Source organism: Algoriphagus terrigena DSM 22685, assembly GCF_000429445.1.
GTDB lineage: Bacteria > Bacteroidota > Bacteroidia > Cytophagales > Cyclobacteriaceae > Algoriphagus > Algoriphagus terrigena.
The window spans coordinates 1-57,671 of the sequence record NZ_AUBW01000021.1 but is presented as its reverse complement, the minus strand read 5'-3'; the positions used below and the strand labels follow the sequence as shown (position 1 = coordinate 57,671).

General features: G+C 45.2%; 43 protein-coding genes (1 of these 43 running past the window's edge). 42 read left to right on the top strand and 1 reads right to left on the bottom strand.

What is annotated here, in order from left to right; translation table 11 throughout:
* The 42 genes from G459_RS0118425 to G459_RS0118210 all read left to right on the top strand — a co-directional run.
* Positions 1 to 631, top strand: the 3' portion of a protein-coding gene (locus G459_RS0118425; RefSeq protein WP_026968964.1) for a DUF1972 domain-containing protein. Its footprint begins 458 nt before the window's first position; 631 of the gene's 1,089 nt are visible here — the last part of the coding sequence; its start codon lies beyond the left edge, outside the window; the stop codon is at positions 629 to 631.
* Positions 631 to 2,337 (top strand): capsule assembly Wzi family protein, encoded by a 1,707-nt coding sequence (locus G459_RS0118420; RefSeq protein ID WP_035456374.1) that lies wholly within the window; start codon positions 631 to 633, stop codon positions 2,335 to 2,337. The genes G459_RS0118425 and G459_RS0118420 overlap by 1 nt, the downstream gene beginning before the upstream one ends.
* Positions 2,338 to 2,853: 516 nt before the next feature.
* The gene (gene rfbA, locus G459_RS0118415) at positions 2,854 to 3,738 is read left to right on the top strand and encodes a glucose-1-phosphate thymidylyltransferase RfbA (protein ID WP_026968962.1); all 885 of its coding nucleotides are present in this window, start codon (positions 2,854 to 2,856) and stop codon (positions 3,736 to 3,738) included.
* Positions 3,735 to 4,307 (top strand): dTDP-4-dehydrorhamnose 3,5-epimerase, encoded by a 573-nt coding sequence (gene rfbC / locus G459_RS0118410; protein ID WP_026968961.1) that lies wholly within the window; start codon positions 3,735 to 3,737, stop codon positions 4,305 to 4,307. The genes rfbA and rfbC overlap by 4 nt, the downstream gene beginning before the upstream one ends.
* The gene (gene rfbD, locus G459_RS0118405) at positions 4,300 to 5,157 is read left to right on the top strand and encodes a dTDP-4-dehydrorhamnose reductase (protein WP_026968960.1); all 858 of its coding nucleotides are present in this window, start codon (positions 4,300 to 4,302) and stop codon (positions 5,155 to 5,157) included. The genes rfbC and rfbD overlap by 8 nt, the downstream gene beginning before the upstream one ends.
* Positions 5,158 to 5,688: 531 nt before the next feature.
* Positions 5,689 to 6,993, top strand: coding sequence for a nucleotide sugar dehydrogenase (locus G459_RS0118400; RefSeq protein WP_026968959.1), 1,305 nt, complete (start codon positions 5,689 to 5,691; stop codon positions 6,991 to 6,993).
* 118 nt (positions 6,994 to 7,111) lie between these two features.
* Positions 7,112 to 7,942, top strand: a complete 831-nt coding sequence (locus G459_RS0118395; RefSeq protein ID WP_245588199.1) for a polysaccharide biosynthesis/export family protein — start codon at positions 7,112 to 7,114, stop codon at positions 7,940 to 7,942.
* Positions 7,943 to 7,953: 11 nt separating this feature from the next.
* A complete protein-coding gene (locus tag G459_RS0118390) occupies positions 7,954 to 10,335 on the top strand; it encodes a GumC family protein (RefSeq protein WP_026968957.1) in 2,382 nt (793 codons plus the stop codon).
* Positions 10,336 to 10,338: 3 nt separating this feature from the next.
* Positions 10,339 to 12,138, top strand: a complete 1,800-nt coding sequence (locus G459_RS0118385; protein WP_026968956.1) for an ABC transporter ATP-binding protein — start codon at positions 10,339 to 10,341, stop codon at positions 12,136 to 12,138.
* Positions 12,139 to 12,159: 21 nt separating this feature from the next.
* The gene (locus G459_RS0118380; RefSeq protein ID WP_026968955.1) at positions 12,160 to 13,263 is read left to right on the top strand and encodes a DegT/DnrJ/EryC1/StrS family aminotransferase; all 1,104 of its coding nucleotides are present in this window, start codon (positions 12,160 to 12,162) and stop codon (positions 13,261 to 13,263) included.
* Positions 13,253 to 14,155: a glycosyltransferase gene (locus G459_RS0118375; protein ID WP_026968954.1), complete on the top strand. Its 903-nt coding sequence runs from the start codon at positions 13,253 to 13,255 to the stop codon at positions 14,153 to 14,155. The genes G459_RS0118380 and G459_RS0118375 overlap by 11 nt, the downstream gene beginning before the upstream one ends.
* A gap of 254 nt (positions 14,156 to 14,409) precedes the next feature.
* Entirely contained in the window at positions 14,410 to 15,324 is a 915-nt protein-coding gene (locus G459_RS0118370; protein ID WP_169725049.1) for a glycosyltransferase family 4 protein, read from the top strand.
* A gap of 317 nt (positions 15,325 to 15,641) precedes the next feature.
* Complete coding sequence (locus G459_RS29100; RefSeq protein WP_051315300.1) at positions 15,642 to 16,955, top strand: hypothetical protein; 1,314 nt, start codon at positions 15,642 to 15,644, stop codon at positions 16,953 to 16,955.
* A 92-nt stretch (positions 16,956 to 17,047) separates the two neighbouring features.
* Positions 17,048 to 18,193 (top strand): glycosyltransferase family 4 protein, encoded by a 1,146-nt coding sequence (locus tag G459_RS0118360; RefSeq protein ID WP_026968952.1) that lies wholly within the window; start codon positions 17,048 to 17,050, stop codon positions 18,191 to 18,193.
* A complete protein-coding gene (locus tag G459_RS0118355; protein ID WP_026968951.1) occupies positions 18,190 to 19,311 on the top strand; it encodes a glycosyltransferase family 4 protein in 1,122 nt (373 codons plus the stop codon). Before G459_RS0118360 ends, G459_RS0118355 begins: the two co-directional genes overlap by 4 nt.
* 1 nt (position 19,312) lies before the next feature.
* Positions 19,313 to 20,029: a class I SAM-dependent methyltransferase gene (locus G459_RS0118350; RefSeq protein ID WP_026968950.1), complete on the top strand. Its 717-nt coding sequence runs from the start codon at positions 19,313 to 19,315 to the stop codon at positions 20,027 to 20,029.
* Complete coding sequence (locus tag G459_RS0118345; RefSeq protein WP_026968949.1) at positions 20,004 to 21,137, top strand: glycosyltransferase family 4 protein; 1,134 nt, start codon at positions 20,004 to 20,006, stop codon at positions 21,135 to 21,137. The genes G459_RS0118350 and G459_RS0118345 overlap by 26 nt, the downstream gene beginning before the upstream one ends.
* On the top strand, positions 21,134 to 22,549 hold the full coding sequence (locus tag G459_RS0118340) for an O-antigen ligase family protein (protein WP_157373375.1): 1,416 nt from the start codon (positions 21,134 to 21,136) through the stop codon (positions 22,547 to 22,549). The genes G459_RS0118345 and G459_RS0118340 overlap by 4 nt, the downstream gene beginning before the upstream one ends.
* Positions 22,549 to 23,868 carry a phenylacetate--CoA ligase family protein gene (locus tag G459_RS0118335; protein WP_035456373.1) on the top strand — a complete coding sequence of 440 codons (1,320 nt, stop codon included), beginning with the start codon at positions 22,549 to 22,551 and terminating at the stop codon, positions 23,866 to 23,868. The genes G459_RS0118340 and G459_RS0118335 overlap by 1 nt, the downstream gene beginning before the upstream one ends.
* Positions 23,868 to 25,058 (top strand): glycosyltransferase family 4 protein, encoded by a 1,191-nt coding sequence (locus G459_RS0118330; RefSeq protein WP_026968946.1) that lies wholly within the window; start codon positions 23,868 to 23,870, stop codon positions 25,056 to 25,058. The genes G459_RS0118335 and G459_RS0118330 overlap by 1 nt, the downstream gene beginning before the upstream one ends.
* Positions 25,059 to 25,946, top strand: coding sequence for an NAD-dependent epimerase/dehydratase family protein (locus G459_RS0118325; protein WP_026968945.1), 888 nt, complete (start codon positions 25,059 to 25,061; stop codon positions 25,944 to 25,946).
* A 5-nt stretch (positions 25,947 to 25,951) separates the two neighbouring features.
* Entirely contained in the window at positions 25,952 to 27,004 is a 1,053-nt protein-coding gene (locus G459_RS0118320) for a glycosyltransferase (protein ID WP_026968944.1), read from the top strand.
* Between the two features lie 3 nt (positions 27,005 to 27,007).
* The gene (gene asnB / locus G459_RS0118315) at positions 27,008 to 28,864 is read left to right on the top strand and encodes an asparagine synthase (glutamine-hydrolyzing) (RefSeq protein ID WP_026968943.1); all 1,857 of its coding nucleotides are present in this window, start codon (positions 27,008 to 27,010) and stop codon (positions 28,862 to 28,864) included.
* Between the two features lie 34 nt (positions 28,865 to 28,898).
* Positions 28,899 to 29,309: a sugar 3,4-ketoisomerase gene (locus G459_RS0118310; RefSeq protein ID WP_157373374.1), complete on the top strand. Its 411-nt coding sequence runs from the start codon at positions 28,899 to 28,901 to the stop codon at positions 29,307 to 29,309.
* A gap of 119 nt (positions 29,310 to 29,428) precedes the next feature.
* Complete coding sequence (locus G459_RS27880) at positions 29,429 to 30,070, top strand: FkbM family methyltransferase (RefSeq protein ID WP_169725048.1); 642 nt, start codon at positions 29,429 to 29,431, stop codon at positions 30,068 to 30,070.
* Positions 30,071 to 30,101: 31 nt separating this feature from the next.
* On the top strand, positions 30,102 to 30,527 hold the full coding sequence (locus G459_RS0118300) for a sugar 3,4-ketoisomerase (protein WP_035456372.1): 426 nt from the start codon (positions 30,102 to 30,104) through the stop codon (positions 30,525 to 30,527).
* Positions 30,524 to 30,982, top strand: a complete 459-nt coding sequence (locus G459_RS0118295; RefSeq protein ID WP_026968940.1) for an acyltransferase — start codon at positions 30,524 to 30,526, stop codon at positions 30,980 to 30,982. The genes G459_RS0118300 and G459_RS0118295 overlap by 4 nt, the downstream gene beginning before the upstream one ends.
* A gap of 85 nt (positions 30,983 to 31,067) precedes the next feature.
* Positions 31,068 to 32,072: a glycosyltransferase family 2 protein gene (locus G459_RS27875; RefSeq protein WP_051315298.1), complete on the top strand. Its 1,005-nt coding sequence runs from the start codon at positions 31,068 to 31,070 to the stop codon at positions 32,070 to 32,072.
* Positions 32,073 to 32,294: 222 nt separating this feature from the next.
* Positions 32,295 to 39,239, top strand: a complete 6,945-nt coding sequence (locus G459_RS30280) for a PKD domain-containing protein (RefSeq protein WP_211234405.1) — start codon at positions 32,295 to 32,297, stop codon at positions 39,237 to 39,239.
* Entirely contained in the window at positions 39,240 to 40,241 is a 1,002-nt protein-coding gene (locus G459_RS0118275) for an N-acetylneuraminate synthase family protein (protein WP_026968938.1), read from the top strand.
* Complete coding sequence (neuC, locus tag G459_RS0118270; protein WP_026968937.1) at positions 40,238 to 41,392, top strand: UDP-N-acetylglucosamine 2-epimerase; 1,155 nt, start codon at positions 40,238 to 40,240, stop codon at positions 41,390 to 41,392. Before G459_RS0118275 ends, neuC begins: the two co-directional genes overlap by 4 nt.
* Positions 41,393 to 42,100 (top strand): acylneuraminate cytidylyltransferase family protein, encoded by a 708-nt coding sequence (locus G459_RS0118265; protein ID WP_026968936.1) that lies wholly within the window; start codon positions 41,393 to 41,395, stop codon positions 42,098 to 42,100.
* Positions 42,088 to 43,785 carry an asparagine synthase (glutamine-hydrolyzing) gene (gene asnB / locus G459_RS0118260; RefSeq protein ID WP_026968935.1) on the top strand — a complete coding sequence of 566 codons (1,698 nt, stop codon included), beginning with the start codon at positions 42,088 to 42,090 and terminating at the stop codon, positions 43,783 to 43,785. The genes G459_RS0118265 and asnB (G459_RS0118260) overlap by 13 nt, the downstream gene beginning before the upstream one ends.
* Positions 43,786 to 43,880: 95 nt before the next feature.
* Complete coding sequence (locus G459_RS0118255; RefSeq protein ID WP_026968934.1) at positions 43,881 to 45,095, top strand: glycosyltransferase family protein; 1,215 nt, start codon at positions 43,881 to 43,883, stop codon at positions 45,093 to 45,095.
* Between the two features lie 46 nt (positions 45,096 to 45,141).
* Positions 45,142 to 46,347 carry a glycosyltransferase family 39 protein gene (locus G459_RS0118250; RefSeq protein ID WP_026968933.1) on the top strand — a complete coding sequence of 402 codons (1,206 nt, stop codon included), beginning with the start codon at positions 45,142 to 45,144 and terminating at the stop codon, positions 46,345 to 46,347.
* A complete protein-coding gene (locus tag G459_RS0118245) occupies positions 46,340 to 47,284 on the top strand; it encodes a glycosyltransferase family 2 protein (protein WP_026968932.1) in 945 nt (314 codons plus the stop codon). Before G459_RS0118250 ends, G459_RS0118245 begins: the two co-directional genes overlap by 8 nt.
* A 515-nt stretch (positions 47,285 to 47,799) precedes the next feature.
* On the top strand, positions 47,800 to 49,455 hold the full coding sequence (locus tag G459_RS0118240; protein WP_026968931.1) for a hypothetical protein: 1,656 nt from the start codon (positions 47,800 to 47,802) through the stop codon (positions 49,453 to 49,455).
* Between the two features lie 281 nt (positions 49,456 to 49,736).
* On the top strand, positions 49,737 to 50,696 hold the full coding sequence (locus G459_RS0118235; RefSeq protein ID WP_051315297.1) for an MraY family glycosyltransferase: 960 nt from the start codon (positions 49,737 to 49,739) through the stop codon (positions 50,694 to 50,696).
* 853 nt (positions 50,697 to 51,549) lie between these two features.
* Positions 51,550 to 52,020: a hypothetical protein gene (locus G459_RS0118225; protein ID WP_026968929.1), complete on the top strand. Its 471-nt coding sequence runs from the start codon at positions 51,550 to 51,552 to the stop codon at positions 52,018 to 52,020.
* Positions 52,021 to 52,046: 26 nt separating this feature from the next.
* On the top strand, positions 52,047 to 52,622 hold the full coding sequence (locus G459_RS0118220; protein WP_026968928.1) for a hypothetical protein: 576 nt from the start codon (positions 52,047 to 52,049) through the stop codon (positions 52,620 to 52,622).
* The gene (locus G459_RS0118215) at positions 52,619 to 53,458 is read left to right on the top strand and encodes a hypothetical protein (protein ID WP_026968927.1); all 840 of its coding nucleotides are present in this window, start codon (positions 52,619 to 52,621) and stop codon (positions 53,456 to 53,458) included. Before G459_RS0118220 ends, G459_RS0118215 begins: the two co-directional genes overlap by 4 nt.
* Positions 53,445 to 55,895, top strand: a complete 2,451-nt coding sequence (locus G459_RS0118210) for a leucine-rich repeat domain-containing protein (protein ID WP_026968926.1) — start codon at positions 53,445 to 53,447, stop codon at positions 55,893 to 55,895. The genes G459_RS0118215 and G459_RS0118210 overlap by 14 nt, the downstream gene beginning before the upstream one ends.
* 1,471 nt (positions 55,896 to 57,366) lie before the next feature.
* Here the strand turns inward: G459_RS0118210 and G459_RS0118205 are convergent.
* Positions 57,367 to 57,671 (bottom strand): integrase core domain-containing protein (locus G459_RS0118205; protein ID WP_026967027.1); only part of this gene is annotated, 305 nt, incomplete at its 5' end.

Here is a 57,671-nt window from a genome sequence, read left to right as displayed (position 1 = left end):
CATACAAGATTATATCCGCAGTGAATACGAAAAAGAGTCATTTTTGATTGCATATGGCGCCAACCATGTAAGTTGGGTGGAACCGGAACCTTTTCGAAAGAAGTTTTCATTTCTAGCTTCGCCGTATGTCTTTTCTGTCTGTAGGATAGAGCCTGAGAACAACGTGGAAATGCAATTGCGGGCATTTAAGGAGTGCCAGATAGGAATGCCTTATGTGGTGGTGGGCAACTGGAATGCCAGCGACTATGGATTGAAACTCTACCACGAATATTCAAAAATAAAGAACATTATTTTATACAATCCCATTTACGAAACGGAAGAGTTGAATGTCCTTCGTTCCAATTGCTACTTCTACCTGCACGGCCACAGCGCCGGAGGTACCAATCCATCCTTAGTCGAGGCGATGTATTTGGGACTGCCTGTGATAGCATATGGGGTCAACTATAACAGAGAGACGACTTTTGGTAAGGCGATATACTTCAGTGATTTTGACGAATTGAAAAAGCTTCTGTTCCAAATACGCGATCTGGATCGAGACCAAATGAAATTGGACTTAGCCAAACTTGCGAAGAAAAACTACTCTTGGCGGGCCATTACCAAGAAATATGTGGCTATGCTCGAATCTCTTTGATGCAGAGTAGAAAGTATTTTTTGTTGATTTCACTGTTTTGGGTTTTAGTGCGACCCGGGCATGGGCAGACTATTCCCGCCGGATATCCCGTGCTTGAGGAAGTGGCTCGAAGACAGAATTTGCTTGGCCAGGGCTTTAAAAACTACTCCTTTGCTCTGCGGCCCATCAGAATGCACGAAGGAGATCTTTTTGCTGAACGGATAGAAGCGGTCAGTGATTCAACTCACCAAAAGACCAGCCCTGCAAAAAAGCGGAAGATCGCGGATTTTATGTTTCTTCCTGTTTTGAATACCACGGTTTACAATTCTAACCGTCCGTTTGGTTGGGGGAATTCAGCACTATTGAACGGTGCCGGCTGGCAAAATCTTCTTTCCGCGGGAATCTATGCAAGGTTGTCAATCCTACAGATCCAAATCAGCCCAGAGTTTGTGCTGAGCCAGAATAAGTCGTTTCAGGGCTATGGCGGTAATTTTTCGGACAAAATAAATTTTGGCCGCTTCCGGTACTGGAACTTTGGAGACAATCCCGAACACTTCGGGGACAGCTATGCCAATTTCATCACGCCGGGGCAGTCTTTTATCTCATTGAACTTTGGGAAAGTGGAAGTAGGTGTGGGAACCCAAAATATCTGGTGGGGACCGGGGCAATTTACCGGCCTGATCTTTTCTAACAATGCCAGAGGCATTCCCCATGCGTTTCTGAGGACTTCAGCCCCTGTAAATATTGGCATCGGCCATCTGGAGGCAGTGATCATCGCCGGCAGGGCTGAGGATTCCGGCCTGGCACCCTCTCAAAATGAAGCCTTGAATAACCAATATTTTCGCGCATTTTCGGGAGACTGGAGATATGTGAGTGGTATTTCTTTGACTTACCAGCCGGCATTTCTTAGGAACTTCTTCGTCGGATTCAATAGAACCTTTCAGCAGTACAGTGAAAATGTTGAAAAAACGCTTCAGGGTAGATTCCCGATCTTCGAAGCCTTCCAAAAGGAAAAGCTTTTTAAAAATGGACATTCTGTCGACTATGACGGGCTGGCCCAGGATCAACAGGTCTCGGTCTTTTTCAAGTTTAGAAGTACAAAAGGGAAGTTTGAGATCTATTCTGAGTTTGGCAAACGCGACCACAATTTCAACTGGCGGGAATTTATCTTAAACCCCGAACACGCGCGAGCCTATTTATTCGGGTTTACGAAATTAATCTCTTTAAGCAAACCAAATGAATACTTGCAGATCAGAGGGGAGGTGATCCATCAGTCTGAGTCAATCAATCGGTATATTAGGTATGAGGTGTTGGGAGTCACCAATACCAGTTGGCATACCCACTACCAAGTGAGAGGATTTACCAATTATGGCGAAGCCATGGGGTCCGGAATTGGCACCGGGGCCAACGCGCAGATTTTGGAAATCTCTAAAGTCCACCACCTGAACAAGTTTGGAGTCCTATTCCAAAGGGTCGCAAACCATCAGGATTTTTTCTATAGCGTATTTGAAAACAATCCTGAAAAGAAACCATGGATTGACTTCAGCTTGGGATTTCTGTGGGATCAGCAATGGGACCGGTTTATTCTGAGTAGTAAGACGCAGTTCATCCACGGGCATAATTACCAGTGGCAGAATAGCGCGACGACGAAGGACAGCTTTCCTAAGGGGAAAAATTTGTCGTCTTTTTCCGCACAGATCAGTTTGATCTACCTTCTCCAGAGGTGAGGAGTTTAAAAGACACCTAATGTCCGATAGGCAACGGAAAGGTTAATTCATTAGTATCGAGAGAAGATAAGAGTATTGGTTACCACTGCGACAATGATACCTTGCAAGGATTTGCCATACTGATACTGATGTCTTCGAGGTTTGTAGAATCTTGAGACAATTGCTTGCTCGATACGAACGGAGATACTTTTGATCACAATCTGTCCGATAGTCTGATCGTATTAAAGAACACTGTCGAAAGAGGGCAGATATTCTTAGTTTAGGATCTCTATTACTTTTTGATAGAAGGCAGTTGATCACGATTCCGAAAAATTTGTGTCGACTGGATCGGATTTTGAACTGGAATTTGGTGAATTCTTGAATAAAATAAAGCCTTATTTAAAAGAAAATTAGTCAATTAGACGATATGAAATGCTAAAGAGAAACTCACCTCCCACAGGTAAGGATTATCTAAGGTAGTCTCCGGAATCAAGTTCGGGACAGGCTATCTGAACACTCAAAGTCAATTATAAACAGATGAAAGGAATAGTACTAGCAGGAGGGTCTGGCACAAGATTGTACCCGATCACCAAGGGAACCTCGAAACAACTGCTGTCGGTCTACGACAAACCGATGGTTTATTACCCGATATCAGTATTGATGCTGGCCGGAATTAGGGAAATTTTAATTATTTCCACACCAGACGACCTGCCAAACTTCAAAAAACTGTTGGGAGACGGTAGCGAATTGGGAATAAGCTTCAGCTATGCTGAGCAACCCAGCCCAGACGGACTGGCCCAGGCTTTTATAATCGGTGAGGAGTTTATTGGCGGTGATTCGGTATGCTTGGTATTGGGCGACAATATCTTCCACGGCCATGGCTTGACAGGTCTACTCAAAAAATCGCTGATAAATGTCCAGGAAAAAGGCAAAGCGACGATTTTTGGTTATTATGTCAACGATCCAGAGCGCTATGGTGTTGCGGAATTTGACAAGGACGGAACAGTAATTTCGATCGAGGAGAAGCCCGAACATCCCAAAAGTAACCATGCAGTGGTCGGGCTCTATTTCTACCCCAACTCGGTGATTCAAGTCGCAAAGACAATCAAACCAAGCCACCGCGGAGAACTTGAGATTACTACAGTGAATCAAGTCTACCTGGAATCCAAAGATCTAATGGTTGAGCTGCTGGGCAGGGGATATGCCTGGCTGGATACCGGGACCCATGAGTCCATGCTGGAGGCTTCCAATTTCATCCATACCATTGAGAAGAGACAGGGGCTAAAAGTCGCTTGTCTAGAAGAGATTGCCTTTGAGCTAGGATACATCGACAGCGATCAATTGCTTGCGTTGGCCGAGCCCCTTAAGAAGAATGAGTACGGTCAATATTTGATCAAAAAAGTACAGCAGCGAAAAAAATGAAATTCCTGAGAACAGAAATTCCCGATGTGGTGCTTATAGAGCCCACCGTATTTGGAGATCAAAGAGGTTATTTTGCGGAGACCTTCAGACAAGACAAACTGGAAGAGTTTTTGGGTTTTCGACTGGGTTTTTGCCAGGACAATGAATCCAAATCTGAGTTTGGAGTGCTACGTGGATTGCACTTTCAGCTGCCACCATTTTCGCAATCCAAGATCGTGCGAGTGACCGAGGGGAAAGTTTTGGATGTGGCAGTGGACATTCGAAAAGGCTCGCCGACCTTCGGGAAGTACGTGGCCGAAGAGCTGTCAGCCGAAAATCGGCGTCAACTTTTTGTTCCGAGAGGATTCGCCCATGGATTTGTAGTCTTGAGCGATTGGGCAGTTTTTAACTACAAAGTGGACAACTATTACAATCCACAGGCAGATCGGGGGCTGGCTTTTGACGATCCTGCGCTGGGAATCGACTGGATCTTGCAGCTGGATCAGCTGAAGCTTTCTGAAAAAGACAGAAAGCAGCCATCTTTGAAGGATGCGGATTTATTCACCTTTGCCGAGGATTTGTATGCATAAAATATTGGTTACAGGAGCGTCTGGACAGCTGGGTTCGGAGATCCGCCAAATCTCCTCAGGGTATCCGTTGGAATTTATATTCACGGATGTAGCCGAACTGGACATTACGGACAGAGAAGCTGTTTGGAGTTTTTTCCAAACGAATTATGTGGACGCTGTCATCAATTGCGCAGCTTATACAGCGGTGGATCGGGCTGAGACCGAAATAGAGCTTGCGGATAAAGTCAATCATCTCGCAGCAAAGTATCTGGCTGAGGCGGCTAAGGAGTTCAACGTGAAGTTTGTCCACGTTTCAACTGACTATGTCTTTGACGGAGAATCCTTCCAGCCTTATGAGGCGGATTCCATTCCCAATCCTCAGAGCGTCTATGGTGTGACAAAACTCGCCGGAGAGCAGGCCATATTGGCACTGAATCTACCCAATTCCATCGTGATCAGGACTTCTTGGGTATACAGCACGTTTGGAAATAACTTCGTGAAGACGATGCGGAGATTGGGCTCGGAGCGCTCCGAACTGAATGTCGTAGCTGATCAGATCGGCACACCGACCTACGCAAGGGACTTAGCCATCTGTATCCTGGATATTCTGCCCCGCCTGAGCAACAATACCACGTCAATCTACCACTTCTCCAATGAGGGCGTTTGCTCTTGGTATGATTTCGCCATGGCCGTGATGGAAATGAGCGGCTTGGATTGCACCGTCAGTCCGATACCGTCCACCCAATATCCTACTCCGGCCAAAAGGCCTTACTATTCTGTTTTGAGTAAGGCTAAAATCAAAGCTGATTTTAGCATTAAGATCAACCATTGGAGGGTTTCGCTCCAAGAGTGTCTTGCCCACAGGGAATAGTCAGTAATTTTTGCTGTTATAGGATTCCTTGGCAGCCCAAGGAGGCGGTACTAACTATTTTATTAGGACCACTCAATCTGCATCGAAGGGAAAAAGGTTGCTCTAGACGTGTTTTCCTTAACTTTGTGAGAAAAGTTGACCTTCCTTGGGAATGCCTCATGGAACTCATAATCTGAGCGTCAGTCGGCTCTGGAGGAAGGAGATTTGTTGGGAGCAAAAATTTAATTTGCGCTCGCTTATGTCAATTCTCAATTGACAAATCAGCCTTCCTAAAACCTCAACTACTTCATTTTTTTCAGCCTAATTCTGTTACTTTTGACCCTTGATAAAACTGAGCAATTAAAGTACTCATTCTGAGAAATTTCCCCTCCCCGTAATCGGCTGATAACTAATAGGATCTGGTCATGAGTTGGGTTTTTGATTTCCGCTCCGATTTTTCAAACAGAATGTTGAGAGCTAAGTCATCGATGTGACCGACGGGGCGGAGCTATAATATAAATTTCATTCCAATCTTAGAACTAACTATAAGTGATGTTTACGCCAATTCAGGAAATTAAAATTGCAATCATTGGTTTAGGATATGTCGGGCTTCCATTGGCAGTGGAATTTGCAAAGAAATTTGCCGTTGTCGGTTTCGATATAGATCAAAAGAGAATCTCGGAGCTGCATCAAGGGACAGACAAGACCCTGGAAATCCAGGATGATTTGCTACAGTCAGTAGTCACATCAGCTTTGCCAAACAAAAATGAAGTAGGGCTTTTCCCGACCTTTGATCCGGCGTCTCTTTCCGGTTGTCAGATTTACATCGTCACCGTACCCACTCCGACAGATAAATACAATCGTCCGGTACTGACTCCGATGCTAAAAGCATCCGAAAATATCGGCAAATACCTCAAAAAGGGGGATGTAGTGATCTACGAATCAACTGTCTACCCCGGCGTGACAGAGGATGAGTGTGTGCCTGTGCTTGAGAGAGTTTCAGGACTAAAGTTCAACGTCGATTTTTTTGCCGGATATTCTCCCGAACGGATCAATCCGGGCGACAAAGAACATACGGTCGCAAAAATATTGAAAGTGACTTCCGGCAGTACTCCTGAAGTTGCGGAATATGTGGATCAATTGTATCAGCAGGTAATTACAGCCGGTACTCACAAAGCTTCCTCCATCAAAGTGGCCGAAGCAGCCAAAGTGATCGAAAACTCCCAACGTGACATTAATATCGCTTTCGTCAATGAACTGTCGAAGATTTTCAATCTCCTAGGGATTGACACTCACGAGGTGCTGGAAGCGGCTGGGACCAAATGGAATTTTCTAAAATTCAAACCGGGACTTGTTGGAGGACATTGCATCGGTGTCGATCCGTTCTATTTGGCACAAAAAGCTCAGGAAGTGGGCTACCATCCCGAGATTATATTGGCAGGTCGGCGGCTAAACGACTCCATGGGCAAACATGTCGCCACCGAGGTGATCAAATTGATGATGAGAAAGGATCTCAAGGTGATCGATTCCAAAGTATTGATACTTGGTTTTACATTCAAGGAAGACTGTCCTGATGTCAGAAATACCCGCGTGATTGATATTTACAACGAGCTGAAGTCCTTCGATATGGATGTGGATGTCTATGACCCTTGGGCCAATACTGTCGAAGTGAAACATGAGTACGGGATTGACATCATTTCCGGAGAAAATGCACCATCTTTGGCTAACTATTCAGCAATAATTTTGGCAGTCTCCCACAAACGATTTAATACATTGGATATCCACAAATCTCCTACACAGGTTGTTTTTGATGTGAAAGGATTGTTAGAAAAGGATAGGATTGACGCCCGGCTATAAATCCATGTTTAACCATCCGAGAAATTAATATAACCTCGCTTATCGGAATTGAGTTGTGTAACTCCGGTTAGGTTTTTATAAGTTTAAGCTTACTTTTTAGAAAAAGAAAAGACAAAAAATGAAAAATAAAATTCGATCGATACTCTTTATTGCCGTCGTGGCAATAGTATCCTATTCCTGCGTATCCAACAAAAAGGTGATTTTCATGCAGGAATTGGAAGAATCTACAGGGCCCTTGGTAGAATCAAGCAAGAAGTACCCCTATCAGGTAGAGGACTATTTACTTCAGGTGAATGACATAGTTGAAATAAACATTAAAACTACCGACCAAAACTTGAACCTTATTTTCGGTGCAGTAAGCGATGATTCCCAAAGTGGTGCGATGATGAGTGGTGGACAGGGAGCCGGAGATGCCTTTTTCATGAATGGATACACCATTGATGACAGGGGGTTTGTGGAAATCCCCTTAATCGGCGAGGTGAAGCTGGTGGGAATCACGACGGAGCAGGCAAAGGAGATCATAGAAAACGAGGTGTTGAAGTACGTGAACCAAAACGAGTTTTTTGTGCGGGTTAGGCTCGGAGGGATTCGCTTCAGCGCCTTGGGGGAATTTACCAGGTCGGGAAAATATACCATTCTCCAAAATAGAGTCACCATCTTTGAAGCGATAGCTTATGCTGGAGATCTAAATACCTATGCAAAAAGAGACGAGGTTCTACTCGTTAGACAGTATCCTGATGGCTCTCAGATTCATAAGATCAATCTTCTGGATCGCGAGCTTTTAGGATCAGAGTATTATTTCCTAAAACCCAATGACATGATTTATGCAGAACCGATGAAGGTTCGTGAAATCGGCGCTGGTAATAACTTGGTGGAGACACTTACACTTCTGACGACATCAATCACGGCCATCGCATTGATTCTCACTCTAGTTCAAAGCAATAATTAATTTTCGGCACTATGAGTAACTACAAGGAAGAATATGATGCTTTTCAGGAGGATGAAAGTTCTTTTGACATCAAGTCCCTCTTTCCCAAGATCCTAAGAATCTGGCCTTACATCCTGCTAAGCATCATCGTATTCCTGCTTATCTTTTTTTACTTTACCAAGACCACTACACCCACTTATCGGGTTGCAGGTAAGTTTTTCATAAAAGAGCAGGATAGTCCAATGTCCTTATTTGAAAACAACCCGATAGTTGAAGATCAGGGAATAGGGATCACCAACGAATCCATTATTCTGAAATCCAAGCCAATTGCTGAAGCTACCCTGAGCCAGCTAAAGTTTGATGTAGAGTACTACAATGAGGGTACCTTCTTGCTCACTGAAATTTACAAGAAGACACCGGTTTTGGTGGAAGTAGATTGGAAAGCTCCTCAGCTCATCCATAGCCTTGTCAAGATTTCCTGGGAAAGTCCTACTACCTACACCTTGATCTTCGATGCCGAAAAATATACCCAATTTTTTCCTGACGGAAGTTGGGGGTCTGTTTCAGAGATCAGTAACCAGTCTTTCAAGTTTGGAGAATGGGTGGAAACGCCCAATTTTAAGCTGAAAATTAACAATACCTCCGGCGAAGAAAGCGGGGAGTCGCTGTTTATCATCCGCGACCATGAATATTTGATCAGCAAGTTTTCCAGCGGGCTCAATGTGGATTTGGTAGAAAAGTTTTCCTCAATTCTGGATCTAAGTCTTATCATTCCCAATCAGGAAAAAGGAGAAACCTACCTGAATACATTGATGCAGACCTACTTGGAGTTGGAACTGCAGGAGAAGAATGAAATTGCCAACAGGACGATCAGTTTCATTGATAGTCAGGTGGCCGGTGTCGCTGATTCCTTGACTTATTTTGAAAACCAACTTCAGAATTTTCGGTCTAGCAATAAGATCTATAATCTAAGCAACGAAAGTAACACTGTCTATGTCCAACTGACCCAAATTGAAACGCAACTTGCCAACGAAAATCTAAAAAGGCGGTATTACCAAAGCTTAAAAGATTATTTGGTCAGGGAAAATTACAACGAAATAGTAGTCCCTTCCGGACTTGGTATTGATGATCCCTATTTGAACGGACTGATTGAAAATTTGCTTTCAATCCAAGTCGACCGTTCGCGTCTCATGGCGACCCAAACCGAACTTTCTCCGGCAGTGAGGGAAGCGAACAAGAAGCTTTCCGATTTGAATAAATCCATCCGTGAGATTCTGGAGAATGTGGACCTGAACAACTCCATGACCATCAACGATCTGGAAAAGAGAAAGGCTACGATTGAGTCTTCCTTCCGATCTCTGCCGGTAGCTGAGCAAAACCTGATACGCATCCAGAGACAGGCTACACTGAATGAAAGTATCTACAATTTTCTCAGTGAGAAGAGGGCCGAGTCGGCCATTACCAAGGCATCTAACCGACCCAACAACAAGATCATTGAGTTCGCTAAATCTACTGGAGGACAGATCAATCCAAAGCCACTGCGAAACTATCTGATTGCCCTTTTTCTGGGGTTGCTTACTCCGATTGCCTTTGTGGTCATGCGTGAATTGTTCCGCTCAAAGATTGAAGACATTGGCTATTTGGAAAGAAAGCTCAAGTTGCCGGTCATCTCTACCATCCTCAAAGGCAAGACAGAGGATAATCTGGTCGTATTCAAGCACGGCAAGTCAGGGATCTCTGAGTCTTTCAGATCGCTGCGGGCAAACATTCGATTTATGCTTCCGGCAGACAAACAAATGACGCTGATGATTACCTCCACCATCTCAGGAGAGGGTAAGACATTCTGTGCGCTCAATCTTGCATCTGTTTATTCTCTTACCGGAAAAAAGACCATTCTCGTCGGCTGTGATATGAGAAAACCTAAGATTTTTCAGGATTTTGACATCGCAAATAACAGAGGTTTGTCGACTATTCTGAGTGGTCAGGATTCCAACTGGAGAGATGTTATTGTTTCGACCAAACACGAAAACCTTGATATCCTGGTCTCAGGGCCCATTCCTCCCAATCCTTCTGAATTGTTGATTACGCCTGGGTTTGAAAGCCTGCTGAAAGAACTGAAGGAAAATTATGACGTAATTATCCTCGATACCCCGCCGATTGGACTGGTTAGTGAGACCATCGACCTTCTGAGTTTCGTGGATCTGACTTTGTTTGTATTTAGACAGGACTACAGTCAACGGTCTTTCATCGATGCTTTAAACAGCCTAAAAGTAGGCAAAGGATTGAAGCACGTATATGCCGTGTTCAATGGCGTTGATGCCACAAAAGTTAGCTATGGGTATGGATACACCTACGGCTACGGCTATGGCTACTACGACGATGACAAGAAAAAATCAAAACTTCTAAGCCGCTAGAAATTGATAAAATATTTCAGGCAGCAGCTCCGGCATTTTATATTTTTTCATTCCTATCTCGGCAGCAGGGTCTTCGTCCTTCTTTTTCTAAGTCTCCTCACCGGATTCTTGGATGGGTTTGGCTTGGCGATGTTTATCCCTCTGATTCAGGTAGCTGGGGAGGAGTCAGTCGATGATTCCCAAGTTTCCGAATCTCTGGGGATTCTAAAGTTTCTCGTTACCGGAATTACCAAGGCGGGTTTTGAGTTAACCCCGCTGGTTATTCTTTCTTTTCTGTTTGTCATCTTTTTGGCCAAGGGACTGATAAAGTATCTGGAGGGCCATTACAAGGTCAATGTGCAGATGTTTTTTGTGAAGAAGATCCGGTATCAGATGGTGGACTCCCTCGGGAATATGGCGTTCCGTAATTTTCTTAAGCTGGACGCTGGTAGAGTACAGAACACGCTCTCTGGAGAAATATACAAGATTGTCTCAGCCTATGTGGCGTATTTCAATACTCTCCAGTCTGCAGTACTGCTACTTGTGTATCTCATTCTGGCTTTGATGGCCAATTTCGAGTTTGCCATCTTGGTCAGCATAGGCGGGTATTTGACAAATTTCATCTACAAGATCATCTACCGACACACCGAGACAGCCTCCGTCAACAACAGCAAACTCAGCCATAAATACCAAAGCTTGCTTATCCAGGCGGTACAATACTTCAAGTACCTCAAGGCCACTAGTTATTTTGAAACCTATAAGCTCAAGCTGAGATCTTATGTAGACCAGATTGAAGAGGAACAAAAGAAGATTGGGATTTTCAACGCCATCCTACAGGCCTCCCGGGAGCCACTTGTAATCGGAGTGGTGATTTTGGTGATCATCGTCCAAATCAATGTCTTGGACGGTAACATTGCCGCCATCTTCCTCAGTCTCCTTTTCTTTTATCGGGCCCTGAATTACATCATGTTGGTGCAAACAGGCTGGCAGGCATTTACATCCAATTTAGGTGGCTTGCATGTTGGCGTTGAGCTTTTGAATGATTTTGAAAATGGTTTGGAGGTGAACAGTGGTACTCAAAAGGCTGAATCTGTCCGAACCATCACCTTGACGGATGTCTCCTTTGGGTACAATCCCCAAAACGCCATTCTCAAGGGAATCAACCTGACGATCGAAGACAACCGTACCTACGCGCTGGTCGGTAGAAGCGGTAGCGGAAAAACCACCTTGACAAACATCCTGGCAGGTTTAATTGAGCCTTCTTCGGGTACATTCTCGATCAACGGAATTCAAAGGGAGGATGTTGATTTAGCATCATTTAGAAAAAGAATAGGCTATATCACACAGGAAGCTGTCATCTTTAATGATACCCTGTTCAATAATATTTCTTTCTGGGCAGACCAGAATTTGGAAAATATAGAAAGATTCAGAAAAGCAGCTCAGTTGGCTCATTTGGAAGAGTTGATTGAATCTTTGCCTGAAAAGGAAGATACCTTACTTGGAGACAACGGCATATTGATCAGCGGTGGGCAAAAGCAAAGAATCTCCATTGCCCGCGAACTGTTTAAAGAGGTCGATCTATTGATTTTTGACGAGGCTACCTCTGCGCTGGACAGTGAGACGGAAAAAAGTATCCAGGAAAACATCGAATCACTTAAGGGAAGCTGCCATATCATCCTTATTGCCCACCGGCTCAGCACGGTAAAGAATGCAGACGAAATCTTGGTCATGAACAATGGCCTGATAGAAGCAAGCGGAAGCTTTTCCGAATTGATGAACTCCAACCCCAGATTTAAAACCATGGTGGAACTCCAGGAGTTCTAACCTGTCCGATTTTCAATTCCTATGATTCCGTTCTTGGATTTAAAGAAGATTAACCTTGCGCATGCCCAGGAATTGGAGCAGGCAATGATTGACGTATTACACAACGGCTGGTATATCAAGGGCCAGCAGGTTTCGGCATTTGAAAAGGCATTTGCCGCCTATTGTGGCACATCCCACTGCGTAGGTGTGGCAAATGGTCTGGATGCGTTGATCTTGATCTTTCGAGCATACATTGAAATGGGACTACTTAAGCCTGGCGATGAGGTGCTAGTTCAGGCAAACACATACATAGCGTCCATCCTGTCAATTACCGAATGCGGTCTTGTTCCGGTTTTTGTCGAGCCAGATCAGGATACCTTTAACTTGTCTCTGGATCGCGTAGTCGAAGCGATCAGTCCCAAAACCAAGGCAATCCTCGCAGTCCATCTCTATGGGAAATTATGTCCAATGAAGGAATTGGCGGAGATTACTGCCAGGCATGGGCTTTTGCTGGTAGAAGATTGTGCGCAGTCCCACGGAGCCAAGGATGCCAGAGGCCTGAAAGCTGGAAATTTGAGTAATGCGGCAGGTTTTTCCTTTTATCCGGGCAAGAACCTCGGGGCTTTGGGAGATGCTGGGGCAGTCACCACCAACGACACAGTACTGGCAGAACTCGTTGCGACAATCGGAAATTACGGCAGCCAGAAAAAGTATCTCAATCGCTACAAAGGTGTAAATTCCAGACTGGACGAGCTCCAGGCCGGGATCTTGAATGTAAAGCTGAAATATATCGACCGGGAAAACAACAAAAGAAGAGAGATAGCGGCCCTGTACTCGGAGAGGATCAATAATATAAAAATCAAACTGCCGACATGGGACAGATCTTTAGAAGATCACGTGTTTCATCTTTATGTCGTCCAGGTGGAAGACCGTGCGGATCTCATCACATACCTGGATTCGAATGGGATTCAATCCTTGATCCATTATCCTATCCCTTTTCACAAGCAGGAGGCCTATGCTGAGTATAAAGATCTTTCGCTGCCTATCACCGAGAAAATCCATCAGCATATCCTGAGCATACCCATCAGTCCCGTGATGGACGATACCGAAGTACAGACTGTGATTCGTGTACTGAATGAGTATTGATCCTGTAGAGACCCGAAGCCTCCCGCTTGTTACGCTGCTTGCCATTGCCTACAACCATGAGAAATTCCTGGTCGAGACCTTGGACAGTATCTTGCGGCAGGATTATCCCAACCTTGAACTGATTGTTATGGATGCGGCCTCTTCTGACAAGAGCGCCGAATCGATCAAAAGTTGGGTGAAGGATAAATCTCTTCCTATACAAACTGTCTTTCAGACTACTACTAAGACCATCACCCAAAACGCCAATGAAGGCCTGGCTCTGGCATCCGGCAGATACTTCCAGATCATCAGTTGCGACGATGTCCTCGAGCCCTCAAAGATATCCAGGCAGGTGGACGTATTCCTCAATTCCGACGAAAGATTGGCCGTAGTGTACTGCGACGCGATCAAGATCGACGAAAACGGAAAAGAACTCAAGGGGCCGTCCTTCTTCGAAGAGCGGGGATGGACTTTCCAATCACAGCTTCCGGCCGGGTGCATCTTCCCGATGCTTCTGCAGGACTATTTCATCGTCGCACCGACGGTGCTGGTCGACTTACATAAGGTCAAAGCCTTGGGAGGGTACAATCCGAAATCCATGATGGAAGACTTGGACCTCTTTCTGAGGTTATCCCAAGACTTCTCCTTTAAGGGGATTTTCTTCCAGGGAGTTCGTTATCGGATACTGCAAACTTCTTTGCTGCGATCTTCATCTGCCGATAAAAAGCAGATGAACCGGCTTATGCTGTATTCCGGATTTATCGGCCAGAAAGGAGACTGGGACCGCTACATAGCAAACCAGTATCTCATTGCGAAGAAATCAGGATCAATTTATTACCGTTTTCTATTTAACCTAAATAGGATGATAATCAAAGTAGTACTGGATAGGGTAAAGCAGCTTTCTGGAAATTGAACTCCCCAAAGAAAAAAATTCTCTTTATTCTCCCGGAATTGGCGGGCCCCGGAGGTATGGAACTTGAGAATTTAGGCTTTATTGACGCTGTTCGGGAGCAGCCAAATCTAGAGGTTAGTGTTTTGAATTTTTACCGCAACCCGGAATTTTTCAAGAACCCTGGCTTCATTTCGTTACACTTGACTGCCTTAGAAAAACTTGGATTGTTTTTTTCGATCCGCTTTCTAAAGATCTTTCTAAAGTCAGGATGTAAGATGGACCGCAGTCTGGCCAATCTTTCGGTTAATTTCCCTGAAGTTTTGGAAGAATTTTTACAGAAAGCTTTGGATTCTTGCACGCTCTGTTTCGCGGGCATTCGGCCGGGTAATCTACTTCACCTTGTCCATGACTTAGCAGTCAAGTCCCGAAAGCCTTTTGCCTACCATGAGGTTTCAAAGTTCAATCCCAAGCATCATCAGTTTTTTGAAAAGGTGAATTCATACGGTACATTTTTGATTTCCGGTATTGAAAAAAAGGAGGATCTTCTGAAGCTTTTCCCGGCGGCAAAGATTCTGGAGATTCATCAATGGCTTTATGATGGTCAAGAAGCATTCTTGAATATACCCCATCCGGATCCTCACAGGATGGTTTTTGGGACCCTATCACGTTTGGATTTTGGAAAAAATTTTGAAGTGGTGTTTGAGGCGCTGGCGATCTTGAAAAAACAGGGAATGAAGCTCCAATTCCTATTGTTTGGCGACGGTCCCGAACTTCCGAAATTGAAACGCCTGGCAGTGACCCTTGACATTGGTTCTTTCATACATTTCCGCGGAGCAATTAAATTGGAAGATCGAAGCGAGGTATATGCACAAGTGGATGTCTGTCTGATGAGCTCGATCGTCGAAGGCGGGCCCGTAACCATCTTGGAAGCTATGGCATCGGGTCGACCTGCCATCTCTACTAACGTAGGCGACGTCCGGAATCGAATTGAAACTGGATTTAATGGGTATATTCTTGAGTCAGCTACTGATCCTGCGGAGCTGGCTGAGAAAATGTCACATTACCTAAACCAACCCGAATTGGTACTTCAACATGGCAAAAACGCGAGGTTAAAATTCATTAGGGAATTTGATCAGGTGAAAGGTAAAGAGCTCTTTTTAAAAGCGATACATCACCTGATACCAAACTGAACTGGAGTGAACACGAGCTCGGAAATCGAAGAAAACCCGCACTCGAATCCGATGTTAACCCTATTGCAGATGATAGAGTAGTTGGTGTGAACTAGCCGAAGTTGGCATCCTTGTCACAAACTGCTGGTTATCCTGAAGTCTTCTAAGCTGCATACCTCGTCTGAAACCTGAACTATCATCCCGAGCCGTCACTTACTAAATAGAACTTGAAACGAAGAAAGATACTTTTTGCTGTTCCCGATGGCATAGGGATCAGGAATTACCTCTATTCCGACATAATTTCCTATCTCCACGGGGCCGGGTTCGAAATCTGTCTGATGCACAGTCTAGATCCTGAGTTGATCCAGTTGGTGAATAGCCGGCTCGAGGTCCCAGTCCAACAGCTCGAGTTTAAGACGTTTCCGGAAAGTAAAGTCCAAACCTTCTTTCGTGAGGCAACGACCTTCGCCAGGCTGAAGTCCAGTGTCGCGAGAAAATGCAATCCCACACTACTGAATAATTGGTCCAGGAGAAAAAGCAGCTGGTCCAAGCGCGTCTTTTATTTTTTTACCGAACTGTTTGGCAATCGGTTGAAAACCTACGAGTCAATCCGTTTTTTTGAATCAGAGATTGAAAGGCACTGGACAGGCAATCCGGCGATTGCCCACTATCGCAAGGTATTGCGGGAAGTCAATCCAGATCTGATTTTCATTACACACCAGCGGGTTCCTACGTTGATTCCTTTTTGCCTTGCTGCTTCTTTGGAAAAGATTAAAACAATCTCAGCTATCTTTTCCTGGGATAACATACCCAAGGCGAGGCTGCCAATCAGAACTGACTTTTATGCGGTCTGGTCTGATTATATGAAAGCCGAGGTGCTGGACTATTATCCGGAAATTAGCCCGGAAAGGATATTTGTCACGGGTACCCCCCAATTCGATTTCTATTCCAAGGAAGATCTGATTATTCCACGCGAGAGCTTTGCAAGAAAGTACGGGCTTGATACTGATAAAAAGTGGGTTCTATTTTCAGGGGATGACGTGATGACCTCTCCACATGATCCTGAATATCTAAGAGATGTTGCCGAAGCATTGACGTCCAAGCCGGAAATTCAGATCTTATTCAGACAGGTTCCCGTCACGAGCGCTGAGCGCTATCAGAACGTTCTTGATGAATATCCCAACGTCATCCACGTTCCCCCTCTTTGGAAAAAAGGTGCTTTCTGGACCAGCTTTTTCCCGCTATTTGAAGATGTTCAACTCCTGATGAACTTGTGTCACCATTGTGAAACGGTCCTCAATATTGGCTCGACGATGGCCCTTGATTTCGCCTTTTTTGATAAACCCGGGATTTTCTTGAAATATGACACGGTACCAGATCCCAACTGGTCAACATCAGTTGTGTATCAGTTTCAGCATTTTCGCTCGATGGAACAGCTGGATGCGGTACTTTCAGTAGGAAGTAAGGAAGAAATTCTTGATAAGGTTTCCCTTGCCATCATGTCTCCAGGACTTGTTGCTGTCGACAGAAGTAAATGGAAAGACAGGATTGTCAAAACAGACCAACCTGCAGCGATAGAACTGCTAAACTTGATCCAGCGGCTGTTTCCGGCTTCCGTTCATCCCGATGCACTTGAGAAAAAATCACTTTGATAAAAGACAGCACGCTTCCTTCAAATTCCTATTCAAACTGTCGGAAATTCCTATCAATATCCCTCCGATCGGTATTCCATCTGATTTAGTCCATGCACATCTGTTTTATTACCAGTGAATATCCAAAAGTTGGCTATCCCCATGGAGGAGTAGGGACTTTCATACAGATCCTTGCGCGGAATTTGGTCAAAAGTGGCGTGAAAGTTTCTGTTGTCGGAATGAACTATACGGACGGCAATGAGTGTGTCGAGGATGAAGGAGTGAAAGTCTACCGGCTAAAACCGAGGAGGCTAAAGCCAATCACCTGGTATCTTGCAAACAAGGCCATTAATTCACAGATCAGGGAGATTCATCAAGAGAAAAAAATCGATGTGGTGGAGTCGACTGAACTTGGTCTTGCTTTCGTCGAAAAGTTACCTGGTATATCCTATGTAATCCGGATGAACGGAGGCCATCATTTCTTCGCAGAATCAGAAAATCGAGGAATAGACCTTTGGAAAGGATTTCAGGAAAGGCGTTCGTTCGATAAGGCAGATGTTGTGTTCGGAGTCAGTGAGTATGTGTTGGACCATACCGGAAAGTATCTCGATTTTTCGGGAAAAAAAGGTCCGGTGATCTTCAATCCTGCCAATCTCACCAATTTTTATAAGGCTGATCCAGAGAAGACAGTACCAGGCAGACTGTTTTTTGCCGGTACAGTCTGTGAGAAGAAGGGTGTGCGGCAATTGGTTCAGGCAATTCCAAAGATCAGGGAGAGATTTCCCGAAACTCATCTGTTTATTGCAGGGCGGGATTGGAAGTTCCCGGACGGATCCTCTTATATCGCCTTTCTGGAAAAGCAGGTGATTACGGCAGAGATCGCGCCTCATGTCACCTTTTTGGGATCGGTTGCCAATACTAAACTGCCCCAATTGATCGAAGAGGCTGAGCTATGCATCTATCCTTCGCATATGGAAGCCATGCCTTTGGCGTGGATCGAAGTATTGAGTATGGGCAAGGCGTTTTTAGCGAGCAAGCTTGGCCCCGGCCCAGAGGTAATTCAGGACGGGGTTACCGGTAGACTTTGTAACCCGCTATCGCCTGATGATATAGCCGAAAAAGCGATCGAAATGCTTTCAAACAAGCAGGAGTCATTGGCAATGGGACTGGCGGGTAGAAAAGATGTCTTGGAAAGATTTGATATAAGAGTCCTCCTAAAACAGAATATGGAGTTCTATTCTTCCGTTTTCGGTCGATGACTTTTTTGATTGTCACCCACGTGGTCCACAAATCGCTCGACGGCAAGATCTATGGCTATGCACCCTACATCCGGGAAATGAATCTATGGATTCCGTCTTTTTCAAAAGTGATCCTGATTGCGCCAATCTTGGAAGGCCTGCAACCGAACCCAATCGAAATTCCCTACGAATATCCAAACATTGAGGCAGTTGCTGTCCACGAAATCGATCTGACCCATAGCTTGACCGCCGCTAGGAGCTTCTGGGCGTTACCCCGAATTGTTTTTAAGCTGGCAAAGGCAATGAATCAAGCTGACCACATTCATTTGCGTTGTCCTGGAAATATGGGGCTTTTAGGATGTCTGGTGCAGATTCTTTTTCCTGCTAAAAAGAAGACTGCCAAATATGCTGGAAACTGGGATCCTAAAAGTGATCAGCCCTTTACCTATAAGTTGCAGCAGAAAATACTAAACAATCCGCTCTTGACCAAGAATATGAAAGCCTTGGTCTATGGCAACTGGCCCGGGACATCCGATAATATTCTTCCTTTTTTTACTGCGACCTATTCGGAGTCAGAGATTGAAGAGAAAGAAAAAAGCTTCCCTGCACCCGGAGAGCCTCTCAGGCTAATCTTTGTGGGAAGTTTGGTGTCCGGAAAAAATCCAATGGTTGCGCTGGAATCGCTCAAACTGCTGGTAGCCCAAGGGTTCGACGTGCACTTAGACGTGTGTGGAAGCGGAGCCCAAGAGGGATTTTTGAGGGAATTTATCCGCGAAAATCAGCTCGCTCCTTACGTTACCCTGCATGGCAACGTAGATGCCGCGACATTGAAAAAATACTACCAAAACGCACATTTCCTTATATTTTTGTCAGACAGCGAAGGATGGCCTAAAGTTGTAGCGGAAGCCATGTTTTTTGGATGCCTGCCGATCACCACTTCGGTATCTTGTGTACCGGATATGCTCGGGTTTGGCCAACGGGGAGATTTAATTCAAAAAGAACCACAACAGGTGTATCGAGTGATTGAATATTATACCGGGAACCCAGAGGCTTATCGAAATAAGTCAAACAAGGCCAGAGAATGGTCGAATCACTATACCTTGGAGTTGTTTCAATCTGAAATTTTGAAGTTAGTATAACATGTACAAAGAAGGGGTTTATTTCTCTGACATTACCCGACACCAAGAAGATTCTGATTACAAAGTCAGGGCGATTTCCCGGTTGCTTTTTCCTATTCTTTCTTTTCAGAAAATTCCCGTGAGCTCCTATGCCGATGTCGGCTGTGGCTCCGGTGGTGTCATCAAAGCAATGAAAGCACAATTGGATGGCTTAGGATTTCAGACCAAAAAAATCGAGGGTTTTGATATTTCACCCCATGTGGACCGACTTGAACAGGAGGGAATCGTCTTCAAAATGGCTGATTTCGCCACAGAGGGGGAAGTGATGGATTTGGTGACTCTGACAGACGTGTTTGAACATGTCACAGATCCGGTCAACTTCATCTCAAGTGTTTCAAAAAAAGCCAGGATTATTGCCTTTCACATCCCTTTGGATGACTGTCTTAGTGTGAACTTTCGCAATCTCCAACGGGCAAAGATCAAGAACCCGGGACATTTGATCTTTTTGAACACCAACTCTGCTCTAAATATGATTACCCAATCAGGCCTCAAAATCCTTGACTACGATTATTCCCTCGAAACTTTGTCTGCGCCCTCAAACAATGAAACCACGCTGCAGAAAATAGCTGCTCCCTTCAAGATGTTGATTTGTAAGATTAGTCCTTGGTTGTTGGCGAAGATATTTGGATTCAGTTTGGTAGTCATTGCTGAAAATGAAAGCTTTTCCGTCTCTGAATAAGCAGGTTAAAGTCGTTCAGATGGTGGACTCACTGGACTTGGGAGGCACGGAGAGAATGTCCGTTAACATTTCCAATGCTTTGCCGGACTACGGGTTTGAAAGCCATCTCTTGGTTACCCGAAGACTCGGAGGGCTGGCTTCCTTTGTCCAAGAAAAAGTCAACTTGAAAGCGTTTAATAAGAAAAGTAAACTCGATCTGGTGGCTTTTTGGGGTATGCTGAGATACCTTAGAAAATTGGAGCCAGACATCTTACATGTGCATCAAACCTCGATTTTTTGGGCAATTTTACTCAAGCCTTTCCTTCCGGGGATCAAATTGATCTGGCATGACCATTTTGGGCAAAGCGAAATGCTGGAAGCATATCCGAGGAAGGAAATGGATTGGATGATGCCCTACGTTGATTCAGTGATAACAGTCAATGACCTGATAAATAGCTATTGGAAAGTGCGTTTTCCGGATAGAGCCGGAGACATCTTTTATTTGCCAAATTTCCCTGAGTTTCTAGAAGTGCAAAGGAAGTCAGCTCAGAATGTCTCGGTAAAAATCATCAACATTGCCAACATCAGAAGGCAAAAAGATCAATTGACGCTTCTGGATGCATTGGACATAGTCCGAAGAAGAGGATATGATTTTGAGGCTTTCTTAATTGGGGAATACGTTGAGGCGGATTGGCTTGAGCTGATACAAAAGAGAATAGCCGAACTTGGCTTGGAGAAAGCAGTTCAACTGGCGGGTCCGGTCACCCAACTCATCCCTTTTCTGGAGACAGCGGACATCGGAGTTTTAAGCTCGGAGTCGGAAGGCTTGCCGGTTGCACTATTAGAGTACGGAATGGCATCTCTTCCTACTGTTTCGACAGATGTCGGTCAATGTGGGCAGGTCTTGGGGCATGGGAAGTATGGCTGGGTGATACCTCCCAGATCGCCGGTTTCCCTTGCGGACGCCCTAGAGGAGATCATCTTGAATCCTAAACTTGCCGATGCTAAAGGGATTGAATTGAAAGCCTACATTCGGAAAAATTATGGACCGGAGAATTTCATGGAGGAATACAGGGAGATTTTATCCCGGCTGGAAAGTAAACCCAGAAGCAAACTCGAAGCGATATGATTAAGCGGATTATTCTCTCCCACGACCATGTCTTCTGGACAATCCTCCACGTGCTGTTGGGGATTGTGTCGGCGCTAACCCCTTATGGGCTGATTCTATGGTTTTACTTGGTAGTGGGGACGTCTGTTTACACAATAATCAGAGTCAAAAGTATCTTCCCATATATCGCCTTCATCACCTATCTGACGTCCTTCGAGTTGCTGGCGAGGATGTCCCAGACATCGCCATTTATCCCCTATGAACTGGGTAAATACTTACTTTTTTGTATGCTGGTATTTGGAGTGATCAAATACGGGTATAAAAACTACTTGGGTTTGATCATGGTGTTGCTGTTAATGCCCGCAATATTTTTTGACCTTTCTGGCAAGGTCGATCGCCAAGCAATCGTGTTTAATTTGTTAGGTCCAGTGAACGTGGGTTTGGCGGTATGGTTTTTTTACGGCAAGAACCTCACAAAAGCGCAACTGATCAAGCTCCTACGCATCAGCCTTTTTCCGCTGATAGCGGTTCTTTCATCGACCATCTTCAAAACCCCATCGTACGATGACCTAGAGTTTAGCCTGGGTGCAAATTTTGCCACCAGTGGTGGTGGAGGTTCCAATCAGGTGTCGACACTTCTTGGCATAGGAATATTTGTCAGCTTCCTTTTTTTGATCAATAAATGGAAGATCACGGGCTATCGCATTGCAGACTTCTTTTTGTTCTTTCTCTTTGGTTTTCAGGGCTTGTTGACATTTTCGAGGGGTGGCATTATCGGTGGAATCTTAGGGATTTTAATTATCCTCTTTTATGTGCTATTGAGTGCCGAATCGGAGAAAAGGCGTTATAAGCTTCCTAAATTGGGCAGGATTTTAGTATTGTCAATTATCCTCCTGATGCTGACCTTTCAGGTGGCTGACACTTTGACTGGGGGATTGTTGGGTCTTAGATATTTGGGAGAGACAGAGGGCACCTTGGCGGGAACTAAAGAGAAATCTATCGACTCGATCACCACAGGCCGATTCAATATTTCCATGGAGGATCTCGAGCTTTGGGAAGAAAATGTGTTGTTTGGAGTAGGAGTGGGGGCATCTTCATTTTTGAGAGATGGTAGTCAATTCTACCTGACCCACGTAGAGCTGAGCAGGCTTCTATCCGAGCATGGAGTGTTTGGATTTTTCTATTTTTTAATCCTGATGTTTTTGATGTTTCGTCTTTTCCGATCCAAAAAATCCCCCATGGAAAAGGGGATATTGGTTGCTTTTTTTATGATAGCGATCTACACCACCTTCCATGCCGCAATGAGGACCTATCTTACGCCATTGTTTATTGGACTGAGTCTCATGGAGATCAAATTCTTAGTGAACCGACCCAGATCCATTAAAAAGGAAGTGAAAATTGACATCCACCAAAAATTCAGACCGGTTCTTTGATGCTGACCATTGAAAGATTACTCAGACTCAAGAAATATCCTTTGGATGAGGCTATAGCTGAGCTGAAGCGTCTCCAGGCACTTTCCAAAGAGGAGTATCTCCATTGGCAGGAGAAGAAGAAATGGGAGTTGGTGAGGTTTCATCACGAACACAATCCACTCTATAGAAAACTTGTCGGAAGCTATCTTCCTAACTCGTGGAATGAGCTTCCCATCGTTACCAAAAAAGACCTCCAACGAAATCCGGAGCTGTTGATTTCCGAAGGAATGAAGAAAGTTGACCTGCATCTTGGCAGCACCTCCGGTTCTTCTGGAATACCGCTGAAATTTGCTCGGGATAAATTCAGCCATGCCATCACCTGGGCACTTATCCTTGACCGTTATCATAACGTCGGCATTTCCTCCTCCGACTTACAGGCTCGATTTTTCGGGATTCCCCTCGCCAAATCCGCCTATTATCGGGAGCGGATCAAGGATCTGCTAATGAACCGATACCGGTTTGTCGTATTCGACATTTCAGATGCCGCTTTGGATGGTTTTGTACAAAAGTTCAAAACCACTCCCTTTCGGTACCTATACGGATATACCAATTCCCAACTTACTTTTGCCCGGCATCTGAAAAAGAAGGGTTTGACACTGAAGGAAATCTGCCCGACTGCAACCTGCAGTATTGTGACGAGCGAACAATGCACAGCGGAAGACAAGGTGTTTTTGGAGGATGTGTTCCAGATTCCGGTCTACAATGAATATGGAGCTGCTGAAGTCGCTTTTCTCGCCATGACCGACCCGATGGGTGTGAGACGGCTATCCAATGAAACGGTACTGACCGAAGTGTTGAACGAGGATAGAACCGAGACTGAAGAAGGCCAGACCGGCCGGTTGATATTTACCAACCTCTTTAATACCGCCATGCCCTTCATCCGGTATGAAGTCGGCGACTACGGCGCTATTCAAACTGATCCTATGCAGATTCAAGACAAGTTGATAGACCTCCAGGGCAGATTGAACGACACAGTGATGCTTCCCTCCGGCAAGGTAGCCGCTGGATTTTCCCTATACTATGTTTCCAAACATCTGATGAGTACGTTCGGATACATCCAAGAGTATCAGGTACAGCAGCTGAGCTTGAGCAAATTTCGCTTTTGCATCGTAACAGATCGGGAGCTGGATAATTCTGCTGTAAATACGATTCAGACGGCATTTGATACCTATCTGGAAAAAGGACTGGAGATAGAAGTTGAGAAGGTTCAATTTATCAACCGCGAAAAGTCCGGTAAGTTGAAGCACTTTATCTCCCATCTAAGCCAGGGCGGGAAGTAATGAAGATCCTCTATTTCTACCAATACTTTGCCACTTCGAAAGGAAGCTGGGGAACACGCGTTCATGAATTTACCCGGGAATGGGTGAAAGATGGCCATGAGGTTACTGTTGTGACCAGCGTCTACTCCAAATCAGATATCTCTTCAAAGAAGTTTATCGATACGCAGTACTTTGATGGCGTTAAAGTCATCATCATCAATGTCAGGATTGACAATCGGCAGTCCTTTTTTCAACGGGTTTTTTCTTTTTTAGCCTACTCCATCCTCTCCTGCTGGTATGCCCTGACCTATTCAACTCAAGTGGTAATAGCGTCCAGCGGGCCGATTACTGTCGGTATTCCAGGACTCCTGGCTAAGCTCATCAGAGGCAAAAAGCTGGTGTTCGAAAGCAGGGATCTATGGCCGGACGGCGCGATCGAGCTAGGAATAATCACCAATCCGCTGATGATCACGGCAGCCCGCTGGTTTGAAAAGTTATGTTACGCTTCTTCTGATCTTATCGTGGCCCTTTCTATTGGGATGGAAAAGGAAATCAGGGGGAAATCCCCAAGTCAGAATGTAATTACCGTGACCAATGCCGCCAATATTCTGCTTTTTTCGACCCCAAGATCTTTCCCCAGCCACCTTGGAATCGCTCCAAAGTCCTATGCCATCTACACCGGTAACATTGGGGAAGTCAACAATTCACTTTGGCTCCTGGAGGCAGCCAAAATCCTGAAGAAAAGAAGTTCGCCTTTGAAGATATTGATCGTAGGCGAGGGACAACAGCGCGAACTGATCGATCAACAGATTAAAGAGCATCAGCTTGATACCTTGCTGCGTTGGCCACTGATGCCTAAGGAAGATCTTGTTGCTCTGGTCCAAAACGCGATTGTTTCATTGGTACCTTTGAAGGGAACGCCGGTGCTGGATACCTCTTCACCCAATAAGTTTTTCGAATCGTTGTCAGCAGGCGTTCCTGTCGTGCAGAATACCCAAGGCTGGATGAAAGACTTTCTTATTGAGCATCAAATTGGATTCACACTTTCTCCGGACGATCCTGAAGCACTCGCGGACTTGCTTATCCATCTGGACAAGAATCCAAACCTATTGGAAGGAATGAAGGAAAAAGCATTCTCAGTATCCGCCGCAGCGTTTGACAAGAATAAGCTTGCCGATAAGATGATCACTGCAATCGAGTCAATAGCCTAGATGCGGATACTTTTGACCGGCGCAAATGGCTTTTTGGGCGGCTATCTCCAGCGGGCGCTTCAATCCCGCGGAGATCTGCTTCGGCTGGGCAGAACGGCACCGTCGGAGATTTTTGCAGACTTTTCGAAGGAAATCCCATCGATTCCCGAGGTGGACCTAGTGGTCCATGCAGCTGGCGCAGCTCATTTCCTACCGAAAACTGCAGAGGAAAAAGCACTATTTCACACCATAAACGTCCAAGGAACCGAAAAGCTTCTCCGCCGTCTTTCAGAGAACAGTCTGAAACCAAAATCTTTTGTTTTTATTAGCTCCGTGGCCGTGTATGGGCAGGAAACCGGGAAGCAGATCAACGAGGATTCACCGCTGTTGGGAAGCACTCCGTACGCGGTCAGCAAGATACTTGCTGAGCAGCTGATTCTAGACTGGGGAATAAAACACGGGGTTTCTACATATATTCTTCGCCTTCCCCTGATCGTCGGAGAGCATGCCCCGGGTAACCTGCGGGCAATGCAAAAGGCCATTCAATCAGGCTATTACTTTCGCATAGGAAAGGGTCAATCACGCAAGTCCATGGTGTTGGCAGAGGATGTGGCTGCTTTGGCTTCCAGATTGACTATCGGTGGCGGAATATACAATCTCACGGACAACGTAGACCCGAAGCTGGCGGAATTGGATACCGCCATGGCTCTACGAATCAATAAATCAGTCAAAATTATTCCGCTTTCTCTGATCAAGCCCCTTGCGATGATCGGAGATAGGATTTCTTTTTTTCCAATCAACACCTATCGACTGAAGAAGCTCACAGGTGAGTTAACCTTTGATTGCAGCAAGGCAAGACGTGAACTGAACTGGGCGCCAAAGTCTGTATTAAGCTGGTTGAGCGAATAAATGATATGATCAGGATACTGTTTTTGGGTGAAACCTACCGGGCCGATGCCAAGAGTTGGATAAAAGGAATAGAGCTTGAATCGGCTAGCCGACTGGAAACCATGGAAATCAGGAGATCCAAGACCAGATCAGGTAGGATCTTCAACGCACTGATTTTTTTTCTGGAAATTCTAAAGATACGCTTTCGGCCGAGCTATGATCTGGTGTTGGCTGAGCGAACCACCAGCTACGGGCTGTTTTGCCTGTTTGTCCCAGCCAAACTCAGGATTGTGGCCCAGCAGGGGATCACGGACGCCTACCCTGAGGAAGGTTTTTCCGGATTTTACAAAAGAATCATTCAGTGTTGGGTGTATAAACGAGTGGATTTGATCCATGCCTGGGGACATGTAATGACCTACGCGATGCTCAATTCTGGTGCTGCTCCTTACAAGATACTGGTACTGCCGAAAGGAATCAATCTGGAGCTTTATAAGTATTCTTCACACCGAGCTTCTTCAAATTCTGCCCATACGTTGATTGTAACCCGCTCGCTCTATGGCCTTTATAGGCATGAAGACATCCTCAGAGCCATCTCGCTGCTGGCAAGGCAGGGACTGAAGATAAAGGGACTACTGGTAGGAGAGGGGCCTGAAAAGCCAAAGCTGATTCAGCTAAGCAAAGAATTGGGAATAGAAGACCAAGTTACATTCACTGGCGTAATTGCAAACGACCGCCTTCCTCGGTTACTTAATGAAGCAGCATTGTATGTGGCCTATCCCACGACCGAGGGGGTATCAAGTTCTCTCTTTGAGGCCATGGCCATGGGTTGTTTTCCTATCGTGTCGGATCTTCCGGCCAATCAGGCTTTTTTGTCACAGAGAAAGAACGGTATTTTGGTTCCGGTAGGAGATGTTGCTCAGTTGGCCGAGGCTATTCGGTTTGCCGTCGAAAATCCGGAGCTGGTGAAGCACGCCATTTTGATCAATAAAGAGTATATCGACCTGCATGTTGATTTTGCAAAGAATATGAGAATTATTTACAAGAGCTATCTGGACCTGTTAGACAAAAAATCTGCTTAAAGTATGTGTGGGATTGCGGGATTTTGGAACTATCAACAGCAGCCGGCGTCTTCTGATTTAATCTTCAGAATGAGAGAAAGTCTGCATCACCGGGGACCCGACGCGGGAGCTCACTGGATAGATGGGGCACTGGCACTCGGGCACCGACGGCTCTCAATCTTAGACTTAAGCGAATCGGCAAATCAGCCTTATCACTCTCCCTGTGGCAACTATACCATGGTATTTAACGGGGAGATATTTAACTACCAATCCTTTTACCCCGAGCTGAAACAAAAGGGACATGTCTTCAAGACTACTTCCGATACCGAAGTCCTGCTCTTCTTACTGATGGAGTATGGGCTGGACTGTTTGCCCCGTCTTAACGGTTTTTTTGCTTTCGCCTTCTTTGATCACCAGGCCCAGGAGCTGATTTTGGCCCGGGACAGATTTGGTGTAAAGCCTTTGTTTTACTACCCATCCGATCACGGATTTTACTTTGCCAGTGAGGCAAAAGCATTTTTTGCAGCTGGACTGGCGAAGGAGATTCAGGAGGAAAATCTCGACGAGCTTTTTCTTTACCGGTTCAATTCGGGAAAGACATCTGTCTTCAAGAACGTCTTAAAGATACTGCCGGGACATTGGGTGAAAGTCACCGAGTCTGGAACAAGGAGCGTGACGGGCCGCTGGTTTCATTTGGGAGAACAGATTATGGCCATGCCGGAGATCAAAAATCCTTTGGAATGGTTTGAGGAGAACTTTCATCAAAGCATCAAACTGAGGATGATTGCTGATGTAAAAGTCGGCACGCTGCTTAGCGGGGGACTGGACTCCAGCAGTACGCTATTCAGTCAGCATGCACAGGGATTTACCGATTTAAGCGCATGGAACGTCGCTTTCAGCGATACGAGACATGATGAGTCCCATCTGGCCAGACAGCTGTCATCAGAATTGGGAGCGTCGTTCAATTCCTACGAGTTCCAGGAGGATGAGCTCGTGAACCTCACCCGAGACTCGATTCTTCATCATGATGAGCCCATCATGCATTTCTCCGACGGACACTTGCTTGGAATATCAAAAAAGGCGAAGGAGAAAGTTTCGGTACTTCTGAGCGGCGAAGGGGCCGATGAGATTCTGGGGGGATATGTCCGATACAAGATACACGATCGGGAAATGCGCTATCGGCTCCTGTCACTGATCAGGTTTATGCCCGACAAATGGCTGAAAAATGAGCGTCTCAGAAAGATGAAGCGCTACCTCCAAATGAATAACCGGGAGGCGGAGATCTTGATGAACGCCAACGAACTTTATCCCTCCGATCTACAGAACCTTGGTATAAATTCAGCCAAGCTCCTGGAAGAGTATAGGATCGGAATCTTGGAAGAAGCAAAGAAAGTATACCCGAAAAACCGGTACCGTCAACTTCTCTACCTGGAACAACACACCCACCTCTACACCTTAAATGACCGAAATGACAGGACGACTATGGGAGCCTCCATCGAATGCAGGGACCCGTTCCTCGATCCTAATTTAGTGGTCGGCACCGGCAGCCTCCCGGATTCCTATTTTCGAAGCAAGGGGAAAGGCAAATACCTTCTGATGAATTCTATTGGAAAACAACTCCCGGATTACATTACCAAACACCGCAAGGTTGGGCTTTCGGTTCCATGGGAAACACTAATCCTTAATCAACCCTATCTTCGAGGGATATTGGAAGATTTACCAAAATCGGGACTTTTTTCATTCAAGCCTTACTGCTATCTTGACATCAAGGGAATTGTTGCCGGGTTTAAAAAAGATCCGGTAAAATTCTATCCGATCATCCGGCAGGTATATTTTACAGCTTGGTGGTACCAGGTACATTTCGAGAAAAAAGACAGCTGAGTATCTCTCCTTACTACAAATCAGTCCTATGTCCATGAACACCAGTAACCTCATTAGTCTCCCAAGAGTATTTGATCCCCGCGGTAATCTTACCTTTATCCAATATCCAAATCAGATTCCCTTTGAGATAAAAAGGGTATTCTGGACCTACGATGTACCGGGTGGGGAACAGCGCGGAGGACATGCTTACAAGACCCAGAATGAAGTGATTGTGGCTCTCAGTGGAAGTTTTGATATGGTACAAACCATGCCAGATGGTACAAAACAGACCTTTTCACTCAACAGATCCTACAATGCATTGTTTCTTCCGGCTATGAGCTGGAGGCATTTGGATAATTTCTCTACCAATGCGATATGCCTTCACCTTTCAGACAAAGATTATGATCCAACGGATTACTTAAGGAATTTTGAAGAATTTAAGGAGTATATCAGCGGACCTTTTTAAAATTGTTTGGATGATCAGTCAAAGTCCGGTTTTGTTTCATTTTTGTTTTCGATAGAAGTCGTTAAATAATTTTTAAAAAGAATAGCTATATGTCATTGAAGAATAAGCTTAGGCTGATAGTGAATAAAAGATACCGGATATCATTTTCTAAATCCGGTGAGGATATCCAGTTGTATAAACTACTTGGAAAGTCACAGGGAATGTATCTGGACATCGGATGTTTTGAGCCGATTACCTATTCAAATACCTATCACTTCTATCTGAGGGGATGGAGTGGGATCGTTGTTGATCCCAATCCCGAACTGGCTGAAAAATTTAAGAAGATCCGGCCGAATGACACATTTGTGAACGTCGGCATATCCCAAAATCCAGGGAAGTTAAAGTATTACATGTTGCCCAGGAAGATGTCCTCAATGAATACGTTTGATTATGGATTTTTGGAGGAAAAAAATTTAACCAACCACATTGAAAAGGAAATAGAAGTTCCCCTTTTGCGGGTGGAAGATCTGGTCCAGGAGTACAAATTGCAGGGGAAGATCGATTTTATGGACGTTGATGTGGAGGGCTTGGATTATCAGGTTTTGATGTCTAACGACTGGAACTCATTCAGGCCAACTATAGTCATGGTCGAAACAGACCAGACCATAGAAGAGGATATGGAAGGTGAGGTTTATCGGCTGATGAAGTCCCTGAAATATAATCTTTTGGGAAAGATGGTTCAGACCGCCAACGGTTCTGGAAATTTGATCTTCAGTAAATGATCAGGAAAAGTTTAAATCGACCAGTTTAATAATGTTGGACAAAAAATCAATACTGAATTGTTGCCTAATCTATCTTCCAAAGCTCGGGGATCGAAACGGCCATATTACTCCGGTTACCAATTCAAAGGAGATTCCGTTTGACGTCAACCGTGTTTTCTACCTCTATGACATCCCTGGTGGAGAGTCCCGCGGTGCTCATGCCCATTACGAGTGCCATCAGTTTATGGTCGCAGTCAGTGGCGCTTTTGAAGTATTGGTTGACGACGGGAGATCAAAAAGACAGATTTTGTTGAATCGGCCGGATTGCGGGCTGTATGTGCCACCTGGGATATGGGCTTCGGAAGTCAATTTTTCTTCGGGAGCGGTTTGTCTGGTCTTGGCCTCGCATGTATACAATGAAAAGGATTATATCAGGGACTACGATGAGTTTCTGAATTTCACCAGCAGTAGGGTATGATCAGTCCATTGGCAGACGTAAAGTCAAAAAATATCGGGGAATCCACCAGGGTTTGGCAATTTTCGGTGATTCTCGAGGACGCAGTCATCGGCGAAAATTGCAATATCAACAGCCATACCTTTATCGAAAATGATGTAATGATTGGAGACAGGGTAACTGTGAAATCCGGCGTCTACATTTGGGATGGAATCCGTATTGAAGATGACGTTTTCATTGGACCAAACGTGACGTTCACAAACGACAAATACCCAAGGTCGAAACAATATCCCGAACAGTTCCAAAAGACAGTGTTAAAAAAGGGAGCATCCATAGGAGCAGGGGCCATAATCCTGGGTGGAGTTACTATCGGCGAAAAAGCAATGGTAGCTGCCGGCGCGCTCGTAACCAGGGACGTCCCTGCCAATACGTTGGTAAAAGGAAGTCCAGCACAAATCGTACGGGAAATCGAAAAGTAGGTGTCTCTGACTACGGATATGAATGCCGTACCCCATCTTCGGGTGTTTACCTCCCTTCCTGAATATCGCCATTAAAAAATAATCTATGAGAGTAGGCATCAATCCTGCCAAGCTCAATTCAAAAATTGAGAAAAAGTACCACCACCGGATCATTATCCCCGTCTTTGTGCCAAACTTCGAGGGATACTTTCAAAACCTGTTTGAGGTCATCAAGGTATGCATTGAATCTGCATCTTTGACCCAGCATGGAAGGTCTGCCATCACAGTAGTTGACAACGCAAGTTGTCAGGAAGTAAAGACTTGGCTCGCCGAAAAATTGAAAGAAGGGGTGATTGAAACCTTGACCACTCATGCCGAGAACATAGGAAAGGTGGATGCAATCCTGGGTGCCGCCAGAGCATCGAGGGAAGATCTGATTACCCTTACTGATTGTGATATACTTTTCAAAGCAAACTGGCAAGAAGAGATTGAATCGATCTTTAATAGCTTCGAAAAAGCGGGTTCAGTTGCGCCTTTTCCCGTGGCAAGACACATGTATTACCACACTTCATCCACCCAAAAAGCTGTTTTGGTCAAAAAATTGGACTTTTCCTTTCAAGCTACTGACGAAGACGATCAAATCAGAAGCGTCTATGAGAGCTATGGGTGGAACTACCAAAAATCCTATGATGGACTATTGCCGATCGTCAGTTCTAAGGGGCATCAGGCTGTGATGGGCAGCGGCCACCAAGTAATCACGATTCGTAGAGAAGTGTTTTTTCGGATGCCACAGGCTCCCAGCTTTATCAAGATTGGGTCCGGGAGCGAACTGACGTGGATTGATCAGCCGATTAATGAGTTTGGCTATTGGAGGCTGAGCACGGTCAAGAACTGGGTGTCGCATATGGGAAATAATCTCACCGAGAACGAAAACGTCCAGTTTTTAGCACTTCGCAAAAGCACTAAATTTCCCAGCCTGATCACCTTGCCGGAAAACGAAGGCAAAAAGATCAATAAAACAGAACACCGCGTTTGGTCCAAACTATTCAAAGTACTCAAAGACACCCGTCCTGCTGCCCCAAAACTCACTACTCAACATGAAAGTTTGTAATCAGTTGGCGATTTTCACAGTTTGCGAGGGGTTTCATGAAGATAAAGAAAACACCGGCGTTAAAAGAATTTTTTGGTGCATGCTTTTTGCGGAGAGTGAATTCAAAAAATCCCGGGTTGGCCATTTCCCTTCCGGCAAATAATTAACTTGAGGAAGAATCTGCTTGACGCACGCTCTAAATTTTGAATGGGAACCTTTACTCAATTGACTAAAAATCAATTATTGGAAAAATCAAATATCAAGACGCGTATCCTAAGCACTTCGTCAGGATGGTTCGGGTATAGGCTTATCTTTCTTTGTATCCTGAGTGTATTCTGTTTCCAGCAATCCTCAATTGCCCAGGTTGAGATCCCCAGAGAGGGGTTTCCCTACTGCGAACCATTCACGGGATCCGGTCCGTTTGAAAATACTATTATTAAAGGAAATATCCGAAATAATGCCACAGGTGCAACAGGAAGCTATACACCTACTGCTACGGGCCAATCCCTCCAGCTTACTCCCAATTTGGAATGGCACAATGGCTATGTCATCGTAGACATTCCGTTCTCCTCACAGTTCGGGGTTAAGACGTCCTTCGAATATTACACCTATGGGAATATGCCATTTGAATATGCCGCGGATGGAATCGGGTTCTTTATGTTCGACGCCGATGAACCGGTAAATATTGGATGGTTGGGTGGTTCTTTGGGATATGCACCTTTTGTAAACTTGGATGGAACAGTTGATCCCGGTAAAAACGGAATCAAGGGCGGATATCTCGGGATAGGATTGGACGAATGGGGTAATTTTGCGGTTGGAACTGTAGGACAACCTCTTGCCAATTGGGAATCAAAAGTTAGAAACAGTATTACCATTCGTTCTCCCGAGGCTAATAATTATGATGTATATCATCGATTTGTAACTACTCCTGATTCTAATGCTCCAACGATACTTCCGGATTTACCTCCCAATCGTTATTTTCCAATTGACCATAAAGGGCCTAATAGGGTTACGGATTGTAATCAACCGGGATATCGTAAGGTCTTTATTGAGCTGATTCCCAGTGGAGTCGGATACCAGATTAAGATCGACATGCTGGTCAACCACACGACTTTTGGGGCTGCCGCTCAGCACATTTCTTTTCCGCCGGTAAATTATCCTTTTCCTGCACCTCCAAGATTAAAGATCGGATTTACAGGTGCAACAGGCGGTTGGTCGAATTTCCATGAAATCGCAAACGTTACAGTAAACGTATCGGATGTAGCTAATATTAGTGAGCCAGGAGTGCCGGATCAAAATGAGACCCTTTGTGTGAACGAGGGAGATTTGGATATGGAGTTCAAGGTAGATTTGGCGACTTCAGATGCATTCGTCACTTGTCTTCAGCTATTCAACAGCTCGCCAGGTGCTCCACACAACGCGGTTCCTTCCACAGATTTCGGTTACTGTGGACTGGACAATTCCCTTTGTGTCAGTAAGTGTAACCCTTCTAATTACACCATTCCTGTCTATGACGCGAGCGGTAATCTAGCGGGTACTTTTTATTCTGAATTGCAGGATTTGAACACAGGTAATTTCAATCAGCTGAGGGACGTGGTCAACGTCAGGTTTGAACCTGCGCCGGGGTTTTCAGGAGAGGCGAAGGTGTACTACAATGTCACTGATAACTATGGTCTGACCTCGGAGCCTGGGATAATTACCGTTACTGCGAATCCTTTTCCGGTTATCAATCCGGCGGTTACCGTGGAGAACCCCAGCTGTGACGGTCAGGAAGACGGTAGTTTGTCTGGCTTGACTGTTTCCAGCCTGGTTCCTGATTTCGACTACGAGTGGCTGTTCAATGGAACATCCATCGGAAAGGCCGGCGCTACCCATACATACAGCGCGGGTACGGGAGTATTCGCCCTTCAGGGTTTAAACCTGGGGACCTACACACTGAACGTTTGGAATCCTTCGAGCTCTGGGGGCTGCTATGAAACTCACGATGTGGTAATCAACCAGGAAAATGGAACTCCAGTAGAACTCGATGCCGATAGTAAGGCGATTTGCGAAGGTGAGGCAGTTTCTTTTCTTCCGAGTATTGATAACTTATATAATCCTTCCGGTGCATCTCCCCAGTTCAGTTGGTACCTAAACGCAAATAGGGCAGGAGGGGCTTTGGTAAATGGGTCCACAGTCACAATCGACGGGAACCCTGTTCAGGTCAACATCCAGTCCAACGGTGAGATCACCTTAACCGGGCTAAAATATTCCGGACCTGGAGCCATCAAGACATACACATTTTATGTGGAGGCAAAAGATCAAAGCACTCCCACAGGAAATTTCTGCCCTTTCCTTGGAGATGTTCTGATTTCTGCAACAGTGGAGATTCACCCTCCTCTTGATTTCACGGTATCGAATCAGGATGACTGGTGTCTTACCAATTCCGGATCTGTTACTGCAAGAGTGACGGGTGTTACGGGCCCTCTCAGTTATACACTTGAGGATGAATCTGGCAACGCACTTGCTACAAACGCCACAGGCAACTTCACCTCCCTGTCAGCAGGTAACTATTCCGTTTACGCTTCCACTTCGTTCTGTAACACAGCTATCGTCGATGTGACGATTGAGGGACCGTCGGCGCCATTACAACTTGCACCAATCGCAACCATCAACAGTTATTGTAGCCTTCCTAATGGCACTCTAGAATTTTCTATCCAAGGAGGAAATACACCCTACCAGTCGATCACTGTTGATGGAAGCCCGGTGACCTACCAACCCTCTGGGATTTATCAGGTCGATGGATTGGCGGCTAAGAATTATGCAGTCCGAGTAGTAGATCGAGAGGGATGTGAACAGCAGATTACGATGAATGTAGCGGGTGATCCGTCCTCTAATTTTTCGGTTTTGGGTACCGAGATATGCGAGGGGTTCCCGGCGACAGTAGTAATCGATGTAAATCAGCCTTCCACCTCCACACCGGATTTCAAGTGGTACTACCAAGATGCGGCAGGAGACTACGTTCTCATTACAGACGGTTTGCAAGTAGGAGACCTTCAGTATAGCATAGATGCCAATCTTGAACTGACCATTGATGGGCTGAAAGCAAATGCTATTCCTTACAAGTACTTCTTAAATGTTACGGGAGACAGAGTCTGCGATCAGGGATATATTCCTGCAGAAGTTGAGGTAAACGAAGGACCGACTATGACTGCACCGTTGATCACCCAGATCAGCTGTTTTGGTGCGGATTCGGGGGTTATTCAGGCGCAGATCCCCTCGGGTAATCTGGCATCCTTCGAGTTTAGCCTTACAGGGGACAATGGGGTAAACCTTCCTTTTGCAGCAAACAACGGACTGTACAAAAACCTTTCTCCCGGAGTATATGAATTGATCATTCGCCGCTCAGACGGATGTACCTCGACGATTTCAGATCTGGTTATTACAGAACCTCCTCTGATCGAGCCAAGCCTAATTTCCATGAAGGATCCCACTTGCGGGCTCTTCAACGGAGAAGCAGTATTTGAGATAAGCGGGGGAACAGGAGCTTACACTGTCTTGATAAATGGCAAGAACATTACTGCCATGAGTTCTACCCAAACCGGAAATTCCTTCCAACTGAAGGATCTGGAGCCCGGCACCTATTCCCTGGCAATCTCTGATGAAAATGGCTGTACTGTTGACTATCCGGATTTCCTTACGCTTACCAATGATCCGGGGATTATTGTAGATCTGGACCCGTTGACGGATGAGGCCTGCTTTGGGGATGATGTGCAGCTTTCTCCGACTTACACCACCTCCGCGCCGGTTAAACCGGTATTCGATTGGTATAAAGACCAGGCACTCAGCGAGCCTATTGAAGTAACTTCGACTCCTGTTGCCGGAAGTCCTTCGTACCAGATTGCAGCAGATGGGACTTTGACAGTGTCTGGCCTCGATGCCGGTTCCCGCAAATATTATCTGGAGATCTCCGGTCCCGGAGTCTGTACCTTTGTGAGGGAGGCGAATGTGACGGTTTATCCTCCGATAGAAGGAGACGTCACAGTGACAAACGAAACCTGTTTTGGTGCTGCTGATGGTACCCTTTCTGTTGTGCCTAAAGGAGGCAACGGAACATTCGAATTCAGTATCAACGGTTCCCCGTTTGCCCCGACATCCAGCTATACTGATCTGGCTCCAGGCCCGTACAAACTTCAGATCAGAAATGACATTGGATGCGAAGTAAGTTATGATTTAGTAATTGAAGGGCCTGCGGCACCCGTTACGATTAATACTCCTGACCTATTGAGAGCATCCTGTGATCTCGAAAACGGGAGCATTGAAAACCTTCAGATATCGGGTGGCTGGGGAGATTATCAGGTTGAATGGAGAAAAGGCTCAGAGACCGGTGCGGTTATTCCAGGTACTCTGACCGGAACCACGGATCTTGGACCGGATACCTATTTTGCACTCGTTTCCGATGGGGAGGGCTGTCAGGAAGTCTTCAGTTTTGTCATCGAAGAATCCTCCGATCCTGTATACAATTTGGTTAATCCAATTGATGTATGTGCCGGCGAACCGCTAGTTATCAGGCCTATCCATCTCGCGCCAGATCCCTCACTTCCTCCGACGGCATTTACCGAGGTAAAGTGGTATAAAGAGCCCGGGCAGACAGGGCAAATCACAAACGGAGCAGATGCACAAAATCCTTCAATCAGCTACACCATTGACGATTCAGATTGGCTGAATCCGCAACTTCAGGTCGACAACTTACCGGCCGGTACACATGACTTCTATTTCTTTGTGGAATGCACCGGCCAGGAAATCAAGGCGGACGTCAGAGTCTACGAAATACCACAAGTGGTCTTCAATACCACTCCCGTAGTCTGTTTCGGTGATACCAATGGGAAGCTATTGATAGAATCCGGCGCGTTACCGGAGTACTTATATTCGATAAATAAGCAGGCGCCCATTAATGAGGCAGCATTGCTTGCTCAAAATCTGGCTGCTGGAACCTATTCAATCGAAGTGACTTCACCTGCAGGCTGTCCCCAACTAGTGGAAGTAACTATAGAATCTCCGACAAGTGCGTTGGCAATTTCCGACATGGCGGATATCGATCCGGGATGCGGCGCAAGCAACGGAAAAATAGATGCACTGATTTCTGGAGGATGGTCGCCGTATTCGGTGACACTCGTCAAAAACGGAGTTGCTTCTTCTACATTCGCTTCGTCTAATGGAATTCTGTCCATCGTCGACTTAGCAACAGGACTCTACCATTTCGAAGTGACGGACGCTCAGGGTTGCCAGATTGTCACCGATCCAGTGGAGCTGGTCGACGGCCCGACCCAGATTTTGATCGATGATCTGGAGATTTGTTCTGGAGAGGATGCAGTATTCGCTCCAACGCTGGATCCGACAGCTTCGGGTGCTACGTATCATTGGACCTTTGATGCCGCCGGCGCAAAACCGATTGTTTCCGGTTCGACTGTAGGAGGGGCAACCTATCAGATCGGGGGCAATGGAGTTTTGACGGTCTCTGGCTTGGCTACTTCCAATACAGCATACACCTATTACCTTACCGCCTCAGGAGGTGGAGTCTGTGTGGGGTTTGTTGCGGAAGCAAAGGTTAGGGTTTTCAACTCACCTTCAGCGACTGCCAGTGTGACGGACGAAATCTGCTACGGAGAGGGGGGAGAAATTCAAGTCAACGCTTCCGGAGGTTCAGGATCCTACACGTACAGCCTCAACGGCCAACCCGACCAAACGTCAAATGTCTTCCAGGTCCCGGTCGGAACATACACTATCAGGGTGAACACTCCGCAAGGCTGTTTTATTGAATTGACAGGTATTGAGGTGACGGGGCCGTCGGCTCCATTGGAGGTCACCAATCTGAACCAGGCAAATCCAACATGCTCACTGGCAAACGGAGAGATAAGCTTTACAGTCGTTGGTGGATACCCGGGCTACAGTGTCGATATCATCAATGACGGGGTCAATACGGGCGCCGTTCAAGCAGACGCTAGCGGCAATGTTGTCATAAGCGGAATCAGTTCAGCAATCTACCAATTTGAAATTTCGGATGCTGAAGGTTGCACTATCTTGCTCGACGAGCCACTTGATTTGGTGGAAGTGCCCACCGAGATAGTTGCCGAAGACCAGCGCTTGTGCGAAGGAGAAGTTGCCCAAATTTTGCCCTCTGTCCCTACCAATACCCCGTCGTCGTTTAGCTGGTACTTTGACTCAAATGAGTCCCAGCCGATCTCTTCAGGAACGAGCAATGGAGTGACTTATTCAATAAGTTCAAGTGGAGAATTGACAGTTTCCGGGCTAGTTGCCAGAGATACGCCGTACACCTATTACGTGATGGCTGCAGGGCCTGGAATCTGTGCCGTTGAACTTAAGCCGGTAAATATCTACGTGTCTTCAATACCTACACTTAGAGTCTCAAATCCTTCCGTCGTCTGCGACCCCAGTGAAACCGTGGATCTGACGAATTTCATCGAGGGATTCAATCCGACGCTCTACGACTACGATGTGGTGAATCCGGACGGCTCAGCACTTAGGCTCGACCAATTGGCGGCTGTCGATGTTACCGGTGACTACCGGGTGAGCTCCAGCCTGAAGGGCGCCAACTGCTGGAATGAGCAGCTCAGGATTAAAGTCATCATCTCGGATTCTCTTTTGGTGGCTAAATTCCAATACGCTGCTGATATAGGAGACGGCACAATTGTCACAAACGACAAAGTTCAGATACTGGAGCCAGTTCAGTTTCAGGACTTAACTGTTGGCCGTGCTATCGTCTGGAACTGGGATTTCGGCGATGGAGCGGGAAGTTCGTCGCAGAATCCGTCGCATACCTATACACAAAAGGGAACCTATACGGTTCGCCTTTCTACCATAGATGAATTCGGTTGCCAATCCGAGTTTGTTATGCAGCTGCTTGTGACCGATGAATACAAAGTCATGGTACCCAACGCCTTTACCCCAGGCGGTCAGAAAAACCAATACTTCAAGCCAATCCATCGGGGCATCTCTGCAATTGACTTTTATGTTTTCAATACTTGGGGAGAGCTTATCTATAATTCCACTGATCTCGAGGATATTGGTTGGGATGGTACTTTGAATGGTAAGAATGTTCCGAATGGTAACTATGTTTACAAAGTGAAATACCAAGCCCGATCCGGAGATATTCACGAGCTGTCCGGAGTATTTGTACTAATCCGATAAATGATCATAGCCGAAATCGCCCAAGCCCATGACGGCAGTCTGGGTAATGCACACGCTTTTATAGACGCCCTGGCTGACACAGGCGTAGATGCAGTAAAATTCCAAACTCACATTGCAGAAGCCGAGAGTTCAGCATTGGAACCTTTTCGGGTGAAATTTTCCCGTCAGGATCCCACCCGGTATGATTACTGGAAACGCATGGAGTTTTCCCCTGAGCAATGGCAGGGAATAGCCAATCATTGCCATGAGGTAGGGTTGAAATTTATTTCCTCACCCTTTAGCAATGCAGCAGTCGATTTATTGGACCGGGTCGGCGTCGATGCGATAAAGATTGGTTCGGGGGAAATCAGCAATCTGCTCATGTTGGAGAAAATTGCAAAGACCGGAAAGCCGATCATATTGAGTTCTGGTATGAGCGATTTGGAGGAATTGGAGCGTACGATAGATTTTCTGAAAACCTTCCCCAATCCGATTTCGGTGCTTCAATGTACGACTGCGTATCCCACGTCTCCAGAACAATGGGGCCTAAATGTGATTGGGATTTTAGGGGAAAAGTTCAAGATCCCGATTGGGTTTTCGGACCATAGTGGGAATATTTACTCCTGCCTGGCGGCTGCTGCATTGGGAGCGGAGATTTTTGAATTTCATGTCGTGTTTGATAGAAGACAATTTGGACCCGACACCGCAGCCAGTATTACCATTGATCAAACCAAGGTACTAGCCCAGGGAATTAGGGAGATTCAAAGGTCAATCGCCAGTCCGGTAAAAAAGTCAGACATCCGCAAATATGATGAGCTAAAGCGAATCTTTGGGAAGTCCCTCGCTGTCAACAAAGATCTAAAAAAAGGCGATGTTTTACGGTTTGAAGATCTGGAATCAAAAAAGCCCGGTGACCAGGGAATTTCTGCTGCCGCCTATCGCAGCGTCTTGGGGAAAAGCGTGATCCAGGACTTAAAGCAATGGGACTTTTTAAAACCCGAACACATCCACACAGGAGAATGAAAAGAAAAATTTGTGTAGTGGTCACTGCAAGACCATCTTATTCGAGAATCAAAACCGCGCTGGAAGCTATCAGGGACAATCCGGAACTCGAACTTCAATTGGTTGTTGCGGCCTCCGCTTTATTGGATCGCTATGGAAATGCGACTAAAACCATTGAAAATGACGGGTTCAAAATTGCTGCAAAGGTTTTTAACGTTCTTGAAGGCGAAAATTTAACGGCAGCAGCCAAGACGACCGGAATCGGCATTCTTGAACTCTCTACTGTATTTGATAACCTCAATCCGGATATCGTGGTCACGGTAGCGGACCGCTTTGAAACGATGGCAACCGCTATATCGGCTGCCTATATGAATATTCCTCTTGCACATATTCAGGGAGGGGAAGTCACTGGAAACATCGACGAGAAAGTTAGACACTCCATCACTAAACTAGCAGACTATCATTTTGTAGCTTCCAATGACGCCTATGAACGTGTTTTGAAATTGGGTGAGGCGAGTGAATTTGTCTTTAATACAGGCTGCCCGAGTATCGATTTGGCGAGTCGAGTCCTCAATGAACCAAGCCTGGACTTTGACCCGATCCAAAAATATGGAGGGGTCGGAGGCCATCCGGATTATTCGAAAGGATACTGGGTAGTGATGCAGCATCCTGTAACCACCGAGGTGACTTATTCAAGATCACATATTGAGGAGACGCTTCATGCAATGCACGCCACAGGGGACCCCGTTTTCTGGTTTTGGCCAAACGTGGATGCCGGTGCAGACGGGACGAGTACCGGAATACGGGCATTCAGGGAGAACAACAGCTTGGAAAATTTTCATTTTTTCAAAAATATGGATCCCACTGATTTTCTAAAACTGCTGGTCAACAGCAAGGGACTGGTCGGAAATTCCTCGGTGGGGATAAGAGAATGCGCTTTCTTGGGAGTTCCTGTTATAAATATCGGCAGCCGACAAAACAAGCGTGAAAGAGGCCACAATGTCCATGACGTGGGTTATGACAGAAATGACATCCTAACGACTATCCAGAAGATTAAATCCTCCCCAAGACCCCAGTCATCCAATGTCTACGGTGGGGGAGATGCCGGCCTTCAGATCGCCAGATACCTGACTGAAGTTCCCCTGATATTTCATAAGACAATTACATTTTAGATGAGAATCCTTGGATTGATCCCTGCCAGAGAAGGCTCAAAGGGAATTCCCGGTAAAAACATCCGAACCTTAGGTCACCAGCCCTTAATCGCCTTTACTATAAAGGATGGTTTAGCAGCCAAAAAAATAGATATGCTGGCGGTAACTACGGACGGGAAAGAAATTGCTGAGGTCGCAGGGCGTTACGGAGCGGAAGTCCCGTTTATCCGGCCCAAAGAACTGGCGCAGGATCATACACCCTCCATTGAAGTCGTTCTGCATGCGATAGATTTTTTTGAGCAGAAAGGCGACTTTTTTGACGCAGTCTGTTTACTGCAGCCCACGAGTCCATTCAAGCCCAAAGGCTTTATAGATGACTGCGTTCAAAAATTTTTAGAAACAGATGCGGATAGCCTGATCTCTGTATTGGAAGTCCCTCATGAGTACAATCCTCATTGGACTTTTGAGATGGAGCCCGGGGGGAACTTATCCATCGCGACTGGGGAACAGACCCTGATCCCCAGAAGGCAGGAATTACCGATGGCGTATCATAGGGATGGATCTGTGTATATATCCAGAGTTTCACTCATTAAGGAGAAGAAAGTGCTTGTGGGAGGGAAAACAGTTGGAGTACTCTCCAATAAATCATATTACGCCAATCTGGATACAATGGACGATTGGCAAAAAGCCGAAGTAACTTATAGCATATTATTTTCATGTGTGGAATAGCTGGAATCATTGGAAGACATCCCGAAAATAAGTATGTATTGGCGAAAATGCTTGATAGGCAAAAGCACAGAGGACCGGATTCACAGGGCGTTTGGTCAGGGGAGGGGGCGTCACTAGGACACAACAGGCTTTCTATCCTGGATCTTACGGAAGCGGCAAATCAGCCCATGATCAGCAATTGCGGTCGGTATATCATCGTTTTTAACGGCGAGATATACAACTATCTGGAGTTGAAGCGATCACTCGACTATTTTTTCAGGACGAAATCCGATACAGAGGTCCTGTTGGCAATGTATATCAAGCATAAGGAGGCAATGCTTCACTATCTCAATGGTATGTTTGCCTTTGCAATATGGGATGACCAAGAAAAGACCTTTTTTGCTGCCAGGGACCGTTTCGGAGTCAAGCCGTTTTATTTTTCTATAGTTGAAGAGCAGTTTTTGTTTGGGAGCGAGATTAAAACCCTGTTTGCTGGAGGGGTTAACAATACTCCAAATGAGGTAGTGTGGGCAGATTATTTCGTGCATGGAAGTTATGGGTTTCCTGATGAAACATTTTTCAAGCACGTTAATCAATTGCCGGGCGGGCATAGTATTAGTTTTAGTCACGGTGATTTGCGGCCTAAAATTGTAAAATACTATGACTTTGAAGCCAAAGTAAAGAATCACACTATCTATAAAAATGAGCAAACGCTACAGGACGAATATTTAAATGTCCTACTCGACGCTATTAGGATTAGATTTAGATCAGACGTCCCGGTGGGATTTAATGTAAGCGGAGGACTGGATTCGTCCGTCTTGCTGGCAATGATATCAAAAATCAAGAACGGCCACACCGGGAATGTAGAAGCTTTTACTTTTTATACAGGCGATGAACGGTATGATGAGTTGTCTTGGGTGAAGAATTTAATTGCTAAAACAAACAGCCCACTCAACTCTGTCTTGTTATCCTTCCAGGAAGTACCCGATTTAATTGGAGACATAGCAGGCTTCCAAGACGAACCCTATGGGGGATTCCCCACCTTAGCATATTCTAAAATATTTAAAGAGGCCAGGCAGAAAGGGGTCCTCGTCTTGTTGGATGGGCAAGGTATGGATGAGGCCTGGGCCGGATACGATTATTACAGGACTGACTCTCAGCTGTTTATTCAGGGAACAATTGACTCTTCGACTCGACCCCATGTCTTGGTACCTGAAATGGCTGCATTAGCAAGAAAAGTAGATTATCCGGAACCATTTGACAACAAGCTTCAGAATAAGCAATTCAGAGATTTGTTCTATACTAAGATTCCAAGAGCTCTTCGGTTTAATGACAGGATTAGTATGATGCATAGTGTCGAGCTGAGAGAACCTTTTCTCGACTACCGCCTAGTAGAGATGGGTTTTGCTCAAGATGCAGACATGAAGATCAAGCAAGACCAAGGGAAATGGTTGCCCCGCCAACTGGTAAAGCATACGCTGGGTGATATTGCCTTAGCACCAAAACGACCCTTGCAGACACCACAACGGGAATGGATAGGAGGACCCCTGAGCGACTTCGTGGGAGACAGGATAACTAACCTTAGATCCTCGCCTTGGTTTGAAAAGATCGCCTTAGATCAGGAATGGCGGGATTACAGAAACGGGACGAAAGATAATAGCTTCTTCGTTTGGCAATGGATCAACACATCTTTTATCCTTGTTTAGGCTAGTCAAGATGACCGTTTACCCGTGTGTCTACACGCGACAATAAATCGATCATTAATAAATATCTTTACCATTGCTTTACAAATTTAACAAGAATGAAATTCCTAATTATTGAACAAGACTTAAGAGTTTCCGGAACTAGCCAAGGGATAATTTCCAGATCATTTTTAGCTAAGCTAAGAAAGGCTTATCCCGAATCCTTGATTGATGTTCACTACATAAAAGCTGAGGATTCCATGGATAAGCTTGAGCTGCTCCCAGTCAACAATATTATCGAGCATCGGGTAGATATCAAGTTGCCTATGGTGATTAAGTTGATGAATAAATTATACTGGAGAATTTTCAGCGTTTCATTGGGAGAGAAATGGATAGTAAAGCAATATTCAAGAGTAATCTCCCGAATCGAGTATAAAGATTACGATCATATCTTCATCAGAAGTGCGGGCGTAGCCCATGAGACAATACTCGCAACCCTCGACCTGCCGGTACTCAAAGATGCAATAGTTAACTTTCATGACCCCTTTCCTGTGGCATGGTATGTTGGGTCACGACTAGAACCCACCAAACTTGATTTTTTTAGACTGGCTAAGATGATGAAGATAGTTGAAAGAGCAAAGGTTTGTACGTCAACGGCATCCTACATGTCACATGATCTCCAACACCTTTATAAATCAAAGAAACCATTTCTTACCCTTCCACATCAATTTGATCCCGCAGTCTTTGATTTAACGGACTCCTCACTGGTCAGGAAGAAGGAGAAGCGTATAAGCATATCTTATCATGGCGCCTTGATGTTTGGTAGAAACATTGAAAACTTGATAAAAGCATATAATGACATCCTGGCATCCGATGACACCTATGTTGAGAATACTGAGTTGATTCTAAGAGTAAAGGGCAATGAGGTAGCTAGAATCGTAGAGATTTATAAAGACGCCCCGAATATTAAGTTTTTGACGACTATAAATTTTTCCAACTCTTCCAATGAACAGATTTATCAGAGTGATATCGTGATTATCTTGGAGAATGGACCCTATTATTGCAATATATTAGTCGGGAAAGCTCCCTTTTTGGCTTCGAGCAATAAAGCTGTACTTTGTTTGTCTCCTAAAAAAAGTGAGTTGCGAAATATAATTTCCGACAAAAGATGTATAGCAAATATGGAGGACAGAGAGGAGATAAAAGAGAAACTGAAAGAGCTTATTGACAACGAGTTGTATCAACAGAGTCCCGTCAAAGCGTTTGGAGATTATTTTAACCTTGAGAATTTTCAAATTCAGCTTGACAATATATTAAACTTCAGGCCAAATTGATTTTCATTTCTTTTACTAAGACGACTATGTTTTTTTTTCTGACAGCATGAAAAATTTTGTTTCCGGCTTTAGGTTTATGATGAGCGTGAAGTCTGTCATGGTTTTGACTGCTCTGATATATGCAACCATTCACCTTGTGTTTTACTCTCATACAGAGTGGCTGAACACTGATTATCAAGGTCAAATATTTTCAATTGCAAAAGGCGGAAGCTGGTTTTTTGTCGACGGACAATTTACAAGTCGTGTACCGCCTATTCTCCCTATCGTGTTCGGTCTTACACTCAGACTGTCGGAATTCTCTGGAATCGATATACACCTGTTGGCAAAGGTTTTGAACTTAGGATTCATTTCTTTAAATGCATATCTTTTATATAAAATTTCAGGATATTTTCTTCAGGACAGATACAAGTCAGTAGCTTCTTTTGTTTACTTGTTGAATCCTGTTATTTTGTATTACTCTTTCAAGCCGCTTTCGGAACATTTGTTCATGATATTTTTTTTATTGTTTTTATATTACATGGTTGGATATCTAGTTGAGAATAGAGGAAAGCACCTATCATGGGCAATGTTCTTTTTTTCCCTGTCACTTTTAGTAAGACCCACCTATCTATATTTTACGTTGCTTTTATTTCTATTTTTGATATACTATAACTTCGGACATTTGACAAGGATGGTGATGCCTAGTCTAGTCTGGACTTTGACGCTATTGCCTTGGATCTTTTATTGTTACGATAATTCAAAGCAATTGGTACTTTCATCCAGCGGCAGTATTCAGTCTCTAAAAGACGGAACTGCCTATGATAATAAAGGTTATAGAGGTGAACTGACAACAGATCCGGAGGTGCGGAGGGTGATGGATGAGTTTTGGATTAACTATTCCGACTACACTTCGACTGGTCAAGTGTTTAACTATTACCTTGCACAACTCCAGAGTAATCCGTGGGGACTTATTAAATTTCAAATTTTAAAAATTGTCAGAGTGTTTTATGGAACAGATACTATCAATAAAAAATCTGAGACTGGAATACTTCTAGTTAACCTTCCCGCTTCTGCTTTTTTGCTTTTTTGGTTCTATCGTGTTTCTTTTAATTCGGGTAGGACATCATTGGATATTTTCTTTCTTATTCTGATCTTGTATACAATCCTTATTTCTTCCATTGTAGTTCCGCTTTTTAGGTATATGATGCCTGTTTTTTATCTTATTCCTATCTTAGGTCTTTCGAAATTAACTAAATCTATCAAATATGAATAGCAAGTCTTGTATCATCATACCGTACTACAAGTCTGGGAGTCTGCTGATAGATGTGTTGGATAAAGTGCCAGAAGTGATTCACTATGTGATTATTGTGGATGATTGTAGCCCGATACCATTGCCGGAGATAACCTCAGAGAAATACCGTTTTGAGTTGATTGTCCTGAAGCATTCTCAGAACAGGGGCGTCGGTGGAGCAATGAAAACCGGTTTTCAAAAGGCCCTCGAAAATAAGGAAATCAAGTTCTTTTTTAAGGTAGACTCAGACGATCAAATGGACCTGACTCAGATTCCTAGAATGAAGAAGCAATTGATGGAAAATGGAGCTGATTTCGTAAAGGGAAATAGACTCTACGACATTGATATAATAAAACGCATGCCCGTGGTTAGGAGAATGGGGAATCTTTTGCTGTCGTTTATTACGAAGTTTTGCACAGGCTATTGGAATGTGCAGGACCCTACTAATGGGTTCTTTGGCATTAAGAGAAGAACGTTGAGTAAATTAAAGCTGAGAAACCTTCATGATAGTTATTTCTTTGAGACGAGTTTATTGGGCGAGCTGTTTTTAAATGGTGCATACATCAAGTCTATCAGAATGCCACCTATTTATAAAACTGAAGTCAGTAATATGAATGTTGCTTTGGTTCCTTTCGAATTCTTGCCCAAACTCTTCAGAATCTTGATAAAGAGGATTTCTTATAAATACTTCCTATTCGAATTGAATATCGGTTCCATTTATTTGTTGGGATCAGGAGTGTTTTTTGTATTTGGTACTATTTTCGGAATCTATCACTATCAAAAAAACTTTGATATGGGTATAACGACACCTGCTGGCACAGTAATAATCTTCGCTCTTTGTATCTTGGTATCGTTTAATCTTTTTTTATCTTGGCTTGATTTTGACACAAAGAATTCTCCCAAGAGAAAAAAGTTGTAAAGTATGTTATCCTTGGATTGTCTTCGGAATTTCCATCCCGGTTCGGCTGCCTAGCAGGCAAATCGCGCTACACGGAGCACCGGTAAATAACGCAGTGCACTTTCTGCCGTCCTAACTTGGGGCAATTGGAGGATGCATCTAGGAAAACGGAAGAACTGGAAAGTTGTATGAATCAAAGGTGATGGAGTCAGTTCTGACTGTGGTTTACTGATTGATCTTTTCCTATTTGACCTATGAAAACCGCTGAGGCAGAATTTACGGTTTACTGGAGGTTTTTTCGGTTCGACTCCACTCGGTCTGTTGGCTAGCTTCGGTGTGAGGGAGAGAGTATTAATTTTGGAGATTGGCTTTTTTATTGAATTAATTTCCTGATTAACTTGTACGAATTCAGTACTTTGCATGACTGGATATCGAGAGACACGGATGTTCATTTTAGTTTTTTGAAGTCCAATCGGTAGTTGGCATTCAACTATCGAGGTTAATGATAGGTTTTCCCACTTTTAATGTTTCGGCTTATGAAATACAGGGTAAATATTTCCAATCTGTCCTTCGACATCGAACTGGAAAAACTTGAGGATCTCCCTGCGTCGGTGAGTTCACGGGTGGCTACCGCAATTGCCGCAGCACTGCCTGCAGATTTGGGACCCGAACTTAGTCAGGCAGTCTCGAAAGGGAAGTATGTCACGCTGGAGGAGTTTGATTACGATTGGGAAAAAGCAGTCCAACATACCCAGACCTCCGATGTTTCAATAATTCTCCTTCAACCTGGGAAGAAATATCATATCAAGGAATATAGAAGACAAAAGTTAAAGAAAGATCTTTTCATTATCTCCAAAGGCAATTCAGAGCTGGTCTTCGGAATAGATTATTTCGACCAATGGCATACCCAAAACGGAATCAAACAGGACAGGTTTATTTTTGACTTAGGCGACTGGAACGCAAAGATTGGGATCATTAATGTTGATGTAAACGGAGCAAAAATGGTGGATGAGGTTCAGCCATTTTATCGAACGTTGTTCATTAACTCCGTCTCAGCCAACCAATCGGGGGCGGTCGGACTTATTAATAGCACCACCAACCTCGAATTTGGACTCTTGTATTCGGGAAGTTTGGATCGCCCTTTGACGCTGGTTCAGAAGAATGTGAACTTCAAAGGAATAATTTGGCAGGAACTCAAGGCGAATAATGGGGGGGGGCTTAGTGTGATTATGGAATCCTGTGATCTTAATCAAATCGACCCGCCTGTGTATTTCAAGAAAAATGTTTCTTTCTCAGCCAATGAAGTGAGACTGGGTTCCGGAAGTTTTTACCAGATAGAAAACATCTTCCAGGGCGCTGGAAATAGCTGCAATATCGTTTATGTCGAAGGAATGACATTTATTCTGCCACCCAGGACATTCATTCAAAACTACCATAATAGGTTCAATGGGGGTGCAATCCTTGAAACAAACCGTGATTCGGCCCATTACATCCATACCATACCGAGGGTAGGGGAAAAGTTCTTGATGAGCAGAAGCTACAATCAAAGTACAGAGCCTATTCCCGACATGCTTAGAAATGTAATCAACTGGGAAAAACTGGGGATTCCGCCGCAGAAAAATACCGTAAGAGCGCTTCAGGCCGGTGACAGGCTAAAGATCGATGGGCAGTCCTATTTAATTAAGATCACAGATCGGGTTGTCGGTGTTGCTTTCGCCTCCGAGTACCGGCACAGGGATCAAGATTCTTATTATTCACAGGAATTCAAACTTGACAGATCTCTTCCCGTCAATCTCCCGATGGTTTTCGAGGTGGAGGTCCTAGCGAGCAAAGGAGAAAAACTTCTGGATGGAGCCTCCAGAGAGGGGTTTATCATCTTCAAATACAATAAAAACTGGCAAACCAACGTCGATGTGGATCACGGGCTAGATTACATGCTTGCCTCAAATCCTTTCGGTGTACTTTCGTATAATCACAAGGAGATCTCCGTTTGGGCGAAAAATACCAAACACAACGGCTTTTATCGACAATCCAAGTCTGGAGTTGGACAATCGAAGGGTTATACTCTCATCAATTCTTCCGGGTTTGCCGATCAGTTTGATCCAGAGGATGAAGTTCGATCTGATGGAGAAATGCCAGCCGAAGCCAGGAATTTCATTACATTTTTAGAAGAAATAGTGGTTAACTGTTGAGTTTTACGACAACCGATGCCCATCCTCAGAGATATTCACAACGGCCGGGTTTTTTGTAAAGCTAAACACTGAGAAAAATAACGGCTTTCAAAGAATGTATCGAAGTTTCTAGAGCGCTAACCCGCGATTTCGGAATTCCTAGAACTTATTATCATCTAGCCCTAAAATTTTGGCATACTCAAAGTTCCCGAATTAGGGGTAAATTTAGCCGTGACGCCTAGTAGAGAATTGTATTTTTCTGGAATCAAGGGCTGTCAGCCATTTTGAATCGATTACTTTCCATGTTCCTGAGCCACTCAATAGTATTCTTATTACTCTTACTCCTCGCCCTGATCTACTATCGGCTGGCAATCAGATTTGGGATTGTGGATCGGCCAAACCACCGCTCTTCACATACCCGGGTGACGGTAAGAGGAGGAGGGATAATATTTCCGTTTGCGGTGATCCTCTGGTGGATGGCAGCGGATTTCATCCATACGTGGATGGTACTTGGACTCGTGTGGATCTCGGCCATCAGCCTATTGGATGACATATACAATATTTCCCGAAAGTTGAGATTTGGCATTCAATTCCTGGCATTGAACATGGCGTTTTACGATCTGGGGGTATTCGAGCAGCTCCCGCTATGGTCACTCCCCTTCCTTTACTTCGCCGCTTTGGGTATTCTGAACGCCGTCAACTTCATGGATGGCATCAACGGTATTGCCGGCCTCTGTGCGCTATGTTTCTTTGGAAGTATCCTCGCCGTCAACAGATATATGCCTATCTTCGACAATGAGCTGATCTATAGCCTGATTATGGGCGTGTTTGTGTTTTTGATCTTCAATTTCCGTAAAAATGCAATGATGTTTGCCGGCGATATCGGAAGTATCTCCCTGGCCTATATGATGATCTATTTTCTGGTTCAATGGTTTCTCGCTGCACAACAATGGACGATTGTCCTGTTCTTGGTCATCTATGGGGCAGACGCTTTTTTGACGCTCGTCAGAAGATTGTTGAAGAAAGAAAATGTTGGGCTCCCGCATCGAACCCATCTTTATCAGATTTTGGCTAACCAGATGAAAAAGGACCATGTGCTCATAGCCTTGGCATTTGCGCTGCTTCAGTTTGCGGTCAATTTCTTCTTGTTTATCAAACCCCACTCAATGCCCAGCAGCGTATTGGCTCTCAGCGTCTTGGTGGCAGTTGCGGCGTTCTACCTCGCCATCAAGGTTCCACTTCAAAAAAAATTCGGAGTCTAAACTGATAGGGATTGACCTAAAATACTGGCGCGATTAAGTGGAGCCGTTTCTCCCTCAGGGGGAGACAACAGAAAAGGCCTCCGGAATCCAGAGGCCTTTTTGGTATGGCTTGCGCCAGATTTATTACTTAACACATCCCAAAAGTCGCCGAAATTATAGAATCAAAAAATACCCTGTACAGGGTATTTTTTGATTATTTTTTGAGATTTAGAAGAATACTTACTCACTTTTCCTAAAAAAATAGGTTTTCATCCCAATTCTTTATCGAATTTTTTATAAAATTCTGTTTTGTCGATTTTTCCACTTTATCCATATCCGATTTGCTCAGGAAAAATGCCGATGTATCAACAAATCAGCTGTAGACTATGGACCGTGGACTTCGCTCGGTGAGCCTGTCGAACCGTTGACAAAAGGTAGTGACAACAGTACAACAGACATCCAGCATCCGTCACCCCACACCTGTACTGAGCATGTCGAAGTATCCAACATCCGGTAAATGCTTCCCGCTAACCTTACTCTGGGGATATTTTCCCCACTTTCCCTGAGTCCTCTAAATAGCAGCAATTGTTCTAATAGCCGCTTCCCCAAAATTGTTTCCAGAGCAAAGTCGGTAATCATTCGTCTGCAGCGGCCAGAATTTGCGCAGGAGGGAGGTTTCGCTGCGCCTTCCGCAGGATAATCTTCTTCTTTTTGCTTCTTTTTGGGAATTTTCACACACAAAAAAAATAACGCTGCCGTTTAGGAATAGCCTTTGCTTTAAAGTGCCTAGTTTTTATTTACTTTGCACCCAAATAACGCGCCCCCTATTTAGGCACCCCTATTCACATTATTAAAAACCTAATTTATTAAAAAGATGAAACAATCCTTGTTCGCTTTTTCACTGAGAAAAACCCTGTTTCTGGCACTGTTCGCCATGTTGGCTATGGGTGCTTGTAAGAGCAAAAAGAAAGCTGTACAGCCTACACCGACACCTGCTCCGGTAGAAGAGGTCATCCAACAGGCTCCGCCTCAGGCGCCTGCTAGATCCGCTGAGGAAGTTGCTGCCGAAAAACTCGAAAACTATTTCAATGCAGTGGCTGCTGCGGGAGATACGAATGCTGCAAATCAGTCCATTCAGGAAACCCTTGCGATGTTTTCCAATCAGGAAACTCCGATTTTGATCGTGATCCACGAAGAAAACGGCATCAAGGATTACGATGAGCCTACTACCATCAAGAAGTACCTGGACTACCTCAAAGACACCAAGAAAAATCTCAACTACATCTCTGATATCAGAATGGACGCAAACGGTAAGGTGTCAGAACTGGAATTGAGAAGAAAATAATCATCACCTCGAAAATTTGAATTGAAATGAAAAATAAAGTAATACTCTTCTTGGGTCTGTTTCTTTCCGCATCACTTGCTGTGATGGCTCAGGATAACATCAGCCCAGCGCGCAAGCAGGCGATTGACTCCCTTGCCCTCGAAAAAGTAAAGGATCTTTCCAAGTACGTATCCATCATCGGCAGCAAAGAGACACAATTCTCCGAAGCAAACCGCGTTATGGACAGAGCCGAAGAGCTGTTTGCTCCAGGTGCTGAGATGGGAGTCTCTTCCATCAATACCCAGGAAGTCGCCTACTACAAAGTAAGAAGATATTTTGAGCGCCTGATGGCTCTCAACTACGACCGTGTCAATATCACTTGGTATGACATCCAGTATATCTCTGACTTGGAAAGACAGCCGGACGGCCGTTACGTAGGTGTCATCACGGTATATCAGCGCTTCGAAGGAACATCCATCGAAACAGGCATGAACTACAAAGACACCACCAAAAAAGACATCACTATCTACGTTGAGAAAAAGCAGACCCAAATCGCTGGCCGTACCATCGAGTTTTGGGACGTGATGCTGGGCGACGTGAGAGTGACTGAAACTTCAGCATGAGAAAAATCTTTCTGATTATTGCGTTTTTTACCGCAATCATCTCTAATGTTCCGGGGCAAGGCATAGGCAGCCCCGGAACTATTAAAGATGACGGCAGACTCTCCGCTTCGACGAAGCAACTCAATCAATTTTTTAGAAGATTCAACGGGGAAGAGTCCATCGACGGCACCGTCCGTTTTTACCCCGAAGATTCTCTTTACCGAAATGTTCCACTCAGAAAGGGCTTTTTGGATATCCTTTTTGACAACCAGACTTCTTCTGTCTCACCGGATCTGAAAAATCAGTTCATCCAGACCGTCCTGTCAGAAGCGTATCCCCACTACCTTAATTTCCATAGAGAAGGATGGTATGCCGAAGTGGATACTTATTTTACTTTCAAAGGGAAACGGGAACAGGTCACCTTCATCATGAAAATCCAGGCCGAAGGACTCGGCTACGAATGGGTGATCGACCGGGTGATATTCGAGCCCTTCAAGACGCTCTTCAACAAGCAGGTTGGAGATCAGAAAGACTTCCTCCATCCCCTGAGCCATGAGTTGGGCTTTATGAACCTCCGAAGAGCTTTTCAGGACTCCAATTCGCCGGAATCTTTTACTGCCAATTCCTACGAGCCGGATTATTTGGCCATCTTCTTGTATGAGATGAAGCAAAACAACCTTCGATTTGAGACGGTTTCCGGATTGAAGTTTCATTTCTTCCAGATCCAGGGCTGGTATTTCGAAGTCAATCAATTCAACCGCCCCGGCTTCAACACGGGCTGGCTGATTTCTAATCTTGTCAGACTGGGGCCGGGTGACAAAGAGACAATTCTCAAGCATATCTATGATCAGGATTAAAAATTTTCTGCTTTCGGGCTTCTTTTTTCTCGGCGCTTTTTCGCTTGGCGCCCAGACCATCAAGGGGTACACGAAAGAGGAGGTACAGGATTTTTCCGCGAAAGTGGAAGACCAGGTGAGGTTTTTGGAATACCTGCTCAACACCGTGGGCAGCGCCGAAACCTCCCCAAGAGACAAAGACATCATCATCCGCGAAAGCTACCTCAAGATCTTCAGGGACGAAAAAGTACAGGTCGAAGATGACCTCTTGCTTGACCGTAAGGTCGTGACCAACAAGGATGTCACCGCCTACATGAAAGACATTGAGTTTTTCTATAAAAACGTTGAATTCAAATTTAAAATCCGGGAGGTAAAACCCTCCCAAAAGGAAAATGGTGACATCTATTTCCTGGCTTCCCTCGACCGTACCATCACCGCGACCTCCCTCTCCGGAGAAAAGGTCACCAACACCAAACCCCGGTTTGTCGAGGTAAACCTTCTCGACAAATCCCAGGAACTCAAGATCGTCAGCGTCTATACGACCAAAGTAAGCCGCGACGAAGAGCTGAACGCCTGGTGGACTGGGCTGGACACTCCCTGGAAATCCTATTTCACAGAAAGATTTGCCCTGACTCCGGAAGATACTGTCAGCCTGGATTGGCTGTACCGCTTTGTAGGCATCGATTCTCTCAACATCTCAGGCCGCAGGGAAATATTCGGATTGCAGGCACTATCCGAACTCCGGGACCTCAAAGTCGTGGATATCTCCAATACGGCGATCACGGACTTGGGACCGATCTCCAACGTCACCTTCCTCGAGAGCCTCAACCTGACAAATACGCCTACCTCGGACATCCAGTTCATCAAGTATTCAGACCGGCTCAAGCATCTCGATATCTCCAATACCCGCATTGAAGACATCTCACAATTGCTCAATCTCAAGAGCCTCGTGTCACTCAAGGCCGAGAATACCCCCATCATGAGCTTTGCAGTCCTCAATGAATTCAAAAATCTCACCCAACTTGACCTCAGAGGCTCAGGATTCAACAACCTGGAGAACATCAAGGAGCTCGGCAACCTCGAAAGCCTGAACCTCAGCGGGAATTATATGATCAACTTTTCAGCGCTGGGTGGCCTCGACTCACTCAAGACGTTGAATATCTCCGAATCAAACCTTCAGGACCTAAGTCCTCTAAAGGAGTTGACCAATCTTGAAGTTGTCGATATCTCCGGGACACAAGTAGAAGATATCACCGCCCTGGAATCTCTCCCAAGTCTGAAAAAGGTCTCTGCCGATGAAACCAAACTCACACCGCAGGCGGCCGATAACTTCGTCCGCAAGAAACCCGGAGTACTCTTGATACACCATGTCAAGGACCTGGAGAGCTGGTGGGCTGGGCTCTCTCCCGAATGGAAAGAAGCGCTCAAAAAGAACAACCCCGCTATCAAAAACGACGATCCGGGCATAGAAACGCTCACACAGACGGTCACCGCACGGGAACTGAACCTCGACGGAGACAGCATTGACAATCTCACGCCGATCACCCGCTTTGTCAACCTGGCCACCTTGGACTTCTCCAACAACCCGGTGACAGACCTCTTGCCCTTGAGCGAACTCAAGACACTGGTGAAGCTGACAGGAAAAAACACCCAGGTAGCCGACCTATCCGTGTTGAAGGAAAATGAGCTTCTGGAATATGTAGACCTGGAAAACAGCCCGGTGGAGAGCATCAAATCCGTGACTGAATTGTCTAAACTGGCCTACCTCAATGTCAATGGCGGCAAGGTTCCTGCAGAGGAAGTTCCCGAAGTATTGATACAGCGTCCCAATATCAACATCCTGTACCGCACCGAGGAACTCAATTCCTGGTGGGAGGGACTTGATCCCGCTTGGAAGGATGTGTTCAGAGAGAAATTTTCCCTTGGCGAAAGTCCCAATGCTGAGGAACTTCATTCGCTTGTCGCTACACCAGAACTGAGTTTTGAGCGGGTAAGTATCCCGGATCTGACCGCGCTGTCTGTGTTCAACAACCTGCGAAGCCTCTCTGTGTTCGATGCGCCGATCTCTTCAGTAGCACCGCTGAGTGGTATGAACCTGCTGACCAAGCTGAAGCTTTCCCAGGTTCCAGTTTCCGACTTTCTTCCGGTTTCCGGCCTCTCGCAACTTCGGGAACTTGACCTCTCCAATACCGGGATAGAGAATTTGTCTCCGCTCAGCAATTTGTCAGAGCTAAAGAAACTCAATATCTCCGGCACAAACGTCAAAAACCTCAAGGGACTCGAGACGCTGATCGCCTTGGAGGAACTGGATGTAGCCAGCACCAATCTGAGGTCTCTGAAGCAATTGGACAGTGTGCCCAACCTGAAGAAACTTTCCTGCTTCAATACCAACCTGACCACCCGCGCGGTTGAATCCTTCAAATTGTCCCATCCTGAATGCGAGGTTCGGTTCTACTAGTATTCTCTAAAAGTCCTTGGTCGATCTTTGAAAGACCATCCCATCTTAGACCTGTCAGTTTCTCAAAACCTGACAGGTCTTTTTTGTTACCGGAAGAACAAGCCCTAACAAGTCAACGGATACCCGACAACCCTAACCCCGGTTGCCGAGCCCAGTCGAGGTATAATCCTTAACTCTTAACAACCCGACAACCGCTTCAGCGGACAGTTACGTCATTGCGAGGAGGCTTTTTTGCAGACACCGCGTCCCGAACCGGTTTCGGGAAAGCAATCTCTCCAAAAGGACAAATAAACACCGATGTATCAACCAATCAGCTGTCGACCATGGACCATGGACTGCGGTCGGTGAGCCGCCTGCGCTGAGCCTGCCGAAGTGTCGAACCGTTGACAAAAAGAAATCACAACAGTTTCCGCCGAAGACCGAAAACCCGAAAACACCGCCCAGTGCAAACTGGCTACAGCCCATTGCATCGGTCATCCGACATCCAACATCCGACAAATCTCTGAAAATCTGTGTGCCTGCCAGGGATCTGTGAGACTCTGCGGGAAACCCCTAGGCCTAGACTTTATGAGATAAAAAAAGTGTTACCCCAAATCAAGGATAACACTTTTCAGAATAATCGGACAACTGCCGATCCCTATTTGCTGGGCTCTTTGTTTGAAAAGTATCAGGATCCTTCCTGATAAGCCTAAAAGTACTCCTCACGTTATGCGGGTACTTTAAAATGAAAGGGGAAAAAAGTGCTGAAAAAAATCCCTTTGATATCTTCTAGAAAAAATGATGAGAAAAGTTGCTTAATCACCCGGGTCAAAATTACGCCCCTCACCCTTCTTAAAAATACCCAGTACTGGGTATTTTTTGTTTTTTAAGGGGTAAAGTTTTCCACCAATTTGTATTTTTCCACAATTGAATTTAATCTATCTAATAAATGCAGGCCTACCTCCCATTGTACTCTGCCAAGTATCCGACAACCCGCAACTCTTAACGATTTAACCCTTAACCCATTAACGGACCGACCCTTAACGACAGAGTATCAAGTAGCTAGTATCAAGAGCCAAGAGGTTAGAACCAAGAGCCAAGAAGAGTACCAAGTACCAGGTATAGAACTAATCGAGTATCAAGTAACTAGTATCAAGAACCAAGAATTAAGAACAGGCAGCCAACTCCCCCTTCATTCCCGAATCCGATTTTGGAATGTCAAGCACAGACAAAGGGGAGGGCCGAGCGTAAAAAAATGATCCCTTTGGACCATTTTAGCGAGAGCCTGTCCCGGGCAGCGCAGCGTATCGGGAGGCCGGATTGCAGGGAAGGTGCGAACAACCCGAAAGTTAAGAAGCAAGGCTCAAGAATTAAGAAGCAAGAGCCAAGATATTCGACAACGTGACAACTCAAGAATAGCGCGGGAGCTCTTCCCATTTTAAACGCTTCACTTTAAACTTGACAACCGTGCAACAGACAACACTGTACCGTCCTAAATAGAGTTGACCGTTTTGAAGTTGGTTTTGGTTAGAATTTGATTTCGTTCAAACTGATCAGGAGTTAAGCCTCCCAGACTTTGGTGAGGTTTCTCCTGGTTATACATTTTAACTGCTTTGGCTGTTTTAATTTCCAGCTCTTTGAATGTTGCAGGATGATATCCATAGAGGTAATCATTCTTGATTGTCCTGTTTAATCGCTCTGCTTTAGGATTCTCATAAGCTGTTTTCCCCATACTATTTTGGAATTGCTTTTGGGTCATTGCCACAAATTGCCTGCAATAATACTGACCTCCTCCAT

Bases quoted from the DNA above. Each gene is read 5' to 3' on its own strand.
- G459_RS0118420 (WP_035456374.1), top strand. From the start codon at position 631: ATGCAGAGTAGAAAGTATTTTTTGTTGATTTCACTGTTTTGGGTTTTA.
- rfbA (WP_026968962.1), top strand. From the start codon at position 2,854: ATGAAAGGAATAGTACTAGCAGGAGGGTCTGGCACAAGATTGTACCCG.
- rfbC (WP_026968961.1), top strand. From the start codon at position 3,735: ATGAAATTCCTGAGAACAGAAATTCCCGATGTGGTGCTTATAGAGCCC.
- rfbD (WP_026968960.1), top strand. From the start codon at position 4,300: ATGCATAAAATATTGGTTACAGGAGCGTCTGGACAGCTGGGTTCGGAG.
- G459_RS0118400 (WP_026968959.1), top strand. From the start codon at position 5,689: ATGTTTACGCCAATTCAGGAAATTAAAATTGCAATCATTGGTTTAGGA.
- G459_RS0118395 (WP_245588199.1), top strand. From the start codon at position 7,112: ATGAAAAATAAAATTCGATCGATACTCTTTATTGCCGTCGTGGCAATA.
- G459_RS0118390 (WP_026968957.1), top strand. From the start codon at position 7,954: ATGAGTAACTACAAGGAAGAATATGATGCTTTTCAGGAGGATGAAAGT.
- G459_RS0118380 (WP_026968955.1), top strand. From the start codon at position 12,160: ATGATTCCGTTCTTGGATTTAAAGAAGATTAACCTTGCGCATGCCCAG.
- G459_RS0118375 (WP_026968954.1), top strand. From the start codon at position 13,253: ATGAGTATTGATCCTGTAGAGACCCGAAGCCTCCCGCTTGTTACGCTG.
- G459_RS0118370 (WP_169725049.1), top strand. From the start codon at position 14,410: ATGGACCGCAGTCTGGCCAATCTTTCGGTTAATTTCCCTGAAGTTTTG.
- G459_RS29100 (WP_051315300.1), top strand. From the start codon at position 15,642: ATGCACAGTCTAGATCCTGAGTTGATCCAGTTGGTGAATAGCCGGCTC.
- G459_RS0118360 (WP_026968952.1), top strand. From the start codon at position 17,048: ATGCACATCTGTTTTATTACCAGTGAATATCCAAAAGTTGGCTATCCC.
- G459_RS0118355 (WP_026968951.1), top strand. From the start codon at position 18,190: ATGACTTTTTTGATTGTCACCCACGTGGTCCACAAATCGCTCGACGGC.
- G459_RS0118350 (WP_026968950.1), top strand. From the start codon at position 19,313: ATGTACAAAGAAGGGGTTTATTTCTCTGACATTACCCGACACCAAGAA.
- G459_RS0118345 (WP_026968949.1), top strand. From the start codon at position 20,004: ATGAAAGCTTTTCCGTCTCTGAATAAGCAGGTTAAAGTCGTTCAGATG.
- G459_RS0118340 (WP_157373375.1), top strand. From the start codon at position 21,134: ATGATTAAGCGGATTATTCTCTCCCACGACCATGTCTTCTGGACAATC.
- G459_RS0118335 (WP_035456373.1), top strand. From the start codon at position 22,549: ATGCTGACCATTGAAAGATTACTCAGACTCAAGAAATATCCTTTGGAT.
- G459_RS0118330 (WP_026968946.1), top strand. From the start codon at position 23,868: ATGAAGATCCTCTATTTCTACCAATACTTTGCCACTTCGAAAGGAAGC.
- G459_RS0118325 (WP_026968945.1), top strand. From the start codon at position 25,059: ATGCGGATACTTTTGACCGGCGCAAATGGCTTTTTGGGCGGCTATCTC.
- G459_RS0118320 (WP_026968944.1), top strand. From the start codon at position 25,952: ATGATCAGGATACTGTTTTTGGGTGAAACCTACCGGGCCGATGCCAAG.
- asnB (WP_026968943.1), top strand. From the start codon at position 27,008: ATGTGTGGGATTGCGGGATTTTGGAACTATCAACAGCAGCCGGCGTCT.
- G459_RS0118310 (WP_157373374.1), top strand. From the start codon at position 28,899: ATGAACACCAGTAACCTCATTAGTCTCCCAAGAGTATTTGATCCCCGC.
- G459_RS0118300 (WP_035456372.1), top strand. From the start codon at position 30,102: ATGTTGGACAAAAAATCAATACTGAATTGTTGCCTAATCTATCTTCCA.
- G459_RS0118295 (WP_026968940.1), top strand. From the start codon at position 30,524: ATGATCAGTCCATTGGCAGACGTAAAGTCAAAAAATATCGGGGAATCC.
- G459_RS27875 (WP_051315298.1), top strand. From the start codon at position 31,068: ATGAGAGTAGGCATCAATCCTGCCAAGCTCAATTCAAAAATTGAGAAA.
- G459_RS0118275 (WP_026968938.1), top strand. From the start codon at position 39,240: ATGATCATAGCCGAAATCGCCCAAGCCCATGACGGCAGTCTGGGTAAT.
- neuC (WP_026968937.1), top strand. From the start codon at position 40,238: ATGAAAAGAAAAATTTGTGTAGTGGTCACTGCAAGACCATCTTATTCG.
- G459_RS0118265 (WP_026968936.1), top strand. From the start codon at position 41,393: ATGAGAATCCTTGGATTGATCCCTGCCAGAGAAGGCTCAAAGGGAATT.
- asnB (WP_026968935.1), top strand. From the start codon at position 42,088: ATGTGTGGAATAGCTGGAATCATTGGAAGACATCCCGAAAATAAGTAT.
- G459_RS0118255 (WP_026968934.1), top strand. From the start codon at position 43,881: ATGAAATTCCTAATTATTGAACAAGACTTAAGAGTTTCCGGAACTAGC.
- G459_RS0118250 (WP_026968933.1), top strand. From the start codon at position 45,142: ATGAAAAATTTTGTTTCCGGCTTTAGGTTTATGATGAGCGTGAAGTCT.
- G459_RS0118245 (WP_026968932.1), top strand. From the start codon at position 46,340: ATGAATAGCAAGTCTTGTATCATCATACCGTACTACAAGTCTGGGAGT.
- G459_RS0118240 (WP_026968931.1), top strand. From the start codon at position 47,800: ATGAAATACAGGGTAAATATTTCCAATCTGTCCTTCGACATCGAACTG.
- G459_RS0118235 (WP_051315297.1), top strand. From the start codon at position 49,737: ATGTTCCTGAGCCACTCAATAGTATTCTTATTACTCTTACTCCTCGCC.
- G459_RS0118225 (WP_026968929.1), top strand. From the start codon at position 51,550: ATGAAACAATCCTTGTTCGCTTTTTCACTGAGAAAAACCCTGTTTCTG.
- G459_RS0118220 (WP_026968928.1), top strand. From the start codon at position 52,047: ATGAAAAATAAAGTAATACTCTTCTTGGGTCTGTTTCTTTCCGCATCA.
- G459_RS0118215 (WP_026968927.1), top strand. From the start codon at position 52,619: ATGAGAAAAATCTTTCTGATTATTGCGTTTTTTACCGCAATCATCTCT.
- G459_RS0118210 (WP_026968926.1), top strand. From the start codon at position 53,445: ATGATCAGGATTAAAAATTTTCTGCTTTCGGGCTTCTTTTTTCTCGGC.